Below are 57,297 nucleotides of genomic sequence, written 5' to 3' on the forward strand. Positions count from 1 at the left end.
ACTAACTAATTACTTTTCTTGCCTTTATAATTTTTATTTTATAATAATTGAATATTTGTTTTAAGAACAATCTACTATACTTAAATTTTATAATTTAATAGATTAAAATTACAAAAATTAAAAATATCTATCCATCATAATTCATGGAATACTTTTAATGGTGAGATGAGATGTGTTTAATCCGATATAAAAAAACATTGAATGAGGATCAAAAAATACAAAATATGATTTTCACATCTCTTTTTTCCACTATCAATCCAATAAAATAATACTCCCTATCCTTCTTTAATAATGTTTGGCTTTTTTATTGTATTCTATTTTTTTCTAATAATATTTCAATTTAATTATCCTAACAAGACAGTTTTCTGTATTTTCATGTAAGATAGAGATGAGATGATTTATCAAAATAATTATCAAGATATCAATTAAAAATAAATTATTTTCCCTCGTTTCTAAATAATTTTAAATAATAATTATTGATTTTGAATCATTTAATCGATTGAATCGATATTTGATATCCAATCCAACAATTCATCAAAATAATTATAATAATTTATATTTATTCTATTACAAAATAGATATTTAATAAAAATCGCTACTTTTAATCTTTTTGATATTTTTTCTTTGTATAAAATTATTTATTTTATTAGTTAAAGAGAAAATAACAATACCTTTTATTAATCAGTTTGATTAATAAAAGGTATTGTTATTTTAAATATTTGCACTTTTAAGCTCAATAATTTTATTTTTTATTCTTTAATTCCTCAACATCACGAGCAATCATTAATTCTTCATCTGTTGGTATTAATAGAACTTTTATTTTTGAACCCGCAGTTGAAATAACTCTTTCTTCACCACGTACATTATTTTTCTCTTCATCTAATTCACAGCCGAACCAAGTCATACTGTTGATTATTTTGCTGCGAATATGCATGCCGTTTTCACCGATTCCAGCAGTAAAGACAATAGCATCAACACCGTTCATAACAGTGATATAGCTACCAATATACTTACGCACACGATCAGCAAAAATTTCATAAGCAACTTGTACTTCTTCCTTATCCATATTTGCTTCTAAATCACGCATATCACTAGAAATACCAGTTAATCCCAATAAACCAGATTTTTTATTCAAAATATCTATCATATCTTTAATATCTGTTAGATTAAGTTTTTCCATTAAATAAGGCAATAAAGATGCATCAATATCACCAGAACGAGTTCCCATTGTTACACCTGCTAATGGTGTGAATCCCATAGATGTATCCACTGATTTTCCACCATCAACAGCCGTAATAGAAGCACCATTACCTAAATGACAAGTAATAATTTTTAATTCTTCAATTGGACGATTCAACATTTCTGCAGCACGCTGAGAAACATAGCGATGACTTGTTCCATGAGCACCATACTTACGAGCAGAATACTTTTCATAATATTCTTTTGGAATACTATATAAATAGTTATGTTTTGGCATAGTTGTATGGAAAGAAGTATCGAAAACTGCTACACTGATAATATCTGGTAAAAGTTGTTTAAATGCTTTGATTCCCATAATATTTGCTGGGTTATGCAGAGGAGCTAGTTCAGCTAGTTCTTCGATTTTTTCTAGGACATCGTCATCAATAATAACAGAGTGTTTAAAATACTCTCCACCTGCAACGACACGATGACCAACACCTGTAATTTCATCATAGGAAGCCAAAATGTTTAGTTTAATCAATTTATCTAATAACATTTTAACTGCAATATTGTGATCATTAATATCAACAACTTCTTCATATTTTTCATTATTACCATATTTAATTGTAAAAATTGAATCTTTCAATCCGATTCTTTCAACGATCCCTTTAGCAAGAACTTCCTCACTTGGCATTGAATATAATTGCCATTTTAAACTTGAACTTCCTGCATTAATTGCAATTGTTTTAGACATTTTTTTCTCCTCTTTATCTATAATAATTTTATTTAAAATTTGAAGTTTTCCAGGCTTCAAATTGTTTAAAGAATTCTGTAATATTACTGATTTCTTTTAATGATGATAATCTAACCAATAATATTTCTTCAGCTTGTTGTGCTGAATTTCCATGTTTTTGTAAGAATAGAATACTTTTTTGTGATTGTTTACTATGAAATAATTCTTCAGGTAATTGAATCATTCCTTGTAAGTAAACATTCTCTTGCAACCAATTTTTTAATAAATGACTTTGCTTAGTATCAAAAATATTAGCAGGAACCAAAAATAAGCCATAGCCAGCAGGTTTTACATAGTGCATTGCCTGTTCAATTAATAAATGATGTGCATAACTATGTTCTGTTTTCGACGCAGTTGTAAATTGTTTAGCTTTTTCATCATCAGGATAATATCCTATTGGCAAATCACTCATTGCAATATCAACAGGATCAATTAAAAGCTCTTGTAGTCCATCTTGATGGAAAAGTTGAATAGGTGCAGAAGTTATTCCATTTGTAACAGCTGAAACCTCTAGTAATGTTTCATCATTATCAACACCAAAGCCTTCAACTGTATATCCAACAGACAATAAATTAAGTATAACAGTCAACAATAAATTTCCCATTCCTGAGGTGATATCTAAGATTTTTAGTGGTTTTGTTTTATCAGCTAATTGTTCTAATAGATAAACGAACAAAATACCAATACTATCTGGTGTTAGTTGATGATTTGGCTGTAATGGTTCACTTTTCATTCCTCTTAATAGAATTAGTTGGGATAATTTACGCAGTTCTTCAGCAGTTAATTCTAATGCTTTAAATTGCTGATAAATTTTATTTAACGATTGCCTAGTTTCTTCTGTTAATTCAGCAGTAAGATTTTCTGCTTGGTAATTGTCTAATAAATTTTCGCCATTTTCTATATAAGCATCTAAATAAGAAACATTCAAAGCATTTTTCAATAAGTTAATTGCTTTCTCTGTTAACTGAAAAGCTTCTTCTATTTTATTAGTGGACAAACAAACACCTCTACTTTCTCTTTCAAACTATAACAACCTCAATACCTGTTCTATTTTAACGAAAAAGATTAAAATAATCAATCAATTTTATTAGATTCTCTGAAATTTGGATAACGTTTATCGAATTAATTAAAATTTTTCCTATTCAAAAAATTATAATTAGTCATTTATATGATCATTCCATTCATTATTTATAACAGATACAAAACTTTTTCTTATTATTTCCTCGTATTTTCAATATAAAAAAAGAATATTTATTCTTCTATAATTTGTCTTAAATTATTTGTTATTTTGATTATAATAGATTGTTTTTTTATATAATTTAGGTAAGTGAAAAAGTTTTACTTCTACCTCTAATTGATTATTAGAATAATGATAGAAAAGCACCCCTTCAGAATAATTCATCTCTTCTTTTGCTTTTGGTTTATACTTATATTGTTGCAAATCAATCATTAGAAAATGAATCATTGTATGAGCAAGGTAGTAATCCCTTGAATATTTTGAAAATTGGCTAGATAATTTGGAATTTTCAATTGTTACCATTAATAAAAATGAAAATAATGTAAAAAAAAGTAATACTGTCATTAAAGTACTTCCTCTATGCCATTTTGTCTTTATTTTTCCTCCTCCTTAACAAGAATTCTGCCTTGGTATTTCTTTTTATTAGAAAACTTTCCTTTTATCTCTATCTGTGGTAATTTGCTCGTAAAAGTAGCTGAAGATAATCCTGTAAGTAAGGGTTGGTACCCACCATTATCAATTTTCACTATGTTTTTTGATTTATATTCTATCCAAACAGTATGTTCTGTTGTATTGTTTTTAAATTTAACTTTACTAGGAAATAACTCAATATACGTACAATCTTTTAACTCATTTTCTAACTGAATTAAAAAAACTTGCCATTCTTTTTCTTTTTTGTTTAATAATTGCTGATTGCTTGTTTCTACGTACTTAATTGTCGAGGTAAAAAGCAGACAAAGGATAGATAAAATAAACAATGCAATTAAACATTCAAATAAGGCGAATCCTTTTGTGCTAGGGGGATTTTTTTCAATAATTATATTCCTTTTATTATTATCTATTTGTAGCTTTTTTGTTTTTTTATCTTGTATCTGCCATAGAATATTATATTTTTCTTCTCCTAATTTGAATGTTTTATGTTTTACCTTATTATTTACATAAAATAACTGGCTTTCCTCATATAATAAACGAGCAAGTTCTAACTGCTTTGTTTGTTCTTCTTCTTTTTTTAATAAAAATAAGGTAGATTGAAGAAGTGTACTAATAATTACACACATAACTATAAAGCTTAATAGACTTTCAATAAATATATAGCCACAATTACATTGCTTCTTATTTTTCTTTTCTATTTTTGACAATTCTCCCACTCCCAAGTTAAAATTGGTAACTAATTTCTTGTTTTTTATCTAACCAACGAAAAACATATTTAGATAATCGACCATTGTTTCCCGTTTTACTATTAAATTTGATAATAGCCGGACCACTACCAAACAAAACAGTTGGTAATTTTAAATGGTACGAATGATTATCTACTGGTTTGTTATTAGATTCAAATCTTAGCAGTTGTTTCATATAAGTCGGATAATCATGCAAAATTGCCATTTGTTGCGTAAAAATTAAACGCTTTTCAAATGTATTGAAAAATTGATGGACAGCTAGGTTTTTTTGCCATGCTTTGATCATCAATGTTGGAAAAGCTAATAATGTACTAGTAATAAATAAAACGATCAAAGATTCTAAAAGCGTAAATCCTAAATATTGCATCTTTTTTTGTTTCATTTTTTAGCTGTTTGATATTTTTCATATTGATCTTTAGTAATGTATTTTTCCGTTAATAATTGTTCAGCAGAAGGTTTTACATTTTTGTCTAATTCATATAATTCCATTTGTGCTTCAATAACTTTAACAATTGCTTCATTTCCTTTTTGATCAATTGTTTCTTTTTGTTTTGCTAGATTTGGAACAAATAACAAAATTAAAACAGAAAGAATAAGCAAAACAATGAGCATTTCAATCAATGATAGTAAATATACTTATCATTCTCCCTCCTTTGAGGGAGTTTTATTTTGAAAAAAATAGGGAAAATTAATTGTTTAGTATATATAGAAAGCTTAATACAAAATAATCTATTTGATAAAAAATATTGAAATTTATCAAATAAAGTGACTTGGACACTCATGACTAAAATCACAAGTGCCCCTGTTAATCAATAAAAATAAATCCCACCTCCTGATGAGATGGGATTTTATTGGTTTAATACCTATTAATACTTGTTATTCTCTTAGATCATCAATTTTAGTTAATGAACCTTTTATAAATGAATCTTTTTTTGAAAAGAGCTTTTGATGGATATGGATTTTTAAAAATTTTAAATAAGACAAATGATACTATAATTTTTCATCATTCTTATTAGTACAATAATTCTTTAATTCATCTAGATTATGCAATGCAACTTCATTATATTCTGATTCATGCTCCTCATGACTATATACATATTCAGTTACCACACTATAAGGAAATCCTCCTATTGTACCATTACTTGTAGAAAAAATTTCTATTATCGTATAACAAAGTTGCTCATAAAACTCTTCCAAATTAACTTTGCTTCCTAGGCTTTCAGGAGATTGGAATAGTGTATTAACAATTAGTTCTTTACTTGGCTTAGCTAACATTCCATATACGTTCTTTCGTATTTTTTTTAAAATATTGTTTTATTTCATTATTGGTGTATTCTAATTCTTTAACACCAGCATATATTTTATCTTTATACTCATGCCAAATACTTTGTTCATGCGTAAATTTTACTAAATCAAAGCCTGTATAATCTTTTAAAGCATTGACTACTTCTCCTATTACTTCTCTGTCTTCTTTTATAATCATTTCAGATGTATACTCTTCCTTAAAATAGTAACCTAGGAAATTTGCAACCTCATTTTCTTTTGGATCCCTTACAATAAATCCAATATCTTTTTTATCTATATTTGCTGCACCTTTATCTTTATACTCATGATAAACAGACGGGATGACTGGTCCATATCTCCATTTTTGAATATTTTCATCAAATAAAGGCTTCTCAGTATCAATCAAATACCTAGCTTGTAAATAATACATAATTTTTTGAAGTTTTAAATTGTTTATTTCAATGCCTTTTTGATCACACAAATCTATTATATAATCAGCTACATATATAGCTAAATAAGGTCTTTGATTATAAATACTTGTTTCATAATCAGTACCTCTTGATAACTTTTGAGTACTCATAAAATTTCCTCCTTTTATAGTTATCTCTTAATATATCATATTATCTTTGTCAAGATATTGACAAAGAATATAAATTATGTTACCTAAAATTTGATCTTATCACTTCTAGTTCTATCTTTATTATACTGAGATACCTTTACTAAAAATCCAAATATTATTTAAATTTAACCAAAATCCCACCTCATAAAGAGATGGGTTTTATTTTGTTGATAGCAGCCTTTGCCAGACTATATTAGTTTTTCTATTGCTAGCCAACGATTGTGAGGCACTGGGGTAAACAGCTTATAAAACGATCCTATAGAATAATCTCATATAAATAAAAAGGAGAAAGTAATTAACCTACCTCCTCTTTAATGTGCGCTTATGTCACTATGTTTCTAGGCGTTTTCATCCCGAATAAATTTTTCTATCTATATTTATTGTACAATCTACCTATCCATAAATCAAATGCTCTTTCCCATACATACTTAACCAAATAATCTCACTCAGAGATAAATTCACTCGTATAAATTACCCAGCAATAATTTTCTTTCAATTTTATAAAAACACGCAATTTTTCATACAAAAATGCAATAACCTGCTTTCTATTTATAAAAATGCGTATTTTTACAAATAGAAAACTTATGCTTTACGAGCAAATGTAGCATCTACCCAAACTTTATAACCGGCTACCATAACAGCAATTCCATTACTTGGTACATCATAATCAACAATATTCATTACATCTTGATCAAAGCGAAAGGTTTTCCCCTCAGTGGAACTATTAGGCGTGCCATCTGCCCAACTAATACCTGCCATAGGTACACCATTATTAAGCCATTCAGTGTCTGTTGTATGATTGGAAGGTGTAAGTCCACTTAATTCATTGCTAATCACTTGTAGTATGCCTTGAAAACGAGTATGGTCATCTACCTTAATTATTTTTTGATTCCAACGTACCTGTCCATACTTTCTCATATAATCTACATCATTTGCAGGTGGATTAGGTTTAGGTGATGTTGGTGTACCACCTCCATAGCGGTAAATATTGATTGTTGGTTTTCCATTATATCCCCAAATTGTATCATGATTGTTCACTGTAATTCCGTTATAGCCATAGTTACAATGAATGATGTTATCATTATCAACAAAGATGCCCGTATGACCAGCTGAGCCAGCTGTTGATCCTCTGTCACCCCAGATAAAAATATCCCCCCTATGAGTATCAAAATAGCCGTTGCTTGCTTTTAATTGTTGCCATCCATGTCTTTCAAGATCACCAAACAAACCTTCAGTATTTCCAATAATATTTTGTTCAGGCAAAAATCCACCAGCAATTAAGGAATAATACACTGAGCTAGAACAATCATAGGAATTAGGACCATAACGATTTTCCATACTATAGATGACTTTTAATTATTTTTATAATTGACATGTGACACACCAAGGATGGTTCCTAAAAATGTACCAAATGCCGCAATGATCGTTACTGCTAAACTTGCTTGTGACCAATTAAATGCTTGTCCAACAACACCAACAAAGGTGCCTAGTGCTGGGATCACCACAATAGCGATCCATTTTAAATAATCGAACGTTTTGTTATTCATTCTATTTCCTCCCTAAGTAAGTAGTAGCTAAATAAACAAAAATAGATACACCAATGCCAACAACTGTTCGCCAAGTCCATTTTTGATTTTCTTTCATTTCTTCAATATCTCTAGTATTTTCTTCTGATTTTGCTAATGCTGTCCTAGCATTTTCAGATACTGTATCTAAATTTTTCGTATTTTCTTCAATTCGCGCTAGGCGTTCAAGAATTTCATATTGCCATTTTTCCTCTGCTTCTGGCATTTTTATCACCAACTTCCTAAAATAAAAACCATCTAGCTTAGCTAAATGGTTTACCTGTAATCATTTTGTAGTCGTCTTGTGTAATCGTGCCTAGTTGTACATAGGTCTTAATATCTTCATCGGTATAGCAATTCCAATCGTAATATAATTTGATGTCTGTTGCCGTTGGAAAGTTAGTTTGCATGCTTATCGTCTCCTTTTTTTAGTTGCTCAATCTCTAACATTAATTTGGCTACCATTTTGTTGGATTGGTCTAACTGTTTTTGCATGTTTGTTGATTGTGTTTGTGTGTCGGTTAGTTGTTTCTGCATATTCGTTTGTGTTAAAACTAACTTAGCATTTTGCTGTTTTAATAAATCAACATCGTCAGGTGGTTGTGGTGTTGGCAATGGCGCATTATCAGCATCATGTATAAGATTTATACCATCCCAACGCCAATTGGTAAAATCTGTTGGCTCTTTGTCTACTGTTATTTTTATTAAATCTGGTTGCGCAATCAAAGAATAACCATCAAGGTAGCCTATCTGATTCTCGATCCATACATTCATAAATCTTTTTCCTCCTTTTTTAAATTGCATAAACTCTTGTTGTAACATAATGGCCATACTTTATCATGTTCGTCCGGTGCCCCTTGATAGTTTTATTAGTTACATAGAGACATTTGTTGTATCCCGTGCCATCTAGCACTTCCAAATGATGGACAAGCGTGATACCGTTAAAATCCCTGGCATGTGTTTTTGGGATAATCCCATAGTTAAAATCATACGATTGCGTTTTACCAGCAATACTATCATAGGGCTGATATAACACCAGCCATCCAATCGGGCAATTATCCAGCGTAATACTTGGCGTAATTATCTGTGTGTCAGATAAATACACAGCTCCAGCCCACACTTGATTGCCTCTATTAATGTTGCTAAATTTTGAATCTAATCCATCTAATTTTGTATCCAACCCATCTACAGCATTGACATTCGTTTTTGGGTAAAATGTATTACCGTTCTTGTTTGTTAACAATTTAGTATCCATTATTTATCAGCCTCCTTAACGTACACTGCACTATCAAGTACCCCATCTATCTCAGCCATTTTAGTTTTATAATCTACATTTTTAACAATATCTAAATCAGCAATCTGCGCTTTTAACTCATCTGTTTTTGTGATTAAATCTTTTAATGACTGTTGCTCAGCGGATATCGAGTCTGCGTAATCTTGGTTCACTTTTTTCAGATCATTTAAATATTTATTAAAGCTGTCTGTTAAGTCTTGTTTTGCACGGTCGTGCTCTTGCTGTAATTGTTGTACTAACAATTGATAGTCGGATACATAATCCTTGCTGTTAATGCCAAACTCAACCTTGTTATCCATGACATTAATTGTAAACTCCAGAGTGCTGTCTGTTTGATCGCCTCGCATCAATTTAAAAAAGGCTTGTTGGTAATTGCCTTTTACTGCAAAAACCTCTTCTGGCGGAATATATCTAAACACACCACTTTGAGGGTCTAAAACAAGACTGTTTCCTTTGTCTATAATATGATGACCATCTGCGGTCAGTCCCTCAAAAACTGGTGTCATACCGCTAATATTTTTATCAATCCCATTTTCTGTGACTTTAACTGTTATTGCTCGTAGTCCACCATCGCCAACTCTAGCAGTGATTAGTTGTTGTGAGGGTTGCTCTGTTTGATTTTTATTTAAGTCAAAATATAAATCATAGCCCATATTTTTTCACTTCCTTTGTGTTTATGTGATTAGTAGGTGGCACAATGATATGTTGTATTTGATATTGTATTTTTTCGTTGTACTTATTTATTTCCTCACCTGCATATTGTTTTACAAGCTTTTCCAGTTCTTTTTTGTTTACAAAATCATATTCCTCGTTGATCAAATGGAAATTGTTGTTTAACGTGTTCCTCATTTCTCTAGGACCAAGAGGCAAGTTTTCGTTTAATTTTGTCATTATTTTTCTTCCTCTTTAAGCTGATTTTCTATTTTTTCTAATCTATTTTTTATATCATCTAAATCCAATTTATCTAATTTTGCTTTGTCTTCTTTGCTTAATAATCCTTCTTTATCCTCAGTTGCTACATCATATGTTGGAGCAATTTTTGTAATCGTTTTTTCCGGCCCTTTTACACCCTCTGCAGTAGTAATAACCCAGTAAGGATCTCCTGTTTGCAATGAAAGAGAGGGTACATCTATTGGCGCAGTCAACTGGATTAATTTTTCCTTGACTACTTCTCCTGTTACATTTCCTTTTGCAGCCTTTTGGATATCTTTTTTAGTACTGTCTAATTCTGCATCCATTTGATTTAGATATTTTTTTGTTGAGTCTTTTGCCTTTTGTAACTGAGTCGTTATTTGTGCTAAACTTAACTGCTTATTGCCGAAAGTTAGTTTTTTACCCTGCTGCGGTTGTTGTGGGTAACTTGTTATCCCAATAATTTGTACTTCCATATCCACATCATGACGATCCCTCAAAAAGCCGTAATCCCCTACCTGATATTTTTTTGTTTGCCATGCATTTGCTTGATCAAAAGTACTACTCTCAACTGTATATTGCACCTTGGGATAATCTTGTATTTGGCTTTTTAAATAATTTAACAAACTTTTTTGATCTGTAAATCGATCATCTTGGATAAATTGAGCATCGATGATCCCAAAATCTTTGGCTTGAGGACTAGTATATTCAGCGCTTACTAAAGGCTTCCCTTTATCATCTTGTTTCCCACTGCCTTTAATATGGGTTGTAATCGTCGTATAATCTGTAGACTCAGAAATTTTAGCAATGGTTGCTCCATCAATAAATAAAAAGCGATTTTTTCGGCCAATAGTTTTATAAATATTAATATGATTATTAATAAAACGGAAATCAAAATTGGAATCTTTGGCTAATTGGCTCATTAACAATTCATCTGCATAACCATTTCCAAAGTCCTCCGAAAAAGCATAATGGGTGTATGAATCATACAGAGTATAAGTAAATCCTGTGCCCTTAAGTATGAAATTTAAACAAGATTCTAACGATTGACTACCTTTTAACACCTGATCTATATAATGTGCATGTAAATCACGGTCAATGGATAATGCAGTAATTGTCCGCTGCTTATACTTACCAATACTTGCACCGTTATTTGTACTAATTTTGTAATGATTGTTACTCTCAGGAACTGTTATTTTTGTACCTGGTACTAACAATTGATAAGCCAGTTTATTTTCTTTCCTGTCAAGCATCGTAAAATTTAATTGTCCAAATTCATTTAACGTTTCGACCTCTTCTACATTTTCGACGTAGGCAGGAGCTACAGTTCCTAGGATGTCTTCAAAAACAAGCATATATTTTCACCTCTAATAGTAAAACCTAGTTTCAAAAGAAATTGAAAAGTCTGTTGCTCCACTAATTTCGATTTGATTTTTCCCGATTGAATAATCTAGATAGCTATGATTACATTGCTCAAAAACCATCGTATTATTAACCACAGGCACCATACCATTAATAATCAACTGATCATTTTTTGTTAGTTTACGGTTAAGTGTCCATGTTTGATTTGTTGTATCATTTTTTATAGTCAATTGTTTTGAGACATTACCGATAAATTTAATGATTACTGGATGCTGCTCGCACAATAATGGAATAGCACCCAAATTGATAAAAGTGACTTTATTTTGATTTGTAAATGTGTACTGTGGAGGATCTGCTAAATTTACACCTAAGTCTAGTCCCCATGTATTACGATCAAATGTAAATGGATCTAAAGTAGTTTGTACTGTCTCTGCATAACCTGTAGCACAAACGAGATTTACACTTACATTATTTGCCAACCAATAATTAGCCATTCGTGGATAAGCAAAACTTTCTGCGACTACACGCCATCTTAGATAAGGAGTGCGAGTAGTATAAACATAAAATTCTTCGTGACTCCTAAAAATTTCCAAGACTTTTAATCGTTGCAACTCATAGTCATAGTTGTCTATGGCATATACATCAAATATCAATGGGATAGTGAGCCGTTGCACATGCATATCTGTCCACAGATTTTTGTAAGTTCCCAACGATTGGAAAGTGTGCTGTATATTAGGGCCTGGAGGATTAAAAGAAATAACCCTCATGCCTAATTGCTCAAGTGTATACGTTGTGCCATCCTGCCGCTCAATTACTACTGAATCTGCCATTAAATCCCAGCTCCTTTTGCTTGCTCTAGTATGATTTCGTGCTGTTGCATAGCTCTGTGTAATGGATACTGCGCCTTAAAAATTTCACCATTATCTAAGGCTATTTTAAAATGTATATCTCCATTATTTTGAGTAGACTGACCTACCATTTGAGTAGTCTGAGCGTAATTCGCTTGGTAAGGTACACCAACCGCTTGATATCTTGATTGTTGCGCTTGTGCTGCAAAGTGCATCATCTTACCACTAAAACTTGTTGGTGCTTCTTTCGCACGTGCTTGTATAGCTTCCACGATTAGGTGATCTGCTGTACCACGTTTAGGATTGATGGCCACTTCTGGCTCATTTTTTATCTCACCAAAGATACTTGGCCGATCTGCCCAACCGCCGTTAGCATATCCATGCCCTTGACCCAAAAAGCTTAAATCACTACCATAACGGGCTTTAGCATATTTTAATCCTTCTAATAAGCTATCATAGCCATTAAAAATATTGCCATGCCCAGGGAATTTGTACGCATTAAATGTGTTCCGCTTAGTCTGCATCAGTCCTAAAGCCGGACCACTTCCGTCTCCGTCTGGATCTGTACCAGGTTGCCGAGCATTTTCGTTGCCTCCGGATTCTGTTGCAATTTGTCGTAGTATTTTAGCAACCATTGCCTCACTAGTTGATAGTCCATTGGCTTTAAGTGCTTTTATCACTAAATCTTTCCAGCGTTGTACGCCTGAACCGGATGGAGCATTCATTTTTCCAACACCATCAAAGTCCAATAGTTTGTTACCAAATTTACTAATGACTTTTTTTATCCAATCCATTGTCCCATCTGCCATTGTCCTAACTCCGCCGATTGCAATATCTAAAACTGGATGAGTAGCTGAAAGTTTGACATGTTTAGCAATAGCTTTTTTTACAAATTTAATCGGATGAGCAACAGCAGTTGCAACATCCTCACCTATATCTTTTAGTCCATCCCATATACCGCCGAAAAAGTTACCAATCCCATTAGCATACATAGGTATACCTATCAATTGTGCAAAATTTTTTGTCTGTTGGTGATTAAGCACCTGAGTACCTGGTTCTGCATGCATAATAACATTTTTGCCATTTGGTATTTCCATTTTCCCGCTAGGATGCCTTATAAGCTCAGGACCTTCTCCGTCGTTTACCATCATTAAGCCACCACCATGAGTGCCACCAGTGGCAAACTGTGGCACCTTCCATTTTGGTAAGCGGACAGATTTAGGAGCATGTACTTTATCTAATACCCAATCGATACCACCAATAACGCCATTTACACCATCTCCAATTTTACCAATCATATAATTACCAATAGCCTTAGCTCCATCACCAACCCAATGAGCACCATTCTTTAGCGCATCTCCCATTTTCTTAGGTATACCAGTGACATAGCTTAGCATTTGATCCCATTTTTTTACGGTCCCATCTTTTAAACGATCCCACCATTTTATAACATCATCAAATAAATTTGCAACTACTTTTGTAACTTTATGCCATGTATCAGTTATAGGAGTGATAATCATAGGCCTAATCTTCTGCCAAATTTTACTAGTCTCTTGACACAGAGAATCAAAACGGTTCACTATACTATCCCATATGTTTTTGGCAAGAGAGATAACTTTGTTCTTTGCATCATTTATTGGATTAATAATGTAACGTTTTAAGGTATCAAAAACCTTTTTTGTTGCTTTACTTAATACATTAAAAATGTCGATGGTTCTATTTTTTAACCAATCTATTGCATCGCGAGCTTTATTCGTAGCCGACTTTATTGGATCTACTATATACTTCCCAAAAACATTTAGAGCCTTTTGCGTGATTTTATTTAAATTATTCCACACGCCTTGTATTACTCCGACTAACTTACCAATGATATCTCCAACAGTGTTAACTGCTTTAGATATATAAGGCTGTACCCATTTCCAAAGCTTCCTGATTCCTTTTTCTATTTGCTGCCCAAGCAAACGAATGGGTCCCCATATTAGCCAAAAACCGACCTCTAGTATTAAACCTACATCTTTGCAAATTTTTTGTATTACTTTAATAATTGGCTTCGAAAATTCTTGAATTCCTTTAACAATTGGTGCTAGAAGGCTATTAATATCTTTAGATATAGTTCTTTTGACGTTACCTATCCATTCAGTAATATTAGTCCATCCAGACTTTAAGCCATCTATAATGCTTTTAATAATATCATTAGCCCATTTTCTAAACCCAGAATTATTTTTATAAAGTAGTGCAACTATGCCTGCAATAGGGTTAACAAATAACATTCCAATCTCTTTCCAATTATTTTTTACCCAATCAAGTGCTTTTTTAGCATCCTAGATTATGGTACCACTAAAATTTTTAATACTTTTAACCACTTGGTCAACAGCGTCACGAAATGGTTTAATATGTTTATATGCCTCGTAAAAAGCAACTCCAATACCAATAATAATACCTGCAATTAAAAGTATAGGATTATCGACTAAAACACCTCCTAAGATTTTAAAAGCTGTTAACAACTTACCACTTATAGCTTTTGCTGCAACAATTGCACCATCCTTTAGTTTACCAAAAGCTTTACCAAGCAACCCAAGCTGTCCAGCCTCATTAGGCAATAATCCTAAATTTTTACCAACATCTTTTAAGGCACCAGCAAAATCAGATGCTTTTTTTATTGCAAATAGATCCAGCAAGACTTTAGCTAATGCTTGTATTGCTCCTGCGTGACTAGATATCTCACTCAAAATTTTGTCCACATTTTTTAGCGGATCTTGACTTTTACCTGCATTACCGGATAATTGACCAAAAACTCCAGCGATATCACCAACAATATCTTTAATCGTTGACCAAACGGTACTTGCAAATATACCGATAATCGTTTTAATATTACCTATGATATCTAAAATTGTTTTCTTATGTTTATCCAAATAGTCCATAATTTTAGTTACCCAGTCTAGGATACCAGTAAAAGCAGTAGATAAGGCTGTGGCATAAATTGTTATCTGCTTATCACTTAAGAGATTTTCTAAGGATTTAGACATACGCTTACTAGAGTTAAAGGTTGTAGTCTCAGCTTCGCCCCACAATTGTTGCCAGCGTTTTGAGATATACATACCCATGCCTTGCATAGATATCATGGCTTCTTTAGTACCATCTTTATATTTGTTGCCTAAGTAATCCATAGCCTTACCGAAATCGGCACTTGTTAATTTTCCTTTAGCTGACAACTGATACAATTGCTCCATCGTTTTCCCGGTAACTTTTTGTAAAGCTTCACCAAACATAGGAAATCGATTAATCATCATATAAATATCTTGAGCACCAGCCTTACCACTTGCCATAACTTTAGAAAATGTTTCCCCTGCTTCAGCTACTCGATCATCTGTCATATGTAAAGTAGATCCTAAAGCAACTAAACTCGTTGTCCATCTTTTCGTTTCTTCAGCGTTACCGTGTACATGGTAAAAGGATTGTGCCATCCTATCAACAGAATCTGATGCATAAATACTATGATTGGATACATCATTAATAAAACCGACTAGCTGTTTACCATCTTTAGGCGTTTCTTCCGTCAATGATTTCCAAACTGTTTTCATGGTATCTTGTTCTTTGTTGTATTCCATTCCAGCGGCGTCTGCATTTTTCAATCCACCAACAAGGCTTTGCACTCCCATGGTAATTAGTCCACCAGCAAACGTTCCAGCTATAATGTCTTTTAGATTAGTAAAATGTCCTTTAGTTTCGTTTGCTTCTTTGGATACCCTTTTTGTCGCTTCTTCAACATTCTTGGTATCTGCTTCAAGCTTTATTTTCTTCTCTTTAGGCAAACTTGCTAAAAGTTCCTTGAAGTCAATAAATTCGCCTTTTTCTAATTTGGCTTTCAGTTCTACTTTCTTTTCGTGAGGTAGTTCTTTCAAGATAGTTTCAAATTGATGGACGCCCTGTTTTTCCGCTAAAGCGACTAATTTAGTTTTTTTATCCTTGGAAAACTCAACAAATTTTTCTTGTTCCTTAGTTAATTTTTCGTCAACATTCCTGGTATCTGCTTCAAACTTTGCTTTCGATGGCTTAGCAAATGTATCATCTACTTGTTCTTTCGTTTCATGGGCTTCTTGTTTTAGTCCTTTCGCTTGTTGCTCGAAGGCTTCATCCATTTTATCAGCCGTTTGTAAGCCAAGTTTTTTTAGCAAATCATTAATTAATTGGATATCAGATAAAAAAGCTTCTTTACCATTTAATAATAAGTCAATTTGTATAACACTATCTGCTGCCATCTATTCACCTTCTTTCGCTTTCACGGAAACTAAATCAAACATGTTCCCCATTTGTTGGTTTAGATTGGCTGTAGTAATCTTTTCATCCAGTGCATAATATTGTTGTGCTTGAATTAATTCTGTTAGATCTTCTCCTTCATAATCTGCCGGGTTTGCCTTACGTATCTTTATAATTCGTTTAAAATATGATTCCTCAGACAAACCATCTAATAGTGCTGAAAATTTCAGATAATGTAGTTTTCCTCTTTCTTTGACTAGATCTATCTTATATTCTTTATAAAAGGATGCATAAATAGCTTCTGCATCTTTAGAATAGGAAAAAAAACGTGTTTTATCTACCGGCGTTTGCTTATAAACAGTATTTTCTTCCATTTGCCCGTATGTGGGTTCTAACACATAATCCATTGTCTGTTGCAAAATTTCTGCTTTTTCTTCTAAAGTAAACAACGCCGCTGATTGCACGACGTTGTCAAATCCTTGTTGAATTTTTTCCCCTTCTGTCAGGTCGCTGTCGAGCAAATCAAACCATAATAAAACAACATCAAAAGATAAGTCTAAAGTAAGTCGATGTCCTTTGTAAATTAATTCATCATGCAAAGGCTCAGTTAACGATAACATGATTTATCACCGGCTTTTTTGGTATTTCTTTCGTTTGTTTTCTCTATTTTCTTTCTTAGCTACATCCATTTCTTGTTCGACGAGCTTGCATAACTGCAAGCATAGCTTGTGTGCTTTTATGGTAATAGTTATAGAGCTATCTGCCTGTACCCTCTCCACAAAGGGAGTCGAAAAATTTCCAAGTAACATCACGCAGTGACTCTGTCATTTCTTCAATCACTGCCTTACTTTCTTTATAGATGTCTAGTTCTTTTCCTGTTTTTTCTAGTTCTTCGAGAGCTTCTACTTTTTTATTTAAGTCATACTGGATAGATGCAGCAGCAGCAGTAGATTCAGTCACAAAGCTCACCATATCATCATTTATCATCACATGGCGTTCTTTCCCGCCAATAACAAACACTTTCTCTGTAGTAATACGTTGGTCTAAATTAATAACACTCATCTTTTAATAACTCCTTTATTTAGTTTGTGTCACAGTTACATCAATAACACTGTTATCGCTTAAGGTCATTTTACCGCCAGTTATTTTACCAGCAGTATCTTCTGTTAGCTCTAATGCCTTAACGCTTAATCCATCTACACCCTTTGCTCCTGTTTCACCTGTATCTCCTTTAGGTCCTTGTGGACCAGCTGGGATACTACTAATTTTTTCATCCGTTGCTACAACATCATCAATGATATTATTGACATGTTCTGCTTTGATTTCATCTCCTGCATTTACCTTTACAGCTTTTATGGTAACCCCTCCTAGTTATTTCCATATGTTTCTTGTGTGTTGTATTTTATATCTGGATTGTCATATTGCACGTTGTCTTTATTTTTCAATACTTTCGGTTGTCTATTTACTTCTAGTTGGAATGAAAAAGTAGGTAAAGCATTGGCATTTCCGCCAAATGGTAAAATCGTAGTTAATGTTGCCTTAGCTACAATAGATGTACCTTCCAAGCTGTCCCATTTAATTAGAGTATCTACCGCGTCCCCAATATCCCAAAATTTAGATGCAATATAATCTTGCGCTGGATCACCAATTACACGATTTCCACTGACGGAAAAAGTAACTTTTTTACCAGTAACAAGAGTGGTGGTTAATCCTTGATCAGACCAGTAAGAATTAGATGTTTGTGTATCTCCCGCTGCAGGAGTAATTGAGCTGATCCCTTCCCACAGTTTTGCCCATTGAGCTTTTTCTATATCATCTAAAGTTTTATTTCCCAATACATCAATGCTAATAGTTGTTTCATAGTTCATCGGTTTTTTTAATTGTGTCATTGTCTTTTGCTCCTTTGTAAATAAGTAATTTTTATGTTTAGTAAATAGGTACTATACCCTTGTATATCCTGTTCTGATACAAATGGCGTACCTGTTAGTTCAATTGTCTCCACTTGGAAACTATCATCAGCTGAAATCAACATATGATTATCCTGTATAATATCTATCTGATTAGCAATTTCCCATAGGACTTGATCTGCTAGTTTTTGATCTTTCGTGCAAAAGCCAACTTCAAAAATACCTTCTCGCTCTTTATTTCCTGCCCAGTCTTCATTGATTGTCCGACCACCAGGCAAGGAATAAAGGCATAATATTTCTTTTTTGTTAGAAATCCGATTTTACATTCTAATGGTAATCCATCCGTTGCATTAATTGCTTCCACTAAGCGTTCTGTCAAATCCATTACCAATTCCCACCTTTCAGAAAAGCTTGCTTCCATGCCCTTATGTGATTAGCCTTCGCTTTTAAGTCCCAGCGCTTTCCTGTTCCTGGCGTCGTATAGTTTGTAAAATGGACTTCTTTGCCATTTTTTGTTGTAAATCCACCATAAAACTGAGCTTTTGCGTAAGACAATGGATAGTAAATACTCATATCTTGCGCATAAGAATCATCTCTTAAGTGTCCTTCTTTTTTTGGCACATATAAATTCATGTCTGCGTGCACTTGATTAATCAACGCAAATTCAGAGCGATTCATATTTTTCATCATTGCTATCTGTTGGACTTCTTTTGTATCTACATGGATTTTCACACCCATTTATAGCACCTCCAGTTCATAGGAATACAGCTCATTGGAAAATGGATCACTATTATCAACAATTGTTTTAATCACATATTCACTATCCTCAAAAGTGATTAGAGATCCCATAGAATCCTTTGTAAAAACACAATCAGGTGTAGATATGCCAGCAAAAAAATAAATCACTGCATTTGCAATGATTTGGCGATCGTTATTATTACCAGAATAAATGGTTTGTGGTTGTACAATGACATTTTGTATTGTTATAGACGCTTCAAAGGTTGGCCGGTTCCATTCGTCAGTGTCTGGCTTAATTTTTTTAAGCGTGACTGTCTGATTGCAAAACGCACGTGACACCCTAGGGATCATTTGCTGCCAACTCCTCTATATAGCAAACCTGTACGAGATAGCAAGCGATAAGCTTCTACGCAAACCATTGTACTACCAACCGTACTAGACACAGAGTTCGGCAATTCCAAATGTGTCCCCCCAATACTAATAGATGTAGGTGCTTGTGATATTGCTTCTTGGATAGATACACCAGCCAAATGTAAATAGTCACATTGCACAGCCATTGCTTCTTTAAATTACTTTTTCCGATATAGAAAAGTATCTTCATTTAATTCATGGACTGTGTAAAAATCAGTAGTAATCATATCTAGGTAGCGCTCTGCATAAGCTTCTACTGCGCTAAAACTACTTTCATCCAGCTTTGAAAAGCCTAATTGTTTATATTCTTCATATGTTAGATACATCTTCTCACGACCTAACTATATATATTCTTATTTGTATAAGTCGCGCCCGAGTCATAACGGGCGATCTTAGGGTTTAGGTTTAGGTGCAGGTGTTGTAGCACTATAAATAGCTTTTTTAGCATTCTCAAATACGACAATATCATAGTAAGATAGCCCTTTAATAGTGGTTCGGTAGCCGTTTCTGTCTGTGTCATCTGTGATTACGTCAATTGTGTTGTATTTTGTGATTGGGGCAACAGCAGACAAAGGCAGCAAAAAGAAATTCACTGTGTCTGGAATTGATATTCCTTGAATACGATCTTTCGATACAGTTAAAATAGGGACCCCACCATCTAACTGTGCAACTCGTCGATCAATGCCATTGATTTGCATTTGATTTGTGGTAAATGTTTTGCTGACACCATCCGCATTTTTCAATGCCTTGTAATAGGCAGCAGAAGCAAACATGACAAATCCTCCTGGGACTTCATTATCTAGCATATATTCTTCCGCATCATCATAAGCGGATAAAGCATTCTTAGCATCAATAGTATCTGTTACTTTTTTCCCTGCATTTTCAAATATTTTTTGTGCCATATATTTATCTTTGTGTGGTATAGTAATTAATCTTTGATGTTCTTCGACTAAATTTTGTCCAGTATAAGCGCCATTTTCTGACATATCTAGTTTGTCTAGATCATAGCCAATCCAATCTTCTTGTTTTAATTCATAAGGTGTTTTATCAATACTAATATTTTTGCGCTCGTTGTCTTCATTGCGCTTGTAAGTAACAGCATCTGCAAAGCCACTCATTTTGTTTACACGCACTGTTTTAACGCCATCAAAATCAGCTGCGGATATAGATTTGGCTCCTCCTTGTAATGGTTGCCACAGTTGAGAGTCAGCAGCAAATTCTTCATCAATCGTTTGTAAATCTTTTTGATCTAATACAATCATTGTAATTCCTCCTAATTTCTGCCCGCCATACGTTGGGCAATTCTTTGTGTCATAGTTAATTCATTGCCATCACTTGTTCCACTGGGATTTCCTTCAAATAACACTTGTTTCGTAGGTTCAGGCTTTTCTTCCTGATCAAATAAGTAAGCATCTGTTTCTTTGATTTTTTCCAGCTGATCGTCTAATCCTTCAAGCCCATTTCCCGACAATTGAACTTTTTATAAGTCAACTAATGCCTTAATTGCTTTAGTATTTTTAGCTTTGTTTTCTTTTAAAGCCATTTCAATAGCTGATTCTTTACGATCTTGTTCACGTTGCTGGTTTAATTCTTCTATCTGATTTTTGTAAGAAGAGATTTTGTCTTGAAGTCCTTGACTATCCTTGCTAGATTTCTTAAGATCGTCTACGAGAGTATTAGCAGCAGTTAAATCATTTTGCAACTCTGTTTTTTGTTGTTTTAACTTCTCATAGCGTTCATCTAACTTTTCTTCACTAGCCAGAAAAAACTTATTTTCAGCCATTCCATCAATAACTGCAATTGCTTGTTCATCTGATATTCCTTGTTCTAACAAAAATGCTTTAAAATCCATGGTTGATTCCTCCTCTATACGCTTTTTACGTGGTTGCCTCACATAGACAAACAGTTTTACGCCATGTTCAGGGCAAAATAAAAAGCACTAGTAATTTTGCTAATGCTTTTTCAGCTTGATTGTATTTTTTCTCGATTGTAATCGCGATTCAAGAACTCATGACTACTAATCAATTCACGTAAAGTTTTTTGCTTAGCCAAAATAACAGCTTTACATTTGCTTTGCATAATTTCATCGTCTAACTCTTGAGCTGCTAGCAATCTTTTCTTCCTGTATCGTATATCTCGTTCAAGTTTCCTCTGTTGCTGTTGTATTTCACCATTTTTAATTGCTTCTTTTGGATCAATTTTCGACTCATTATTTGTATTTGCACCAGGTAAAGATGGGTAAAGAATATTCTTGCAATTAATCCCCTGTGTGCCGTCTGGTTCGCCGTATCCGTGATTATAAATGCTGTCATAATGATCATTGGCTCGCTCATCATTCATAGGTACGACATTGACTATTTGCCCTTGAATGTAAGCACAAGCTTTTCTAGCACAAGCATGGCTGCTCATTCTAGCTGTCACACAATCAAAGTCACTCATCCGTTTCAACCTTAAGTCGTTGTAAGTCCTGTGGCTCGTTGTATTAATCACCATGCGGGTGTATGCTTCCATGCTCCACTCGTGCCCTGCACGATCGATAAAAGCGGAATTAATTCCATTATCTACCCATTTATAGACGTTGTCTCTGATTGCTTTTTCATGCGTTTTAAGTCCGCTTAACACTTCTAAAGTGCTCTTTTTAACGATCTCTTGAAAGACTCTTGAAGCACGATTTTCACCATAATTTGTTGTGATGAGTGTTTGATTGACATTATTATTCAAGTCTAAGAACGTTTGATTGACTAAGGAATCCAGCATGTTTTCAATTTCTTTTGTCACAGGTACTTCTTTGTGCATTATTTTTTCTAGTTGTTGGTCGACTTGATTAACAATTGTATAGCCGTGACTCTGGATAAGTTGTTCAATTTCCTTTTGGCTCTTTTTGGTTTAATTTGCCAACAATTCAATGACTTGATTATTCAGCATGCCCATTTTTTTAAGCTGTTCTACCTGCCAAAGCAAGACATTTTCTTGATTAACTTCGGAATATCCAGAATTATTTAGCACTTGAATAATTCGCTTAAAAATAGAATCTTCCAGAGCTGAATAAATATTACTAATCTTATCTGCTTGATTTTGCATATCTTCTGGAGTCAGCATGATCAATCACCACTTGACAGTAGCGCATCTTCTCGTTGGTTTGATGGCGTTTTTTCTTCTTGCTGCTCTTCTTTTAGAGCGGTCAACCATTCTTCCGCTGATTCATCAGACAAACCGAAATTGCGCTTCAGGAATTCTTTTTTAGGCATCATACCCGCTAAGGATACTTTCAAATCTTCATCCAACTGTTTATTCTTATCAACAAAAAGGCCATCGTTAAAATGAACAGATACTTGGTAAGTACCATCAACCAGCTCAAACGATGGCTGTTTATCTGGAAATAGATCTTTATACCCTGCAAGCTCAAATATCGCATGTATTAATTCATCCAATGCTTTTTCGAGCATTGTTAGATAGCTGGAGCGTGTTTGATAAGTCATTGAATTATCCGAAACAACTTCCGTTGCCGTTTTAAGCCCATCATCTGCATAACTCATAGATCCCGTTGACATGCCAATTTGGACTTCAAACTCTTTTATCCAATGATCAATGGCGTCTTTATACTGTACGGTCCGGATAGCTGTCGTAACATCCTTTATCCCGATTGTCTGGGAGGAATCGCCATACATACCCATCAATACATTTTGGGCAGTGTCAAACAACATTGGACGTGCAGGATCATTTTCATTCACTCGGAGCCATTCAGCCGGGACTATCACTCTACGTTGTCCCATTTGTATTTCCCATGAAAATTGATCATGTGTCAGATTAATCTGATCAAGGATTTCTCGTGAATTATCAACAATTCCCATGCCTAATGGGCTTTCTAGTGATTTGTTGTTTGCCCCTGGCGTCCGAAAGTAAGTAAATAGTGGTCGCTGTAATCCAGTTAACTTGACAGTATCAGCTAAATCATCATAGATTTCAGCCAATGGAACTCTTTTCCCGACTGTTTCAGGGCTTTCTGACTTGTACAGCTCATTTTCTATAATATACGCATTATTTTCCCATTCATGAAATTCGAGTAGTGTATAATAATATTGCTTATTTCCTATAGTTATTGTTTTTTTCGTTGCAATGGCGCACTCAGAAATTTCATTTGTATTAGATTGTAGCGGATAAAACTGATCAGCTCTTATCCAAGATATTTTTATTTTGCCTTTTGCATCTATATAAGGTCGCATTGCAAAGCCACCAAGAGCAATTCCTTTTTCTAGGTTCAGTTCAAGTAAATTGAAAAAGTTGTTGTCTATCAACACAGATTGCAAAAACTCATTAGCTTTTGCCAATGTCTCTTTGTCTATCGATTGCTCTTCGGCAACATCTAAAACCACTTCACATTTTTCGTTAAAGATAATACTTGCTAAGCGTCGAGCAGCTGTTTTGGTTAAGTTTAAGGGGTTAAACGATCGCCTTTTATCCTGCCCATAGCTATTTTTATATTGGACATCTGGGTAAATATTTGCATAGTACTTCATGTTTTCGTTGATTCTTATATATTCTTGTGTATCGATCCCAATTTTAGGATGATCGGTTATTTTTGCTAGTTCTAGAGTTTCTTGCATATTTATATCGCCTGCCTTCGAAAGCCATTGCTTAATTGTTTGCCAAAGAGGCATATTTTTCACCTACCATCTACCATTTAAGCCCTAAGTCTCTCAAATTATCCATCACAAAATATTGAAATTGGTCGCATGTATGATCGTCTACTTTGATTACTTTCGGGTCATCTGATTGTATAGTTTTTTCGTCCCATTGATACGTTTTGTGTTCCTCAACAAATATTTTATTTGAGTCCAAATCTAAATAAAAAAAACGTCCTTGGCCGAGGAGACTTTGCATGTGATCAATCATCGTTGATTTTTTACTTTTATTTACCGGGTGCCACCATAGTGCGTAATCATTATAATATTGATTCCTCAGAGCTCCCTCTGCACTATCCATTGTAAAGCGATAACCGTATCTATCGTACTGTCCTTGTAGGCGTTCCACAAAATCATGTATATCTTTCGACAGTTCACTAGGTGGTTTTTTGTTTGTTTTACCATCCGGACTATAATAATACGTATCTAACAAGATCACATTTTTTTCCGAGTAATAGCATAACAACTACAGGTTGTCGCCGATACCTGGTGCCCGGTATCCATTGCAAAATAAATATTCACAATATAATCATCGTTTTGGATTGATGATATCGGATGGAAATGAGCCAGGTTATAAACATTTGTTCCTAATCCTATTACTTCACCCATATAAAGCCATTTATAATAATCTTCATCATTTGCTCTATAGTTTTCTATCAATTTTAATTGTTGTTCATCATTGATCCCTAATTCATCATCTAAATAGGTAGAATGATCAATAAAAAAACTACTATCTTCTTTTTTATTTTCTACCCATTCATTTACCCAATCATAAGGATTTCTTGGCGGATTGTAAGAATGAAATATTTTTACCTCATCATATTTTCCTTTACGTTTCTTCACCTTTTTAGGTTTTTGCCGGATAAATGTAGGATAAATTTGGTCTAAGTCCTAAGCACTCTTAAATTCTGCTACTTCTTCAAACCAAATAGCAATTACATTTCCCACAATGTTGGATTTTAATTTAAGCGGATCATCTGCTCCATAAAAGTAAAAGGTTGTACCAGTGATTTTATGCACAATTTTCATTGGATTTACTCTAAATTCAAATTCTTCTGCTACATCTAATACGTTAAGCGCCCAACTAATTTGCTGATAACAAGAATCCCTTAAATAAGCAGCATTTTTTCTCAAACAAATGATGCTTACCCGTTCTCTGTCTTGTATATAAGGTTTTAACATTGCTACAAGTTTTAAACTAATGGTCGATGATTTAAATGAGCCGCTACCACCTTTACAAATGATGTAAGGCTTGTCCGTTAGTCACATTTTATAAAAATGGGGATTAATCAATCCAGTCATTTTCATTTTCATTGGTCTCCCCCTATATCATCATCAAATGCTGAATTTATCTTATCCTCACCAACAGATAATTTTTGGGCCTCATTTTTAGCAATAGATGCTTCTGCAACTGTTTTATCAATTTGAGCACGTAAAAGAGGACTCGTATATTTAAAATATAAGTCTAATGCTTTAATTCTACTTTCCAAATCTGGAGTATAACTATAGGTCATATCTTTCACTAATTTATTATTTTTTAAATGATCTATTTGTTTACTACGTGCTTCCATAGTCTTACCTTGCAATATATCGATTAAAGCATTCAACGCGTCTTCGACACCAAATTGTCGCTTTTTCTCAATTGGTTTCATCTTACTATTTATATATTTAATAATCTTAGGTTTTTTAAGGTTTTCAAACCCTATAACTGCAGCTGTTTTTTTGCTATATCCTGCTTTGATGGCAGCTTGTGTAACATTACCACCATTCATAATATATTCATCTGCAAATGCTTGTTGTTTTGGTGTTAAGTCTTCCACAAACTGACCACCGCCTTTCTTTTAGAAATAAAAAAGCCTAGCATTTGCTAAGGCTTATATTGTTATACACAAAATAAAAATCACCCAATAAATAATATATTTGAATTTCTTTATTTGCATGCTATAATAAATAAAAAGGACGTGCTGGAAACACGCCCTTGTAGAACCGTTAAAAAGACGGTGGCTCGTTAAATGTTTAAAAATAACTATCTAACTCGCTAAAGTTATAAGATGGTTATTTTTTTGGTCTTTTTTCGTCAATAATCAGCAACACTAATGTTGCAAAAGCAATCATTAGTGATAATGCTTCATATACTGACAACTGTTAATCCTTTCTAGGGGTAACTTCTATAACCATAGGCATCACCCCTTTATTCAAGAGACTAGCCACCATCTTTTCACTTTTCTACATAAATATTATACAATAAGATTTGTAATCATACTACCTCAATTTTTGCTTAAAGTTTTTATCGTAATACATTTTCAAATCATCAACATTCTTTTTCCAGGCTAATTGTTTTTCTTCTCTTACCTTTAAGCCTAATTCATATAAATTTTGAAAGTCTATCAAAACATTATCACTATTAAAAATTATAGTATCGTCTTTTTCTTTAAACCCACTTGAAATGTATTTTTCATATTCTTTATGATCTGCTGAAAAAAGTCACGTGCATCCATTTTAAATAGTTCGATTACTTTAGCTTTGCTTTTTAGCAAAAGATAAGAAATTTCTTCATCCTCTTCATTCAAGACTTTCTTTAATTCAATTGCTTCGTTCACAAAATTAGCTGCATCTCTCCACGGAATATTTAATAGCCACCCATTTGTTTGAAGATCGACTAAATTGAATGCCAAGAACGCTTTAATAGTCTTAGAAAAAGTGGTTGCATTTACTTCAACCTCATCCGCAGTTTTTTTAGTTTCTTCATACATCCTATTCATTTCTATTTTCTTTTTATTCCAATCAAAAGAAAGATTTGTAATAGTCGACATGTTAATAGTCCAAATTAAGAATATGACTGTTGCTATCCCTGCTAATAATGGGATATTATAATCTTTTTGCCAAATCATAATTGCTATTAAACAAATCCATATAAGACTTAAACTAATTTTTTTAAATATTAATTTCAAAATCATCACCCCAAATACATACTATCATTTTCTATAAGGAAGTGATAGGAATAATCGTAGAGCTAATTTTAAGCAAATTTTCTGTTTATTAGTTAACTCTTCTTGCAATTTTTTCATATCAAGTCGCCTTTCTTTCTACTTTTGTACACTATCATAATAACTTATTCGGCGAATTTAACAGATATATTTTATATATAAAAAGACCGCCGAAGCGATCTAGATTAATAATTGCATAGTATTTCCTGTTTATATACTATCTGATATTACTAATTTACCATATTGACAAGGTGATTTGGCGACAATACTATGCCATCTATATTTCAAGCCCTAGTTCACTTGCTATTTCTTTGAAAAAGTTGGTTCTCAATCTTTGAGCAGTACGCTTGCTACAAAAAATTAATTGATTTTGCACTAACCCTTCTAAAGTATATTGCTGTCTCTTCTTCATATATAATTCTTTTATGATTATTTGAGTGTCTTTACAAGAATTATCTAATGTATCATCTATAACTTTTTTATTTCGTTCCAATTGTGCTAAGCGTTTGTCTTGTTCAATGGTAATCATCAATCTTTCAGTAGGCGCTGATACAGTGCCTTTACCTTGTATATCTCTATTAAGGTCACTTTCTTTATATGGATATCTTAATTCTTCTTCCCGTTTTTTTATATACTCATCTGTTTTGTAGTAATCTGCTAGAATATCTTTGATGTAATTAAATGTTGACGTTCTCAATTACGCACCCTCCTCATTCTACTCTCTCGTAAGTCGCCTCGAATATATCTGGTTTGCATGGATAAAACTCATCTTGCACCCCTTTTATGATATAGTCACCAACGCTAGCTGTCATGGTGCCTTCTAATGTTTTAATTTCAAGATATATAGTCTTTCCCACAAATTGAGAAACTAATTTAATTTCTTCAGGATATTTTCTCACCCAACTTTGGCTATCTTTTAAAGCCTGTCTTGTAAATTCCCATGCTTCTATTACTACTGGTTTCTTTCTATATTTCATTTTCTTCCTCTTCCTCTTCCTTTCTTTCATTCAAGCAGTCAACATAGTCTTTTGCTAAAGCTCTAGCAATAGCCTCTAAGCAAAATGTATCGAAATCCTTATCGGATAGCGTTCTCCTTATTGCTTTTGATAATTCTTCAGTAACTTCTTTAGCTATTTCTGTCCGACTTGCTACAATATCTAGGTTGTTTACCGTTTGTTTTACTAACTCATCTACATTAACCTTTATACTCTTCTCTTTCGGTTCAGCTACCCTAATCGTATGAACGCCACCATAACTACGATATCCAGTAATAATCACATCTTCTCCGCTTACCTCATAAGAATCAAATTCCCCCCACAGCTTGTTTTGCATAATTAATCTGCCTTTACTCATCTATTCATTCTCCTCGGTAAAGTTAATAAGCAAAATATTGTTTACTGGAATCATTGTTCCCCTTGGAAATTCACCAACTGTTATCCAATATTTTTCTTTCTTTACATAATTTTCTATCCACAAATTTGCTTCTTTGGTATCACATATAATACCAGTAACATATCCACCATTTTTTAAAGTAACAGTTATTTTCACTCCCATTTTTATATGTCCTTCTCTTTAAATTTTATAGGTATACCAATTTATTAAAATTGATAAAATCCTTGTGGAGAGAATTCGTTTTCTCCCCACAAGTTCATAACTAGGCTAAGATAGTGATTCTTCTCGATTCGATTTCTTTTGCTAGTTCTTCTTTGAGGTATTCTCGGATATTGACAATCGCTTCATTTCTCCAAGCACCTCCATCAGCTTCGAAAATTGCTCCTCTAGGTCCATTGGTCATTCTAAAAATAAATTGGCTTTCTGGTTGTTCTACTTCTAAAAATGTGCGGTAAGGTGCTAATGTAACAGGATTAGGAACTTTCACATCTGCTTTTGTGGCAACACCTTGGTTAATTGTTACTGCTTGGATAACTCCGTCATATCCTGTATTTTTAACGTCTTTTTCTGAGACATTTCCGACTACTTGTAACAAAATATGACGATCATTATTTGGCACAAATTTAGATTGCAATGCTATGTTAAATGTCTCCATGCCCATAAAGCTATTAAACTCAAAGCCAGGTATAATTGCTTGTGCTATAGCTAATATCTCGCGGCTACCGTCAGTGTTTATTAATCCTTTTAAAAATACTTGTGCTTCATTTTTTACATGTACAATTAATTTTTGATCATTGCGATCAAGGTTTGATCTAACATACTTGACAAAACCAGACAAAGTATTGATTTCCAATGGATCTTTGGCATTAAATATGTTTGGCAAGATTTCTATTGCTTTGCCATTACTGTCAAATGCGAGCAAACGTCCATCACCAACTTTTACTAGTCTTTCTTCTGGTTTAATTCCTTGTTCTGCTAAATATTGGATTGCTTCTTTTGTCATTGTCATTTTTTGTTATCCTCTCTTTTGTAAGTCTATAATTTGTTTTGATTGTTCAAATTCGTCTATGGGAGTTCCCGTATCTGTCTTGAGTTTTCCATCTTCTATGTCTATATAAGTTTGGCCAGGTGCTTCAGATTTTAATTCGCGCGCCTCAACTTTACCTGTGTTTAAGTCTCTACCAGTTAAAACAGTTGTTACTACGCCTTCCACTGGAACTAGTTTAAGGGTAATGTCGCTTTTAAGTGATACAACTTGTCTGTTTTCATCTGGCTTAAATTCTAGTTTGATTGTTAACCCTCTTTTAGCTTCTGCGTCTGTATTAGGATCATGGATATTATTAAATATTTTGCTTAGCTTCCCATCTAATTTTTCCTTGATAGCTCCTTCGGCTAATTTTGATAAATCTAGTTCAATCGCTTTTTCCTTGCTCATGATATTCCTCCTAATTGATTATTTTTTTATTTAAAATTGCTTGATAGATATTTCCGCTCTTGGACTAACTGAGTAAAACTTGTCGCATACTAGCCTAACTACTTGCCCATCATCGACCCAGATCACTCCTTTAAAGGCATCTAGTATTCCTTTTGCATAATTATCAATGTCTGGTTTGGTTATCGGTCTCAGCTCTTTGCGCTCAAATAAGTCTCTTTTTAGCTTTGAGAAGCTTTTAAGCGATTGTTTATATATTTGTATCTCGACGGATAAAGCACCCTCTAGCAAGCTCTCAGGCTTGTTTAATTCAGCCACCTCTTTGACAAGCTTTTTATAATCGACACTTTGCTGTGGGTCATAGGTTTGTACAAAGTTGCCACGTCGTGCAAATCTTGGCCTCCCTTGCGGCACTGGTTGACCAGGCACTATAAATTTGATTTCTGCTTGCATGTTATTCCTTCGCTAGTTTAAAAAGACAAATCGTCACTATCTAGGTTTATTGTTGATCCATTGCTAAAATTATTATGTTTAAATGATTGCTGTTGATTTTGGCTATTATTTTGTATTTTAAAGGGCTTATTCTCTGCTTGGGTATTATTACTCTCGTTGCTATTTAAAACGTCTCCAGCTAGGTTATTTATATCTTCTCGCATATTCCTACTTTCGAGTAGTTGGAAATTCTCACAAATAACTTCAGTTACATAAACGCGCTGTCCTTGTTGATTTTCATAGGAACGTGATTGAATTCTGCCTACAACACCCAACAAAGTCCCCTTACGAGCATAATTTGCTAATGTTTAGCTGGCTTATGCCAAATAACACAATTAACAAAATCAGCCTCTCGATCGCCGTTTTGATTTTTGAAATTCCGATTGACTGCTAAAGTAAACGTTGCTACTGCCGAATCACCAGATGTATAGCGTAAATCAGGATCCTTTGTTAATCTTCCAACTAGTACAACATTGTTTATCATTTGACCATCTCCATTTCTTCTTTAAAAGGCAATTGCTTCGCTGATTCGTTTATAGACATTGCTTCTAACATGCTCTTGGTAATAAATATCCGAGAGAGCTTATTTTCTTTAATCCATAAATCAAACGTGCTCCTGGATACGTCACAAGCTGCTCTTATCTCTTTAACTGTGTAGCCTAAGCGTTTTAAATATAAAAAATTGTCGCTTGTAAACTTTTCAAAATCTAATACTTCAAGTGGTGGAAGCTTTTGTTCTTGTCTAGTTTGATCTTCTGCTTGTCCAATCAGCTTTTATACTTTAGCTACCGTTTCAGAATTCTCTATCCAATCTCTATCTATTGTCAATCGGCAGACTTCTTTAATGCCTTTTAGTTGTATTGGTTTGTAATTTTCGCTCACTTGTTCAACCTGTAATGGTTCTGGATATACATATCCCCTTACCGTTTCTTTCTCTTTTTTTATCCAACCATACTCGTTATTTAATGCTCGCATGAGTTCTATTTTTGTCTCCTTACAGCCATAAACAATACCTGTGTCAAAGCCTTTCGCTATATACATTGTTATCCTCCTTGTCTTTATTTTCTAGCTAAAAAATCAGCAATTTGCTTATCTAATTCTGCTTTCTTATCTTCGGATAATTTCTTTTCTTCTGGCGGATTGTTTACCCAATCAGGCAATATTTCTTGCCGAATTGATTGCTGCCTATAGCCACTTTGCTGTGGTTTTTTATCTCGTTTCGCCCAATTTCGAATGGTAGCTAGGTAATTTTTATACGACCTACCTTGAGAGGCACAGTATTCTGATACACGCTCTATTCGATTTTCCCAGTCTGTTGGAAATTCTGTTTTTAGTTTTTTAAGCTCTTCGTCTGATAAAAGGACATTTTCGTATTCTCCATATTGGTGACGTGTGTATTTAGTTTGTTTTTTAGTTTTTGGTTGATCTTCAAGAGATTTATTCTCTATATCTATATCTTTATCTATATCTTTATCTTTATCTATATCTTCTTCTGTTGCGTGACTGTCCCGTGACTGTCCCGTGACTGTCCCGTGACTGTCCCGTGACGTCACTTAATTTCTTTTGTTTTTTGCGTTGTCTCTGTTTTCTTAGCTTGTTTTGGATTCTGACTTTATCCAATCCCTCAATGTTTTGATGTTTTTCCCAATTGCTGATAGCAATCAGTCCATCATTGTTTAAATCAATCATGTTAAATTCTGACAAAGTTTTTAAAGCGAGTCTTACAGTGTTTACCTGTTTATCAAATAAAGTAGCTAGCATCTCTTCTGTATAAGGCATATTTCGCTGTATATAAATCAATCCATCATCATTTGTTTTGCCAGCTAGCACTAACAATCTAATCCAAATAATTAATATTGCATCTGATTCTGGGATTGATTGGATAATCCTTATTTTTTCGTCGTCAAACATTGTTGTTTTAAGCTTTATCCAACTTATTTCTGACAAGCTTTACCCTCCTATTCTTAGTCGTTTTATAGTTTCTTCATTTAGCGTAATTCCTTGTACATGATATTTAGCTTTAAATTCAGGTAGACCAATTTGATGTTTCTCTGTGTGATGCTCTCTACATAGTGCTAAAAAGTCATATTCTGTGTGATCGATTTTTTGTCTACTGCGTCTACCGAGTGCCTTGCTAAAATGGTCAATATCTGCATTAGGTTTACCGCATAGGCAACAAGTCCTGGTGACAATACATTTGTAAAAGTAATACTCTTGGTTTGCTGGTAATATTTCATAGCCACTCTTAAACGGGATATGATTTTCAAATATAAAATCTAATACAATATCTATTAATAATGTGACATCCGATATTGTACTTGCTGAGCCATCTGCTAGACTGATCACCGAGCCTGTGAGAGCCTCATATTTTAGATAAAAGTAATCTTTAAGGCTCTCAATCGGCTCGCCTGTGTAAGCGTAAATATCGCCTATTAGTGCAAATAAAAACTTGCGTTGCTCAGCAGTAAACCTGCGTGGATCGATAAACTTGATCTCGATTTCTCGGTCGCCTTCGTAGCCAAAATATATTGTTTTTAGTCGATCTAGATTTATTTGTTCGTTGATTTCGGCTATAATTTCTTGTCCTTTTAGTGATTTGACTACTGCTGAGTAGGTATTAACTAGTTTGTTTAACATTGTTATTCCTCTGTTTGGCTAAAATCTCTCACTTGCATGTATTCTCTACAATAAGTGCAACTGGCTTGTTTACACATTTTTGGTTTTTCTATTCCTAATTTAACTTTTTATACTCTATCGATATTATTTTTTAAATCTAATAGTTCAGATTCCATCAAATAGGGATCTAATTCATAAAACTTAACCATCGGTGGCTCTTGTTTTGATACAGCTGTGATATATGGGATAAATTCTTTCTTGAATTCCTTTTCCAATAACTGTTTATAAACAGCCAATTGTAAATAATAGCCATAATCAACAATCCAGCTAACTCGTTGGTTATATCGATTATTCCAAACTTTCTTACTCATGTCTGCGGTTGTCTTGATATCTATAAAATAGCCACCTTTGCTATTTAAACAATCAATTCGGGCTTTCCACTCGACACCATAAAGTGTGTCTGTGGTGATGTGTTCTTTTTCGCCTGTATAAAGCATGGTAAACGCTTCTTGTCTCTCTAGTGATTGAATCATATTCTCCGCAACTTGAAAGGATTTTAATAACCCATAAGGCTTTTTCTGACTGTACATAGATTGTTTGTTCTCTTCTTTGAATTCTTGATGTGCTGCTGGACTCTCAAAAAAAGAGTGCACATAATTACCGACTAGTAAAGCTGTTTGATCTTTTGGGTCTTGCCAATCTCCATTGAGTTCCGCTAGTGTAGCCGCTTCACACTTTCTAAACGCCTTGTATTGACTCACTGACATATATCGCTGGTTCATTTCTCTACTATAATAATTGCTCCTGTTTAGCTGTTGGTTCAGGTTCTGTTGATTCATTCGTTTGTTCATCCCCTACTTCAGTTTGTCCGTTCTCGCTAAGTTCTTTAAACTTATTTTCAAGTATCTGTGTTGTTTCCGCCTTCTCTTTGATAGGTTCAGCCGTTTTTACTTCCTCAAGTCTTGCATCATCTTCTGTATACATGGCGCCTAATGCTTCGGGAAAAGCTTCTCTCAACGCATTAACAATCGCTGTCTTTCTAATCATGTTTTTAGGCATTTGGTTCCATGTTGCTTGTCCTTTGGAAAATTCTTTAAAATCTAACTGTACATAAAACGGATTCTTGCGGTCTTTCCTGTAGACTCTTGCCCAACCACCGAGTAAGTTATCTGTTGGTAAACAAACAGCTCCAGGCAACTCTTTTATTTCTTCACCACGTTGCACAATGATTCCTGCTTCTAAGCCGTCGTATTCCGAGTGTTTTTCTGCTCGTTTCATAAAAGCTTCTTTAGCTACAATATTTTGCGCAGGTTTTCCTTTAAATTTGATCAGATACACTTCATTTAAAAATGGATTTAATTGTTGTTGTTCGGCTAATTTCATAAACATTATGGCTTCTTGATCGGTTACATCTGCATTTCCTTTAGTAATAAATTGTTTAATCATGTTAGGCGTTAGTTTGACTGAGTTCCCATTCACTTCATATTCAACTGATTTTTCCATAACTTCATTATTCATAACAGTCATTCCCTTTCTGCATTGCTAACCACTCTTTACCGCTGATGACCTCTAGTTTGTCTGTGATTAGGTTAGTTGGTCCATACTCATCTAATACTGTCATAAAGCCATCTTGGCTTGTGACAAACTTTTTCAAAGTCTTTTTATGTTTAAAATAGGCAATAAATATCCAATCATTCTCAAAAACAATATTCCCAAAATCGTCACAACTCCATTCAGGTGACTCACTTTCAGCGGGATATGTTGATTCAGGTGGTGTAGTTAAATATCTATCTAAATCTTCAATCTCTTTCTCATTCATTTTCACATCTCCTACTTTTGTGATATACTCATGTAAATATATTTTGCTATGCGACTAAACTTTGGCGAGGCTAGTCGCTTTTTTGTATTTTGCTATGTGTTGCATTGATTTTCTAACTGGTAATGGTCGATCATTAGCTTTATGCCATTCTTTTGCCATTTGGTTAGCTAGTTTTAAGTGTTGTTCTAATGTCATTTATTTAAACTCTCTTTCATTAGCTTGCTTTTTCGTTTTTCATGTTTATCGTTTTCTATATCTAATTGTAAATATATCCACCCAGTATAAATAATTACTCCTACTAAAGCATAGTTACTATCTATCAAACCTAATGTGTAAATCAGTAAAGGCGCGATAAATACAATTGTGATATTAAATTTTTTCATTTGCTTGCTCCAATCGTTTTTCTCTTTGATCATCAATTATTAAGTTGTAGACAGCCAAACTTAAATCTGGTGGCAATATTACTTTAGATATATCTGGTATAATATCGCTATTAGCATCGTAGTTTATTACTTTAAATTTTTGTATTGCTTTTGTTTGTCGTGGCATTTTATCATCTCCCTACGCTATTTCTCGGCAAAATTTGTTAACAAAATAAACTTGTCCTTTGCCTGTAACTTTTGGTGTTTTAGATATGCTAGTAGTCCCATTGCTACGGTTAATCGACGTTTCTTTGATCTCAAACAATTCCATTTCCATTGATCGTTGCGTCGGCATGTTGTAATCTGTGCCTTTACGTCTGATCAAATAGCCATTATCTCTTAGCCAAGCAAATAGCTTGTTTTGCCCCATATCTACACCATTTTGCTTGAGTAGTTTGGCTAACTCTCCGACTAATATTGATGTGTGGCTAGCTGAGACGGAATCAGCAAATAGTGCTTTTGGTTTTAGCTCCTGTATAGTTAAATCCTTTTGTTTCAGCTGATCACTTGCTTGTTGTAGTAAATCAGCCAACGAGTTTGGGTTAGTTACTACGTCATATGCCTTTTGATCTGTCATGTACATTCCGTTTTTTCGAATTGATGGTAATACTTCCGATGTTACCCAACGCTTGAATTTTTTAGCATTTGGCATTTTGCTTGATAGGATCAGACTATATAAACCTGACTCATTAATAAAAATCATATTTCTATTTTGACCTGATGCACTGATTTGATGCATCAGCCTATCTTCATCTTCTACATGTTTTCTAACAGCGTTATCTGTTCTTTCGTAGCCTAAAATTTTAGCTACATCTTTACCGATAAAATAAGGCTCATCATTCACTAAAATTGTTCTTACTTCATTTTGTTCAAAGTTGAATATCTGTAGTTCATTCATTTTCTCCCTCCTATTAAACCGTTATTTTTATTACCGAATTGGTGCCGTCTAGGCAAAAAAATAACTTCAATTTTTTTGTTAAACAATTCAGAAAGTGCAAACATTTCATCTTGCGTAAATTCTGATTTTCCATTTTCTTTCAAGCGATACGTTTGTACAGCAATCCCTAAATAATCAGCGATTTCTTGTTGAGTCATTTTTCGCTCATTTTTTCGGATATTCCATAAATTAATTTGCAAATCATCTACTCCCTTCCGCACCTTTTTGGTTACAAATATATATTAGCACCGAATTGGTTACAAAGCAAGATAAAACATCTAAAAAAATAAAAAATTTTTAAAAGTATTATTTTTATGAAAAATAGAAGAAAATAGTTCCATCTTGGTGCCAAGCATGGTATACTTTACTCAAAGAGGTGACATGATGGATTTATCTAAATTTATAGGAAATAAAATAAAAGAATACAGGGAACGGAGAAATCTCACACAAGAAGATCTTGCAGATATGTTAAATACTACTAGACAATCTATAAGTAGATATGAAACTGGAGAGCGGAAAGCTAATCAAGACATGCTTTTTAAATTATCAGAAATATACGAAATTAGCATCAACGACTTTTTCCCAAGTAACTCTAAAAAATCGATTACTACTATATATAACGAGTTAGAACAACTAAGGCAAAAAAAAGTTTACAACTATGCCGAGGAACAATTAGAGAGTCAGAAACAGGCAAAACAATCTAACGTTATCCCACTTAATAGTAATAACGATCCACTCACCTCTTTCGACTGGTATGGCCATGCTTCTGCTGTAACTGGCGAATTTTTAGATGGGAATGAAAATAAAACAACAATTCAATTACCTAAAAAAGATATTCCTCAAAATGCTGATTTTGCATTAACAGTAAATGGGGACTCAATGAAGCCTGTCTTCAAAAACCATGAAATGATATTTGTTGAGCGAACAACTGATTTACCTAGTGGATCGATCGGAATTGTCGTTGTAGATGGTGAAGCATTTATTAAAAAGATTTATATCAATGATGATTGCATGACATTAGTATCATTAAATCCCAAGTATGAAGATAAAGTTATCAAGGATGCACAATTTATCAAAGTCATTGGACACGTAATTATATAAAAAATCACTATCTGTGGTTTGCAGCACAGATAGTGATCCTCCTCTTAATTTATAGAATATATCAATAGCAAAAATATTTTATCATATATTAGGAGGAATTAAAAGTGAAAAAAGTAATTTACGGTATTTTTGGTGGACTGGCTTTTTGCTTGCTATTAACTGATTGTGGAGGTGAAAAAAAAGCAGATGCATCTAACAATGTTAATAATGCAAATAATGTAAAAAAAGTAGAGAATACAAAAAAACAATTAGAAACAAAAAAGAAAAAAATTTATTATCAGAAGACAAAGATTTCGGAAAACTAACTAGTAACACACAAAACGGAGGAAAAGTAACTATTGAAAATAGAAAGGACTATAACACTTCTTTCTCTGATAACAATTGGGCAGGTGTCGAAGTAAAGGTTGACAAAATTTCAGTAATCAAAACAAGTCCCATGACTTCTTATTCTGATGATAACTATAGTGGTTTTGTGGCTATACATTATATTATTAATAACTCTCAACGTGATATTTCTATTTATCCTCAACAAGCTAAAATTTCAACAAATTATGGTGAACAGATTGATGATGATTCTTTTAGTACTGATAGTTGGGACGGTGATCTTATGAAGGGAACTAATAGAGATGGCTGGGGAATCTCTCCATTATCAAAATTAGAGAACGCTAACCAACTTAAAAATCTTAGAATAAGTTTTAATGCAAATTATGATACTGACAATGTAGATGACGATAATACACATCATGATTATGATATATCATTACAATTACAATAATATAAATAAAAAATAATTGGAGAGAGTGAAAATGAAAAAAGAAAATTAAAAATTAATACATGGGCAGGGATATTTGATATCATAAACGCAATACTAGTGGCTGTTTCATGGTTTGTTGTTATAGATTCAGCATTCAATGAATCTTTCAAGGGAAAAGGTGGAGCAACTCAAAGTACTGCAACATTTTTTTATGTCATGGTTGGTATTGGCCTTATTTTACATCTTATTGCTATTTCTAAATCAAAAAAAGCAGGTATTTCTATCATTGGTCATATATTAGGTATAATTGGCTGTGCATTGTTTGTTTATACAATGCTACTTGCATTACCATCATTCATTTTATTGATATTAGCAGCTGTCTATACTCTAATGCAAAAAAATAGTGATAATTTTTCTGTCAAAGTTGAAGAAACAACAAATATTGAAGAAGAAAGCAAATGATAATATAGAAATTGCTGAATTGAAAAACTAAAAATAAAAGATTAGCCTTCAGGCTTTTCTTTTTGAAACAAAAAACAAACATATATTCCAAAATAGAATATTATCTAGAGGAGAAAATAATGCGAACTGCAATTTATGTAAGAGTATCAACCAATGAACAGATAGAGGAAGGATACTCAATAGACGAACAAATAGACAAATTAAAAAAATTTTGTGAAATTAAAGAATGGGATGTAGCTAATGTTTATAAAGACCCAGGATTTACCGGCTCTAACATGGAGAGACCAGGATTACAAAAGTTAATACGAGATGTCAAACTCAATCGTATAGACACAGTACTCGTTTATAAATTGGATAGGCTCTCTCGCTCACAAAAAGATACACTATACTTGATAGAAGATATATTTGAATCAAAGCAAACCGCTTTTGTGTCGCTGAATGAAAATTTTGATACATCCACTCCATTTGGTAAAGCCATGATCGGAATATTAGCAGTCTTTGCCCAATTAGAACGAGAACAAATTAAAGAACGAATGACAATGGGGAAGCTTGGAAGAGCAAAGTCAGGGAAAGCAATGAGCTGGCATTGAGCACCTTTTGGCTATAGATATATTGATAATAACTATGTAATAAATAAACTTGAAGCTCAAATAGTTAAACAAATATTTTATGACTATCTTGCTGGAATGTCTATAACAAAATTAAGATATAAACTTAACGAGGAAGGCCATATTGCTAAAGATGTGCCTTGGTCTTATAGGACTATCAGACAAATATTAGATAATCCCACATATGCTGGTTACACAAAATATAGAGACCAAGTGTTTGCTGGTAATCACTCTGCTATTGTGTCTAAAGATATTTTTGATCAAACACAAGAACAATTAAAAATTAGACAGCAAGATGCATATGCAAAAAATAATAATCCTAGACCTTTTCAGGCTAAATACTTTTAATTTCTGGGTTAGTGAAATGCGGAATATGTGGAGCTACACTAGGCCTAATGCAATACAATTTAAAAAAGGACGGTACGAGGACAAAAATTTATCGCTGTTATTCTAAATCAAAGACAAAATATATGACGCAAAAAAGAGCAGAATCGTGCTCATCGCCAGACTATAAAAAAGAAACTTTAGAATATTATGTATTAATGGAACTAGAAAAATTAAGAATAAATACTAACAGTATTTTAGATAAAAATCCCGATTCGCAAGATTTTGATATAACACCTTTGGAAAATGAACTAACCGAATTAGATAATCAAATGGAGAAATTAATTAATCTATATATTGATGACAGCATACCTAAAGATACCTTGGAAAAAAGGGAAATAAAAATTTTAGATGAACAAAAAGCAATCGAGGAAAAAATTGGTAACTCAGAAACAAACAAACCCGAATTGGAGGTTAAGCAAGCAATAGACATTTTAAATGACCTTAAAACAAGCGTGTTAAAATTAAGTTATGATAAACAAAAGATTTTAGTAAGACAATTAATAAGGAAAATAACAGTCACTGAGGAATCCATAGGTATTGAGTGGCGTTTTGTACAATAAGCATATTTACTATACTACATCTCCAATAAGGTAAATCCTTTGTGCCAAGATCGCTTTTTCATAAAAATTCCTCCATATTTCCATATATTGGTAAAAGCATTGCAGTATAAATACTAATAATTAAGATAGCAATAAGTAAAAAAATCATTGGTTGAACCCATTGAATGGAACGTTCAATACGGTTGAAAAATCGTTTCCATATTAACCCACTGTAAATAATTAGTTCTTTTCCCAAATGGCCTTTAATTTCACCTTGCTGAATAATGATTGAAAATTCTGTAGTAAAAAATGAATAATTCTGTAATTGTTGATGAAAAAGAATCCCTTTTTCTAAATCTTTTTCCATTTCTCTAGCTAACTCTGTTACTAGTGAATATTGATCCATCTGTTTCATCATTTGAATAACCGATCGAATTTCTAGTCCCTGTGTGAATAATTTTCCCCATTCAAATGCAAAAAGTGCGGATAAATAATCTTTATAAAAAATGCCTAAAATAGGCATTCTTCCTAAAAAATTTGCTTGTTGTATTAAATCTTTCCTTTTTAAATAGGTTCTAAAACCTAAATATAAACTAAATATAACTAGTAAAAAACCGAGTAATAAATAAGGACTATTGTAAATAAATTGAATTGTTAATGAAGATTGATTTTCTATTAGCAATTGAGGAAATATGAATTGACGAATACCTATTAAAATCATTATTAGAAAAAGAAAAAGTATTAAAGGATAACTTAGTATTTTATAAAAATGATTTCGATATTTTTGTACATGCTGCATATGCAAATCAATTTGCTTTAAAGTATTGGCTAAATTTCCATGCATTTGAGCAAAATTTATTTGTATAATGGTAATTTTCTCAAAATTTAATTCTAAAAATATATCTGCTAATGATTTCCCTAAAACAATTTGATTGGATAGATTGTTTGTTAATTTCTTGTTAAATATTGAGACTTTTTCCATAAAATAAAAACTTTCTTTTAAACTAAATCCATTGGTTAATAATCCTTCTAATAGGTGAACAAATTGCTGTTGTTGTTTTTTATTCAGTTTTTGCTTTTTGGTACGTTTGTTTTGAAATAAATCCATAGGCCCAAACCTTTCTTAGATATCTTATCCATTGATTTTGCATATATCCATTGATTTGAAATGTATAGTCAAATAAAATTGCTTCATCTATTGTTCCCTTTGTTCCTTTTTCACCGAGATTACAAGGTAATAATTGTTGATAAATAATTCCTTTTAGGCATTCTCTTAATAATTCTTTTTGGATGCCAAGTTCTAATAATCGATTGTAAACTCCAGAGATATTTCTAGCATGCAAGGTAGCAAAAACCGTATGTCCCGTTAAAGCAGCCCGAATAGCAGCCTGTGCTGTTCGCTGATCTCTTATTTCACCAATTATCAATAGGTCTGGACGATGCCTTAAGCATAATTTAATTAACGCATCATAAGTTAAATCAATCTTTTCATTTGTTTGTAATTGTAAAAAACTTGGTTCTTCAATTTCAACTGGATCTTCTATGCAAATTAACTGGGGAAAATTTTGTTTTTGCTTGGCTAGATGATACATAATTGTCGTCTTTCCTGAACCAACTGGTCCGCTAAATAAATATAATCCACGATTTAGGCTATTATTTTTAATTATTTCTATTTGTTTTGGCAATAAAAAATGTTGTTTTTGTTTGTCAGTGGCATACAAAAAACGCAAAACTAAACTTTCTCTGCCATAATAATCACCAACAGAAGATAGGCGTAAACGCTGTGTTTCTCCATTCACAGTATAGCTAACTGAGCCTAACTGAGGTTTTCTTTTTTCACCAATATCCATACCACCAACAAACTTGAAATGAACAATTAATTTATTTCCTTCTTCAATGGATACTTTTTTTATTAATTTTCTACTATGGTTTTTACGTGAAAATAATTCAAAATTATCCTGTTTAGGAAGTATATAAATATCTTGTATCTGCTTAAAAGTTCCCCATTGAATAATTTCATGAGCAATTTGTCTTATATCCATACTTATTCCTCCTCTTAAATAAAATACGCAAAAAAAGTTATACATACGAAAAATTTGCAGGAGGTAGCTGATATTATTGATTATTTCAATAAAAAAAGACCTAAAAGCAATCTTACTATTGCTTTTAGGTCTTTTTAATTAATAAAGTTCGATGCACTATCTTCCCCAAAATAGTATACCTACTTGACAGTTTTATTATACTAAATTTTTTTTAAAAAGTCTTTATTAATTTATTAATTTATTAAAAAATTCTAAAAATATATTGTTATTTCTACAAGATAACTCAGAATTCATTCATTAATTTAGCTAAAATTTAAATTTATCCAGAAACCATAAATGATAACTAGCTAGAGAAGTTTCTAATTTAATCGATTATTATTTATTTTTTTATTGTCCATTTTACTTGTTATATTATCATTTTCAATTAAAAATAAACGACATTTTATCATGAAAAATTTTTATTACAAACGAATTACATAATCTGTAATATAGATAAATATATACAAATTTTTCATATATATTTTTAATATATTTGCTAACTATTTAGAAAGACCAGTTGCAATTTGATCTAGATTCCATTTCATCATAGAATAATAACTATCTCTATCATTTCCTTTTTTAGCAATAGAATCAGTAAAAATTTTGTTCTTATTTATTGAGATGCCTGTATCTTTTGAAACAGTCTTCATTGGTCTATCATCCACACTGCTTTCTACAAAAAGTGTAGGTACTTCACTTTTTCTTAATTTCTCCACTAACAATCTAATTTGGTCAGGCGTTCCTTCTTCTTCTGTATTAATCTCCCAAATATAAGAGGAAGGTATATGATAGGCTTTAGAAAAATACTTAAAACAGCCTTCACTTGTAACAATTAATTTCTTTTTCTTAGGAATTGCATCAAATTTTGTTTTTGCTTCTTTATCTAAACTGGCTAATTTTTCTACATATTTATCTAAATTTTCTTTATAAAAAGCTTCATTTTTAGGATCTTTTTTAGCTAGTTGTTTTTCAATATTCTTAGCATAAATAATACCATTTTCCAAGTTTAACCAAGCATGTGGGTCTTGTTTTCCACCTTCATCGTCTTGTTTTTCTAGATAGATGATGTCTACTCCCTTACTAACAACAAAATAATCTTTATTTTCTTTTTTTTGTGCATTTTTAACTAATTTAGTAAACCAAGCATTGCCCCCTGTTTCAAGGTTAATCCCATTGTAAAAGATTAGATCGGCTTTTGAAGTTTTCTTAACATCTTCTGGCAATGGTTCATATTCATGTGGATCTTTTCCAACCGGCACAATACTATGCAATTCAACTTTATCTTTAGCAATATTTTTTGTGATATCCGCCAAAATAGAATTTGTCGTCACTATTTTTAGTTTTTCATTCTTTGTATTGTTGTCAGCACTCTTGCTCGTTGAACAAGCACCCATAGCGAACAAGCTAATCAAAATTCCAAAAGCTGTCAATAAATTTTTTATTTTTCTGTTCATTTATATTCCTCCTTTTTTCTGATAAAATGTTGTTTTGGTGAAACAAAGAAACTAATTACAAAAAATACAGCTGAAGTTAAAACAATGCTCGAACCAGCAGCGATATTAAAACTATATCCAATAAATAATCCAATAATGGAAGCTAATGCTCCTAAGGTAGCGGATAGAAAAATCATTACTTTTAAGCTATTTGTATATAGATAGGCTGTTGAGGCGGGTGTAATAAGCATAGCGACAATTAAAATAGTTCCGACACTTTGCATCGCCGTGACAGCCACCAATGTAAGTAAAATCATCAATAGATAATGATAAAAATTCACCTTCATTCCCATCGCCTTTGCCATTAAGGGATCAAATGATGTGATAAGCAATTCCTTGAAAAATAAAAATATCAACAATAAAACAACAATAGAAACACCAATCGTAATCCATTTATCTGTATCTTGAACGGCTAAAATATTCCCAAAAAGAATATGAAAAAGATCAGTAGAACTATTGGCAACACCAATCAAAATAACTCCTAGTGCCAAAAAAGAACTAAATGTAATCCCAATAGCTGTATCTCCCTTGATGACACTATTTCCCCTAATATATGTAATAATTATTGAAGCTAGAAGTCCAAAAAGAATAGCACCAATAAAAAAATTAATACCTAAAATAAATGAAATTGCAACACCCGGCAATACGGCATGTGAGATAGCATCTCCCATTAAAGACATACCTCGTAAGATAATAAAACAACCAACAGCACCTGATACGATTCCGATAACTATGGCAGTTATTAGCGCATTCTGTAAAAAGTGATAATTATAAAGACCATCCACAAAATTTTGAATCATGCTTCCATTCCTCCAATAAAGACAGTTTCACCATAAGCTTTTTTTAAATTTGCTTGAGTGAAAATAGTCTCTGTTTTACCAAATGCTATTAGGTATTGATTTAAAATAACCAACTGATCAAAATAGTTTTTTACTTTATTCAAATCATGATGAACAATCAAAATTGTTTTACCTTTTTTTTCAAATTAGTAAGCGTCTCCATGATTATTTTTTCACTCACTGAATCAATTCCGACAAAAGGTTCATCTAAAAAAATATATTCTGCATCTTTCACTAAACAACGTGCAAGCAGAACACGCTGAAATTGTCCACCAGACAATGCACTGATTTGCCTATTTTCAAATTCTTTAACACCTAGGATGTCCAATGCTTCAGAAACTTTTTGCCATTGTTCTTTACCTACTCTTTGAAAAATAGTTAAATTTGCATACGTTCCAAGTGAAACACATTCTTTTACCTTAATGGGAAAAGTGTAATCAATATTACTTTTTTGTTCAACATAAGCTATTTTTTTTAATTTATTTTTAGCTGGTTGACCATCAATCACTACTTTGCCTTGATGATTAACAATATTTAGCATCGCTTTTATAAAAGTTGATTTGCCAGCACCATTTGGACCAATGATACCAGAGTAATTTTTAATGAAATTTCGTCTAAAGCAACCCGATTATGATCATAAGTCACCTGTAGATTTTCTATTGTAATCATTCTCTATCCACCTAACTATAATTGATAATCATTCTTATTTGTAATTTTAGGATAACCTAAATATTTAGCAAAGTCAATTGTTTAAAGAGCATAATTATTTCATAAATAGTTTAAATAATGTAAATTTTATTTAAAAATTAAAAATAAGAACCATTTATTGAATAGAAAAAAAGCAGTAATTTTAAAAATTACTGCTTAGATTAATGATTAAAATTTAACAAATTACTTCATTTAGCTGTCTGACGATGAAATTTACCATAATTAACAGTAAAAGAATGGAATAAGTTTAGATTAATTCTCTTTCTTTTGTTGTGATAAAATTCTTATTTGTATTTCAGCTATTTGATGAAACCATTCTTTGTATGGACAGAAGGTAAAGGTCCGGTTTCTGTATTGCCGGGATTTCCAACATACGTTTTGCCATTGATGGCTGTATCTGCTTGATTTTCAGATGCTTCATCTTGAACCGAATAATCACTTTGATATAGATAATTACCATTTGTATGGAATTTATAATTAGGCTTATCTCGTTCGTCAGCTTTCTCTAAATTTAAAGTAGTTCTTAATCTATGGCTAACATATTTAACACTATCTGAATATAACTCAACCATACTACGTCCATCGTTACTAAAAGTACGCCAATCAAATGTCAATTGCTGCCTTTGATAGCCCATCCAGCCAAAGCCATTTTCTAGCAAACTAACCAATTCATTAGAAGAAATATCTGTTTGGATATTGTTGTCCATAGAATCAATAATTTTTAGTAACTTAGTAATCGACTGACCAGATTTTAATTTCTTTGCAACTGCTTGAATGATTTCTTGTTGCCTAAATCCACGCATAATATCATTATCGCTATGTCGTTCTCTAGCATAGGAAAGAGCTTTTGTTCCATCGATGTGTTGTTTTCCTTCATCAAAATGAATGGAGCCAGGACCATCTTTTGTTGCACCATCAAATGAATGTTTCACATTTACATCAATGCCACCAATCGCATCAATAAACTTTATAAAAGACAAGAAATTAAAAACACAATAATGATCAATAGGAATATTTAATAATTTTTCAACAGTGTTAACAGAAGCTGTTGGTCCATCATAAGTATAAGCAGCCTCAATTCGTTGCATTCCTTGATAATTTTTCGCATCAATTTGCACAAAGCTATCCCTTGGTAAACTACAGAAAGTGACCTTTTTAGTTTTATTATTAACAGTAACAACCATCATTGCATCTGTGCGTGTCGTTCCCAATTTTCTTTCAATTGTATTATCAAGTCCCATAATCAAAAAAGATTGACTGTCTTTATTCTTTACTGTTGTATGATGTTTTTTTATCGGCACATAGCTATTATCAACTGTCTTTCTCAAATCATTACTCGCCAAGGCAAAGTAGGTAGAACCAACAACTATAAATAGTAAAATAATTGAGAAAAACAAAAGAAAAATTTTTTGTCGCTTCTTCATTAAGAATAATTCCCTTCTTTTAAACACATTCCAATATAGGATTAATAATCAACTAATTTTATAATCAATAATTATAAAATTATGTATAACTTATTGATTTTTATTTTTCTGATTTTTTAGATTCTTTATTAATAAATGATACTATAATATTTTCCTGAATAAAGAATCTGATATAATTATTAGTGACAATTTAATAATAATTAACAACAATACAGATAACATAATACCAGTATAAGTGCCATAAAAACAAGAGAAATTGATAAAATTATTGCTTTATTTATAAAAAATTAGATTTTGTATTTAAAAAAATTTTATTATAAAGAGAATGAAAATATTTGTTAATTCTTCTCCATTTATTAATGGTGAATTTTATTAAAAATATACAAAGTAAACTGGTAAATGATTCACCTAAATCATTCAAAATTAGGTAACCAATAGATGACATATGAATGAAAATTTCATAACTAATTTGATTATCTTTAAATATTTTAATTTTTTAAACAAAATATGTTATAAGAATACCTCTCTTAACGAGTATTCTTATAACATAGTTAAAATCTTATTTCTTAGGTTCATCTTCATCCATCTTAAGTACCGCCATAAAGGCTTCTTGTGGTACCTCTACACTACCAATTTGTTTCATGCGCTTCTTTCCTTCTTTTTGTTTCTCTAATAATTTTCGTTTACGTGATACATCTCCACCATAACACTTGGCTAAAACATTTTTTCGCAAAGCTTTTATGTCAGAACGTGCTACAATTTTTTGTCCAATGGCAGCCTGAATAGGTACTTCAAACTGCTGTCTAGGAATTAATTTCTTTAATTTTCCAACTATGGTCTTTCCTCGTTCATAGGCAAAATCACGATGAACAATAAAGCTTAAGGCGTCCACCTTTTCTGTATTCAATAAAATATCCATTTTCACTAATTTACTTATCTTATAACCATTCAATTCATAATCAAGTGAGGCATATCCCTTAGTACTTGATTTTAATTTATCAAAGAAGTCAAAAACAATTTCTGATAGAGGCAGTTCATAAACAACATTCACTCGATAATCATCTAAATAATCCATGGTGATGAACTCACCACGTTTTCGTTGTGAAAGTTCCATTACAGCACCTACATATTCATTGGGTACCATAATTTGTGCTTTTACGTAAGGTTCTTCTACAGATTCAATCATCACAGGATCAGGAAATTCTGTTGGATTATCAATACTATCTGTCGTTCCATCTGTTTTATTTATATGATAAATAACCGATGGTGCAGTCGTAATAAGTTCAAGGTTAAATTCTCTTCCTAACCGTTCCTGGATAACATCCATATGCAGTAGACCTAAAAAGCCACATCGAAATCCAAATCCTAAAGCTTGTGATGTTTCCTGTTCAAACTGTAATGCTGCATCGTTTAACTGTAATTTTTCTAGGGCTTCACGTAAATCGTTATAACGTGAAGTATCAATTGGGTATAGACCACAATAGACCATGGGATTTAATTTCCGATAGCCCGGTAATGCTTCCTGGGCAGGATTTTCAGCCAATGTGACTGTATCACCAACACGGGTATCTTGCACAGTCTTAATTGCTGCAGTAATATAGCCCACATCCCCTACCATCAAATAATCTCGTGAAATAGCTTTTGGAGAAAAGACACCCACTTCTGTTACATCAAACGTTTTTCCATTACTCATTAGCTGGATTTTATCTCCTGGTTTAACTACACCCTCTACAATACGAACATTTAGTACAACTCCTCGATAGCTATCATAAACAGAATCAAAAATTAATGCTTTTAAAGGAGCTTCCAAATTTCCTTGTGGTGCAGGAATATATTCAACGATTTGGCTTAGAAGTTCGTCAATTCCTTTTCCTGTTTTGGCACTTGCCAATACTGCTTCACTGGCATCAATACCAATAACTTCTTCTATTTCTTTTCTAACACGCTCAGGATCAGCTGCTGGCAAATCTATCTTATTAATGACAGGTAAAATCTCCAAGTCATTATCTAATGCCAGATAAACATTTGCAAGTGTCTGCGCTTCAATTCCTTGCGCTGCATCAACTACTAAAACAGCACCTTCACAAGCAGCTAAACTCCTTGATACTTCATAAGTAAAATCGACATGTCCTGGAGTGTCAATTAAATGAAAGATATATGTTTCATTGTCATCAGCTGTATAGTGAAGTTCAACTGCATTTAATTTAATAGTAATGCCACGTTCTCTTTCAAGTTCCATAGAATCCAGTAGCTGATCTTGCATTTCACGATTAGTAACAGTATTTGTTTGTTCTAAAATTCGATCAGCTAATGTTGACTTTCCATGATCAATATGTGCAATGATTGAAAAATTCCGAATTTTTTCTTGTCGTTGTTTCATTTCATCAATGTTCATTAGTTTCCTCATTTCTTTTCTAGGCATTTTCATTATAGCAAGGAATTTTAAAGTTTTAAAGCCTTTTTACTTTGGGAATAAAATTAAAAAATTCTATTAAAATTGCAAAAGAATAACAGAATAACAACCCTTTTGGTATACTAAAAGAGTAAAATTAAAAATTGGAGATGAAAGAATGGCAAAAGATATACGTGAGAGCTTAGAATTGAAACCGGTCGCTGAAGACGAGGTGGATCAATTCAATGAACTATTAAGCTATGTATTTCAATTTACTGAAGCAGATTTAGAAGAGAGTGGTTTTGAGAACAAGCGTGAACTAATTAAATCAAAACAACCGATTTTAAATCAATCAAAAGTATTTGGTTGGTTTCATGATGGCCAATTGATTTCTCAAATTGCTATTTATCCCTGTGAAGTAAACATCCATGGAACGCTGTATCAGATGGGCGGTATTACTGGAGTGGGTACTTACCCAGAATATGCCAATCATGGTTTAATGAAAGACCTAATTCATCTTGCCTTAGAAACTATGCGTAAAAATAAACAATGGATTTCTTATCTTTATCCTTATAGCATTCCTTACTATAGGCGTAAAGGTTGGGAAATTATGTCAGATAAATTGACTTTTAAAATTAGGGATACACAACTTACCAAAACAGCAGATGTTCCTGGCTCTGTTGAACGTGTTCCTGTTGATCATGACGATGTTTTAACCGTTTATGCTAAGTTTGCTAGAGAAAATCATGGCGCTTTGATCCGTAGTGCATTTAATTGGGAAGAATATTGGCGTTTTGAAAATGAAGAAGAACGAGTTGCAGCTGTTTACTATAATGCAGACGGTGAGCCACTGGGTGTTCTTTTTTACTGGGTTGCAGAAGAGATTTTTCATGTAAAAGAAATGTTTTATTTAAATCAAGAAGCTAGAAATGGTTTATGGAACTTTATTGTTGCCCATTTTTCAATGATTTATTGGGTAATTGGGGATACCTATAAAAATGAGCCATTAGCTTTTCTTTTGGAAGATAGCCAAATCAAAGAAACGATTGAACCTTATTTTATGGCACGTATTGTTGATGTAGAAAAATTTTTAATTTCCTATCCCTTTCTTCGTTCAACTGAATCCTTTCATTTTATCATTGAAGATCCTATTGCCGAATGGAACAATGGCACTTTCAGTTTAACTTGGGATGAAAACGAGCAGTTGACAATTTCGAAAGAGCCGATTGGAAAACCAATTTATTTAGACATTCAAACACTCACCTGTTTATTAATGAATTATCGAAGACCTTCTTACCTATCTAGAATTGAACGTTTGAAAACTGATAAGGATACCCTATACAAATTAGAAGGAATTATTCCCGATCAAGAAGCCTATTTTAGTGATTATTTTTAATTTTTTTAAATAGACTTGAAATTGGAATGTATGTTCGTATAATAGAATTATTCCAAATAAAAGGTTAAATGATATGGATGATTATCAAATAATTCCAAATTTATTGAAAAATACTAACAAAGTGACATTATCGTTTACTTCGATTGAAAAAACAATGCAACGTGGCCACACTTTACCAGAATTGGCTAAAACCTATACGGCTTGGTGGACAAAACAAAATCATTCTTTTTCACTTGCTTGGCAGGCCTTTGGCTATTCTGTTAAGCAAGTTTATTTAGTCAATCAGAAAGTTATTTTTATAAAAAATAAAGAGTGATTTATTCCTAATCAATTAGTATTAATCGCTTATTCTTTCCACCTGTATTTGTCAATTGCTAGTTCCTTTTAAATTTTTTAAAAATTACTTTCTCGTAATTATTCATTAATTGTTAGCTTGTCTATTTTCGTTGATTAATAAAAAATGAACCTATTTAATACATATTAAATAGGTTCGTTTTGTTAATATAAGTATTGTTATTAAAGCGCCTTATTATCAAAGATTCAATTTAGGGATGTTCTGGCCAAGCATCCTGATAAGAATGACCAGTTAATTCTTCAACTACCTTTTTCGCTTCTGGTGTAACATCAGATTTTAAGCCACCTGTCTCTAAACGATTAATCTCTTCTTTTAAAATCTCATGTGTTTGACGATTTAACTTAAATGTTAAAGATAAGATGAAAGCTAAACAAATTAATAAAACTGGACCTGTAAAGAAAATTAAAGCAATCTTTGCTTGAATAACATGAGGCGTATTTAGAAAATTTGTCATTGTCTTTGAATCAAATCCAATTTCTGCCAATAAAATACCAGCAATCCATGAGGCTAAAGCACCTGTTGATTTTCTAAAGAAAGTCATTACCGCTGCATAAATTCCAGCTCGATCGCCACGTGTCATTACGTGATCAACATCTGGAATAAATGGGAAAATATTCCATGGAATAAATTCCAAAATTGCTCGCGCGCATTGGTAGAAAATAGAAAGAATGATTAGCAACCAAAAAACATTTTTAATTGGTAATGCCCAAGTCAAAAGATAACCAATCATTGTCAAAATGATAGTAATGTAACTGATAGAAAATAGGAAACGTGGTCCATGAGTAATCATTAATTTAGCAGCTATGATAGTGGCAAAAATTCCAAATATCGATAGTGCTTGAAGCGTCCAAGGAACATCATCTTTTATTCCCTGCATACAACAAACAATAAATGTTGGCAATAGGGTTGAATAAAAGTCTTTTCCTGTAAATGATAATAGGTAGATAGCTAGATGTTGACGAAACACTTTATTTTTAAATGTTGAAAAATAATCTTTTGTTGTCTGTTTTAAAAATTGAGAAAAAGACAGTCTTGGATGATCTTCCAATTCTGTAATAAAAGCAGGCGTTAATGGACGTTCCCATGTTGTTCTATAAGAAACAAAAATAGCGACAACAAAGATAATAGTCCAAATAATACCGGTAATTAAATAAGCATTTGGATTTTGCATATGTTTCAATGAAGCTAAAACTAGAAAAACGATAGCTGTTCCAGTAGCTGAAATAAACATTCTAGAACCTGATAGTACAGTTCTTAGATTATAATCATCTGTCATTTCAGTTGGTAGCATTTCCCAAGGAATCAAAATCATAGCAATGACTACTTCAATTGCTACGTAAATAAGCAAATAATAATGCCAATCATCTGATTTTAACCAAAATAATGGAAATAAAATTGCAAATAAAATACCACCTAATAAAATAAAGAAATGACGACGACCAAAGCGTCGTCCCAGTTTTGTACGATAAAAACCATCTGTAATCTCACCAAAAAATAAAGAAAATACAGCATCAACAATTCGTCCAATCCCAGTAATTGCTCCAGCAAAGGCTGGACTAATTCCCTGGCTCATGACAAAGGCAAAGATGACACCGGAAACAATATTGTTCCAACCTCCGCCCATTAAGTCTGTCAATCCATAACAAATACCTCGACTTACAGTTACCTTTTTAGGAAGATATACCCAATTTCCCTTTTTATTCATCTCTTTTCTCCCATCTTAATCATTTTTATTATTAAATAAATGAGCAATAAATTAGATTAAAAAATTAATTTTTTCTATAACATAAAATAGAAAGCGGTATCTTTTTATCGATTACATCTATCAATACAGGCATTTATAATAATTCTCAATTAATTTTTTAATTACTTACTATAGTTGAAAATTAAAATAATAAACTCTATTATTTAAAAAATTTAGTTTTACTATATTGTTTTAAATGAAATTTACTTTTTATTTGTTGATTATTGATTATTTTTTGATTTAACTATTGATTTTTGATTCTATTTTAATTGTTCAACCTTTATATATTTATCATAAAAATATTATGTAAATAATATAAATTACTAAAAAATATAAGAAATATTTCTATTCATCATATTCTCATTAAATAACAAAAATAATTATTGAACTTTATAAGATATTGCTCTTTTATTTTTGTGTTAGGCTAATACATTGCTCATTTTATTTTATAAACTCTTTGTTTTTAAATGAATCTATGTTAAAACATTAATTGTTGTACTTCTTTAATTAAAAATTATAGATAAATAGGTCTTTTTTCCTTTTGCTATTTAAATAAAACGATTTCATTTCTTTATAAATGAACCAAAACAGGCGTAAATTAATAAATATAAATTGATCAAAATGAAGGCAGCTATTTTGATCAATTTCCTATATTAGCTCAACTAGTATCTGTATTCATTGATAAAGAATGAACAATTAAAACAAAGAGGAAGTTTATTTTGATTTCTCAACCACTTTTTTATTTAATTAAAAAATATTCACTTTAGTTACTTTATTTTCAGTTTGTATTTTCTTTTTCAATTGCTTCCCAAAGTCCATTTAAATAGGCTGCTCCCATTGCACTATCGTATAAGCCATAACCTGGACGCCCAGTTTCTCCCCAAATCATACGACCATGATCTGGACGAATAAAGCCATCAAAATGATTATCATACATCGTTTTAAGAATTTTATACATATCTAAAGAACCATATTCAGATTTATGGGGTGCTTCATAAAAGTCTTTGCCTTGAATAAATTTAATATTACGTACATGAGCAAAAGGGATACAATCACGACGACAAAATTCTGCTAGAATTTCATAAACATTATTTGCTGGATCTTCTGAAATACTACCTGTGCACAAAGTAATCCCATTAGATGGGCTATCAATAATATTACATAACCAATCCAAATCCTCTCTATTTTTAATAATTCTTGGCAATCCAAAAATTGAGTAAGGGGGATCATCTGGATGAATAGCCATCTTTATTCCAACTTTTTCACAAGTCGGAATAATCGCTTTTAAGAAGTAGGCAAGATTCTCTCGTAGTTTTGTCTCATCCACATTTTTATAGGCTTCAAACAATTCTTTGACATGTGTTAGCCGCTCAGGTTCCCAACCAGGTAAAGAAAAATCACTACTAGATTGTTCTACCTTTTTAATAATATCATTTGGATTGTTCGGAATATCTTTATTAATAAATGCTAATGTAGAAGAGCCATCTGGTAATTTATAATCTAAATCTGACTTTACCCAATCAAAAATAGGCATAAAATTATAACAAATAACTTCAATACCAAATTCAGCTAAATTCTGAATGGTTTGCTTATAATTTTCAATATATTGATCACGGGAGGGTAAACCAATCTTGATATCATCATGAATATTTACACTCTCAATCACCTTTAATGTCATGCCGGCAGTTTCTATTTCCTCTTTTAATGCTTGAATACGCTCTTTCGGCCAGACTTCACCTACCGGAATATCCATCAATGTACCAACAATACCCTTCACTGCTGGTATTTGATGAATATATTCTAATTTTATTTTTTCTTCATTTGAGCCATACCATCTAAACGTCATTTCCATTGTTATTTCCCCCAATTTTTAGTTCATGGATTGTCTGCCGAACCGCTCCAGGACCAGCCAGCATTTTAATAAAAAATGCTTCAACCTTTTCACCTAATCCTACTTGATAAAGATCAGAACCAAAAATTGCTGAATTAGCTAAGATAGGCATCAGTAATTTATGAATTTGCTCTTTATTTTGTTTTCCTAATTGAATCATGGCTAATTTTTCCTGTAATTCATTCAATAGAGGATCATTACTTGGTGTAAAAGCATTTCCTTTATCATCGATTGCTAAAAGATAACGCAACCATGCAGCAATAGTTACCGGAATGTATGATAATGAATGTGTCGTTTTATCTTCAGATAAAGCATATTTTTTAATTGTTTCACCAAAACGAATGGCCATTTTTTGTGACGTATCGGTCGCAATTCGTTGAGGAGTATCTGGAATATTTGGATTAGGCAGACGTTTTTTAACAACTTCATCAATAAATTTTTTAGGATCGATAATTCCCGGATCTTCAACAACCGGTAGTCCTTCTTGATAACCAATTCCATGGATTAAGTTGACTAAGTCTTTATCTTTCATTTCATCTGCAATCGAGGTATATCCTAATAAACAGCCAGTGATTGCCAATGCAGTATGCAAGGGATTTAAACATGTCGTTACCTTCATTGCATCTGTTTTATCCACCGTATCACGATCTGTTAAAATCACACCTGCTTTTTCTAAATCAGGTCGTCCATTTAGAAAATTATCTTCAATTACCAGATAATGACTAGCTTCCGTATTTGTAAATGAAGCCATGTTTGTTTGCTGTTTTGTTTGAATCATTTCTATATCGGTAAATGTTGTATCCTTCAATTCTGTATAGATCTTTTTAGATGGATTTGGTGTAATTCGGTCAATCATACTCCATGGGAAGGTAACTTTATTTGTATCCTGTAAATAAGCAACAAAAGTCTTCGGTACAAAATCTTTCTTCACCCATTCACCAGCTAAAGATAAAATGCTTTCTTTAAAACAGCGACCATTCTGTGAAAAATTATCTGTTGAAACAATAGCAATAGGCAACTCACCTACCATAAAACGTTTATATAATAGAGCAGTAATAATACTCATCGTATGTTGTGCCTTTTCAGGTCCATTTTTAATGTCTTCTTCAATAACAGGTAAATATTTTCCGCTTAGATCTCTTAAGCGATAGCCCTTTTCTGTAATTGTAAAAGTTAAAAATTGAAGTTCTGGATTTTCAAAATAGTGAATTACCTGTTCATAATGGTTTTGATTGGTGGGATGGCAATACAAACTATCTGCAGTAGAGGCAAGCAAGCGTGTATGTAATTGCCCATTCTCATGCATGATAATTTCTAAAAAATTATTATCAAAGGGTTGATAGACCTCTTCAATGATCTCTTGATCGAATGTTTCACAAACGACAATTCCTGCTTCTAATTCTCCCTGATTCGCTAATTTCTGAGCCACTTCAGCATGAAAACCTCGATAAAGATTACCCCCACCAAAGTGAAGCCATACAGGCGACTGTTTCCCATTTAATTTAAATTGTGGAACATTAAATTGTGGAAGTTCTATCTTTGTTTGTTTCAATTCGGCAATATTTGTTTGCCAATTTTTTAAATACATAATTAATCTCCTTAAACTGATATATCATAGTTATTCCTTATTTATTATATTTATTTTTCATATATTTGTCAATAGGTTATTAAAGCGTTTACCTAGATGAAAAATTGTTATTATTTTTAATTATTAATATACAAGTTATTGTAAGTATTGATTATAATCCCATTCAGTTATGATAATTTTTCATAAAAAAACAAATATTTTAGTTAAATTTTCCTATTTTTAATTAATCTTTTATAACTATAACTATGATTTTAACTGATAAATAGAATAAATTTAATTTAGTGGAGCATATGCTTTAAAAGCTAGAAATTATAAATGTTAATCTTGTTATGTCAAACTAAATAACATGTTTTTAACAAAAAATATTAGAGAAGAAACAATTACAAAAGTTGTTTTCTTATCTTAATCGTTTAAAAATTAATAAAAGAATATAATAGCTACCAGAATACATCATACCTGCAATATAAAGAAGTCATTAAAATAAAGCCCAAATAAAGTAATTATAATTTTACTTTTATTTGGGCTTTATTTTTAATGATTCATATATTCATATAAGCAATAGATAGTAATTACTATCTATTGTTAAGCCAAAAAATAAACGATATAAATAAAAAATAGGAATGAGTTAGCTACCTTCCTATTTACATTTAAAATTTGCTTATCTTAAACTATGTATCGATTGGTTTATCAAATCGCACAGGATCTTTTATACTTTTATTGTTTACTAATTAAATTATTGATCCATGCCTAATATACGTTGAATGCTAAATCCTCTACCTTTTACTTCATTTGCAGTCATGGAGACAATAAATGCTTGATCATCAATCTCTAAAATTTTCTCTTGAATGGCTGAATAATCCTTTTCCTTAATTACGGTCATTAGCATTACTTTGCCTTCTTGTTGATAGCCACCTTCTATCGGAATAATTGTTACACCCTTATCTAATTCCCTAATAAGTGTTGCTCTAATTTCCAAGGATTTTGAGCTGACAACCAATAAATTTTTATATCTTCCAAGACCAGCTTGAACGAAGTCGATAACTCTGCCAATAATAAATAGACAGATTAATGAAAATAAAACAATATTTACATTAAAAGCAAATAAAGCACCTAAAATAACCATACCATCAACAATAGAAACACAAATGCCCATTGGTAATTTTGTATAT

73 protein-coding genes and 4 pseudogenes (2 of these 77 only partly in view) are annotated in these 57,297 nt (G+C 32.4%); 8 read left to right on the forward strand and 69 right to left on the reverse strand.

Annotation, left to right across the window (positions count from 1 at the left end):
* A protein-coding gene (locus MPTP_RS06270) for a universal stress protein (protein ID WP_013774251.1) crosses the window boundary here: on the forward strand, positions 1-5 show its end. 496 nt of this gene lie to the left of the window's left edge; the window shows 5 of its 501 coding nt (coding positions 497-501); the start codon falls outside the window, past its left edge; its stop codon occupies positions 3-5.
* 737 nt (positions 6-742) lie between these two features.
* Here MPTP_RS06270 and MPTP_RS06275 read toward each other — a convergent pair.
* The 58 genes and pseudogenes from MPTP_RS06275 to MPTP_RS06540 form a co-directional block, all read right to left on the reverse strand.
* Positions 743-1,936: an acetate kinase gene (locus MPTP_RS06275; protein ID WP_013774252.1), complete on the reverse strand. Its 1,194-nt coding sequence runs from the start codon at positions 1,934-1,936 to the stop codon at positions 743-745.
* Positions 1,937-1,964: 28 nt separating this feature from the next.
* Entirely contained in the window at positions 1,965-2,972 is a 1,008-nt protein-coding gene (locus MPTP_RS06280) for a class I SAM-dependent methyltransferase (RefSeq protein ID WP_013774253.1), read from the reverse strand.
* 279 nt (positions 2,973-3,251) lie between these two features.
* Positions 3,252-3,590 (reverse strand): competence type IV pilus minor pilin ComGG, encoded by a 339-nt coding sequence (gene comGG, locus MPTP_RS06285; RefSeq protein ID WP_268765908.1) that lies wholly within the window; start codon positions 3,588-3,590, stop codon positions 3,252-3,254.
* Complete coding sequence (gene comGF / locus MPTP_RS09440) at positions 3,587-4,351, reverse strand: competence type IV pilus minor pilin ComGF (RefSeq protein WP_050978177.1); 765 nt, start codon at positions 4,349-4,351, stop codon at positions 3,587-3,589. The genes comGG and comGF overlap by 4 nt, the downstream gene beginning before the upstream one ends.
* Before the next feature lie 16 nt (positions 4,352-4,367).
* Complete coding sequence (gene comGD / locus MPTP_RS06295; RefSeq protein ID WP_013774256.1) at positions 4,368-4,772, reverse strand: competence type IV pilus minor pilin ComGD; 405 nt, start codon at positions 4,770-4,772, stop codon at positions 4,368-4,370.
* Positions 4,769-5,002, reverse strand: coding sequence for a competence type IV pilus major pilin ComGC (gene comGC, locus MPTP_RS06300; protein WP_013774257.1), 234 nt, complete (start codon positions 5,000-5,002; stop codon positions 4,769-4,771). The genes comGD and comGC overlap by 4 nt, the downstream gene beginning before the upstream one ends.
* A gap of 378 nt (positions 5,003-5,380) precedes the next feature.
* Entirely contained in the window at positions 5,381-5,665 is a 285-nt protein-coding gene (locus MPTP_RS06305) for a hypothetical protein (protein WP_041363488.1), read from the reverse strand.
* A complete protein-coding gene (locus MPTP_RS06310; RefSeq protein ID WP_013774259.1) occupies positions 5,655-6,254 on the reverse strand; it encodes a Panacea domain-containing protein in 600 nt (199 codons plus the stop codon). Before MPTP_RS06310 ends, MPTP_RS06305 begins: the two co-directional genes overlap by 11 nt.
* 621 nt (positions 6,255-6,875) lie before the next feature.
* Positions 6,876-7,640 carry a peptidoglycan amidohydrolase family protein gene (locus tag MPTP_RS09995; protein WP_268765909.1) on the reverse strand — a complete coding sequence of 255 codons (765 nt, stop codon included), beginning with the start codon at positions 7,638-7,640 and terminating at the stop codon, positions 6,876-6,878.
* A 5-nt stretch (positions 7,641-7,645) separates the two neighbouring features.
* The gene (locus MPTP_RS06320; protein WP_013774261.1) at positions 7,646-7,840 is read right to left on the reverse strand and encodes a phage holin; all 195 of its coding nucleotides are present in this window, start codon (positions 7,838-7,840) and stop codon (positions 7,646-7,648) included.
* A 1-nt stretch (position 7,841) separates the two neighbouring features.
* Positions 7,842-8,084 (reverse strand): hemolysin XhlA family protein, encoded by a 243-nt coding sequence (locus tag MPTP_RS06325; RefSeq protein ID WP_013774262.1) that lies wholly within the window; start codon positions 8,082-8,084, stop codon positions 7,842-7,844.
* A gap of 37 nt (positions 8,085-8,121) precedes the next feature.
* Positions 8,122-8,268, reverse strand: a complete 147-nt coding sequence (locus tag MPTP_RS06330) for an XkdX family protein (RefSeq protein ID WP_013774263.1) — start codon at positions 8,266-8,268, stop codon at positions 8,122-8,124.
* Positions 8,258-8,632, reverse strand: coding sequence for a hypothetical protein (locus MPTP_RS06335; protein WP_013774264.1), 375 nt, complete (start codon positions 8,630-8,632; stop codon positions 8,258-8,260). Before MPTP_RS06335 ends, MPTP_RS06330 begins: the two co-directional genes overlap by 11 nt.
* 19 nt (positions 8,633-8,651) lie before the next feature.
* Positions 8,652-9,113: a hypothetical protein gene (locus MPTP_RS06340; RefSeq protein ID WP_048590192.1), complete on the reverse strand. Its 462-nt coding sequence runs from the start codon at positions 9,111-9,113 to the stop codon at positions 8,652-8,654.
* The gene (locus MPTP_RS09135; RefSeq protein ID WP_013774265.1) at positions 9,113-9,805 is read right to left on the reverse strand and encodes a phage baseplate upper protein; all 693 of its coding nucleotides are present in this window, start codon (positions 9,803-9,805) and stop codon (positions 9,113-9,115) included. Before MPTP_RS09135 ends, MPTP_RS06340 begins: the two co-directional genes overlap by 1 nt.
* The gene (locus MPTP_RS06350) at positions 9,795-10,043 is read right to left on the reverse strand and encodes a hypothetical protein (protein ID WP_013774266.1); all 249 of its coding nucleotides are present in this window, start codon (positions 10,041-10,043) and stop codon (positions 9,795-9,797) included. The genes MPTP_RS09135 and MPTP_RS06350 overlap by 11 nt, the downstream gene beginning before the upstream one ends.
* Positions 10,043-11,419, reverse strand: coding sequence for a phage tail protein (locus MPTP_RS06355; RefSeq protein WP_013774267.1), 1,377 nt, complete (start codon positions 11,417-11,419; stop codon positions 10,043-10,045). Before MPTP_RS06355 ends, MPTP_RS06350 begins: the two co-directional genes overlap by 1 nt.
* A gap of 12 nt (positions 11,420-11,431) precedes the next feature.
* On the reverse strand, positions 11,432-12,256 hold the full coding sequence (locus MPTP_RS06360; RefSeq protein WP_013774268.1) for a phage tail family protein: 825 nt from the start codon (positions 12,254-12,256) through the stop codon (positions 11,432-11,434).
* A complete protein-coding gene (locus tag MPTP_RS09140; protein WP_158309120.1) occupies positions 12,256-14,112 on the reverse strand; it encodes a transglycosylase SLT domain-containing protein in 1,857 nt (618 codons plus the stop codon). The genes MPTP_RS06360 and MPTP_RS09140 overlap by 1 nt, the downstream gene beginning before the upstream one ends.
* Positions 14,113-14,595: 483 nt before the next feature.
* On the reverse strand, positions 14,596-16,533 hold the full coding sequence (locus tag MPTP_RS06370; RefSeq protein ID WP_013774270.1) for a tape measure protein: 1,938 nt from the start codon (positions 16,531-16,533) through the stop codon (positions 14,596-14,598).
* Positions 16,534-17,151 carry a Gp15 family bacteriophage protein gene (locus MPTP_RS06375; protein WP_013774271.1) on the reverse strand — a complete coding sequence of 206 codons (618 nt, stop codon included), beginning with the start codon at positions 17,149-17,151 and terminating at the stop codon, positions 16,534-16,536.
* 136 nt (positions 17,152-17,287) lie between these two features.
* Entirely contained in the window at positions 17,288-17,593 is a 306-nt protein-coding gene (locus tag MPTP_RS06380) for a hypothetical protein (protein WP_013774272.1), read from the reverse strand.
* Positions 17,594-17,898: 305 nt separating this feature from the next.
* Positions 17,899-18,420 (reverse strand): phage tail tube protein, encoded by a 522-nt coding sequence (locus MPTP_RS06390; protein WP_013774273.1) that lies wholly within the window; start codon positions 18,418-18,420, stop codon positions 17,899-17,901.
* Entirely contained in the window at positions 18,417-18,716 is a 300-nt protein-coding gene (locus tag MPTP_RS06395) for a minor capsid protein (protein ID WP_231849633.1), read from the reverse strand. Before MPTP_RS06395 ends, MPTP_RS06390 begins: the two co-directional genes overlap by 4 nt.
* Positions 18,717-18,822: 106 nt before the next feature.
* Positions 18,823-19,176, reverse strand: coding sequence for a minor capsid protein (locus tag MPTP_RS06400; protein ID WP_013774275.1), 354 nt, complete (start codon positions 19,174-19,176; stop codon positions 18,823-18,825).
* Positions 19,177-19,527 (reverse strand): putative minor capsid protein, encoded by a 351-nt coding sequence (locus MPTP_RS06405; protein ID WP_013774276.1) that lies wholly within the window; start codon positions 19,525-19,527, stop codon positions 19,177-19,179.
* Positions 19,524-19,733 carry a hypothetical protein gene (locus MPTP_RS10000; protein WP_013774277.1) on the reverse strand — a complete coding sequence of 70 codons (210 nt, stop codon included), beginning with the start codon at positions 19,731-19,733 and terminating at the stop codon, positions 19,524-19,526. The genes MPTP_RS06405 and MPTP_RS10000 overlap by 4 nt, the downstream gene beginning before the upstream one ends.
* A 12-nt stretch (positions 19,734-19,745) precedes the next feature.
* Positions 19,746-19,913 (reverse strand): hypothetical protein, encoded by a 168-nt coding sequence (locus tag MPTP_RS10005; RefSeq protein ID WP_013774278.1) that lies wholly within the window; start codon positions 19,911-19,913, stop codon positions 19,746-19,748.
* Positions 19,914-19,979: 66 nt separating this feature from the next.
* A complete protein-coding gene (locus MPTP_RS06415; RefSeq protein ID WP_013774279.1) occupies positions 19,980-20,849 on the reverse strand; it encodes a hypothetical protein in 870 nt (289 codons plus the stop codon).
* Between the two features lie 11 nt (positions 20,850-20,860).
* On the reverse strand, positions 20,861-21,058 hold the full coding sequence (locus MPTP_RS10435) for a hypothetical protein (RefSeq protein WP_013774280.1): 198 nt from the start codon (positions 21,056-21,058) through the stop codon (positions 20,861-20,863).
* A 9-nt stretch (positions 21,059-21,067) separates the two neighbouring features.
* Entirely contained in the window at positions 21,068-21,439 is a 372-nt protein-coding gene (locus MPTP_RS10440) for a phage scaffolding protein (protein ID WP_013774281.1), read from the reverse strand.
* Between the two features lie 110 nt (positions 21,440-21,549).
* A pseudogene (locus MPTP_RS06425) lies at positions 21,550-22,686 on the reverse strand (phage minor capsid protein).
* Between the two features lie 2 nt (positions 22,687-22,688).
* A complete protein-coding gene (locus MPTP_RS06430; RefSeq protein WP_013774284.1) occupies positions 22,689-24,245 on the reverse strand; it encodes a phage portal protein in 1,557 nt (518 codons plus the stop codon).
* A 16-nt stretch (positions 24,246-24,261) separates the two neighbouring features.
* Positions 24,262-25,514, reverse strand: a pseudogene (locus tag MPTP_RS09150) (PBSX family phage terminase large subunit).
* A 65-nt stretch (positions 25,515-25,579) separates the two neighbouring features.
* Complete coding sequence (locus MPTP_RS06445) at positions 25,580-26,089, reverse strand: terminase small subunit (RefSeq protein WP_013774288.1); 510 nt, start codon at positions 26,087-26,089, stop codon at positions 25,580-25,582.
* Positions 26,090-26,324: 235 nt separating this feature from the next.
* Positions 26,325-26,411 carry a putative holin-like toxin gene (locus MPTP_RS10380; RefSeq protein WP_221293899.1) on the reverse strand — a complete coding sequence of 29 codons (87 nt, stop codon included), beginning with the start codon at positions 26,409-26,411 and terminating at the stop codon, positions 26,325-26,327.
* A 269-nt stretch (positions 26,412-26,680) separates the two neighbouring features.
* Positions 26,681-27,160, reverse strand: a complete 480-nt coding sequence (locus MPTP_RS06450; RefSeq protein ID WP_145986062.1) for a hypothetical protein — start codon at positions 27,158-27,160, stop codon at positions 26,681-26,683.
* Positions 27,161-27,533: 373 nt separating this feature from the next.
* The gene (locus MPTP_RS06455) at positions 27,534-27,953 is read right to left on the reverse strand and encodes a transcriptional regulator (RefSeq protein WP_013774291.1); all 420 of its coding nucleotides are present in this window, start codon (positions 27,951-27,953) and stop codon (positions 27,534-27,536) included.
* A gap of 13 nt (positions 27,954-27,966) precedes the next feature.
* Positions 27,967-28,233, reverse strand: coding sequence for a hypothetical protein (locus tag MPTP_RS06460; protein ID WP_013774292.1), 267 nt, complete (start codon positions 28,231-28,233; stop codon positions 27,967-27,969).
* Positions 28,223-28,609 carry a hypothetical protein gene (locus MPTP_RS06465; protein ID WP_013774293.1) on the reverse strand — a complete coding sequence of 129 codons (387 nt, stop codon included), beginning with the start codon at positions 28,607-28,609 and terminating at the stop codon, positions 28,223-28,225. Before MPTP_RS06465 ends, MPTP_RS06460 begins: the two co-directional genes overlap by 11 nt.
* On the reverse strand, positions 28,610-28,810 hold the full coding sequence (locus tag MPTP_RS06470; RefSeq protein WP_013774294.1) for a hypothetical protein: 201 nt from the start codon (positions 28,808-28,810) through the stop codon (positions 28,610-28,612).
* Positions 28,811-28,910: 100 nt separating this feature from the next.
* Positions 28,911-29,657: a hypothetical protein gene (locus MPTP_RS06475; protein WP_013774295.1), complete on the reverse strand. Its 747-nt coding sequence runs from the start codon at positions 29,655-29,657 to the stop codon at positions 28,911-28,913.
* 6 nt (positions 29,658-29,663) lie between these two features.
* Positions 29,664-30,083 carry a hypothetical protein gene (locus MPTP_RS06480; protein ID WP_013774296.1) on the reverse strand — a complete coding sequence of 140 codons (420 nt, stop codon included), beginning with the start codon at positions 30,081-30,083 and terminating at the stop codon, positions 29,664-29,666.
* A 30-nt stretch (positions 30,084-30,113) separates the two neighbouring features.
* A complete protein-coding gene (locus MPTP_RS06485) occupies positions 30,114-30,533 on the reverse strand; it encodes a RusA family crossover junction endodeoxyribonuclease (protein WP_013774297.1) in 420 nt (139 codons plus the stop codon).
* A gap of 17 nt (positions 30,534-30,550) precedes the next feature.
* Positions 30,551-30,847: a single-stranded DNA-binding protein gene (locus MPTP_RS10385; RefSeq protein ID WP_013774298.1), complete on the reverse strand. Its 297-nt coding sequence runs from the start codon at positions 30,845-30,847 to the stop codon at positions 30,551-30,553.
* 26 nt (positions 30,848-30,873) lie between these two features.
* Entirely contained in the window at positions 30,874-31,056 is a 183-nt protein-coding gene (gene ssb, locus MPTP_RS10390; protein ID WP_013774299.1) for a single-stranded DNA-binding protein, read from the reverse strand.
* Positions 31,057-31,346: 290 nt separating this feature from the next.
* Positions 31,347-31,613, reverse strand: a complete 267-nt coding sequence (locus tag MPTP_RS06495) for a hypothetical protein (protein ID WP_013774300.1) — start codon at positions 31,611-31,613, stop codon at positions 31,347-31,349.
* A gap of 17 nt (positions 31,614-31,630) precedes the next feature.
* Positions 31,631-32,125 (reverse strand): hypothetical protein, encoded by a 495-nt coding sequence (locus MPTP_RS10395; protein WP_050978178.1) that lies wholly within the window; start codon positions 32,123-32,125, stop codon positions 31,631-31,633.
* Complete coding sequence (locus tag MPTP_RS10400; protein ID WP_375782329.1) at positions 32,049-32,483, reverse strand: phage replisome organizer N-terminal domain-containing protein; 435 nt, start codon at positions 32,481-32,483, stop codon at positions 32,049-32,051. The genes MPTP_RS10395 and MPTP_RS10400 overlap by 77 nt, the downstream gene beginning before the upstream one ends.
* 39 nt (positions 32,484-32,522) lie before the next feature.
* Positions 32,523-33,209 carry a putative HNHc nuclease gene (locus tag MPTP_RS06505; protein ID WP_013774302.1) on the reverse strand — a complete coding sequence of 229 codons (687 nt, stop codon included), beginning with the start codon at positions 33,207-33,209 and terminating at the stop codon, positions 32,523-32,525.
* 107 nt (positions 33,210-33,316) lie between these two features.
* Positions 33,317-34,027 carry a PD-(D/E)XK nuclease-like domain-containing protein gene (locus MPTP_RS06510; protein ID WP_231849634.1) on the reverse strand — a complete coding sequence of 237 codons (711 nt, stop codon included), beginning with the start codon at positions 34,025-34,027 and terminating at the stop codon, positions 33,317-33,319.
* On the reverse strand, positions 33,978-34,706 hold the full coding sequence (gene bet / locus MPTP_RS06515; protein WP_013774304.1) for a phage recombination protein Bet: 729 nt from the start codon (positions 34,704-34,706) through the stop codon (positions 33,978-33,980). The genes MPTP_RS06510 and bet overlap by 50 nt, the downstream gene beginning before the upstream one ends.
* Complete coding sequence (locus tag MPTP_RS06520; RefSeq protein ID WP_013774305.1) at positions 34,699-35,007, reverse strand: hypothetical protein; 309 nt, start codon at positions 35,005-35,007, stop codon at positions 34,699-34,701. The genes bet and MPTP_RS06520 overlap by 8 nt, the downstream gene beginning before the upstream one ends.
* A 54-nt stretch (positions 35,008-35,061) precedes the next feature.
* The gene (locus MPTP_RS09660; protein WP_013774306.1) at positions 35,062-35,202 is read right to left on the reverse strand and encodes a hypothetical protein; all 141 of its coding nucleotides are present in this window, start codon (positions 35,200-35,202) and stop codon (positions 35,062-35,064) included.
* Positions 35,199-35,390, reverse strand: coding sequence for a hypothetical protein (locus tag MPTP_RS06525; protein WP_013774307.1), 192 nt, complete (start codon positions 35,388-35,390; stop codon positions 35,199-35,201). Before MPTP_RS06525 ends, MPTP_RS09660 begins: the two co-directional genes overlap by 4 nt.
* Positions 35,377-35,556, reverse strand: coding sequence for a hypothetical protein (locus MPTP_RS06530; RefSeq protein WP_013774308.1), 180 nt, complete (start codon positions 35,554-35,556; stop codon positions 35,377-35,379). The genes MPTP_RS06525 and MPTP_RS06530 overlap by 14 nt, the downstream gene beginning before the upstream one ends.
* A 12-nt stretch (positions 35,557-35,568) precedes the next feature.
* The gene (locus MPTP_RS06535) at positions 35,569-36,327 is read right to left on the reverse strand and encodes a phage repressor protein/antirepressor Ant (protein WP_013774309.1); all 759 of its coding nucleotides are present in this window, start codon (positions 36,325-36,327) and stop codon (positions 35,569-35,571) included.
* Positions 36,324-36,566, reverse strand: coding sequence for a helix-turn-helix transcriptional regulator (locus MPTP_RS06540; protein WP_013774310.1), 243 nt, complete (start codon positions 36,564-36,566; stop codon positions 36,324-36,326). The genes MPTP_RS06535 and MPTP_RS06540 overlap by 4 nt, the downstream gene beginning before the upstream one ends.
* Positions 36,567-36,750: 184 nt before the next feature.
* Between MPTP_RS06540 and MPTP_RS06545 the strand changes: the two genes are divergently transcribed.
* The 5 genes and pseudogenes from MPTP_RS06545 (at position 36,751) to MPTP_RS10405 (ending at position 40,238) form a co-directional block, all read left to right on the forward strand.
* Positions 36,751-37,467 (forward strand): XRE family transcriptional regulator, encoded by a 717-nt coding sequence (locus MPTP_RS06545; RefSeq protein WP_041363490.1) that lies wholly within the window; start codon positions 36,751-36,753, stop codon positions 37,465-37,467.
* 104 nt (positions 37,468-37,571) lie between these two features.
* Complete coding sequence (locus MPTP_RS09155) at positions 37,572-37,772, forward strand: hypothetical protein (RefSeq protein WP_013774312.1); 201 nt, start codon at positions 37,572-37,574, stop codon at positions 37,770-37,772.
* 131 nt (positions 37,773-37,903) lie between these two features.
* Positions 37,904-38,242, forward strand: a complete 339-nt coding sequence (locus MPTP_RS09160; RefSeq protein WP_013774313.1) for a hypothetical protein — start codon at positions 37,904-37,906, stop codon at positions 38,240-38,242.
* A gap of 96 nt (positions 38,243-38,338) precedes the next feature.
* Positions 38,339-38,683, forward strand: coding sequence for a hypothetical protein (locus tag MPTP_RS09755; protein WP_013774314.1), 345 nt, complete (start codon positions 38,339-38,341; stop codon positions 38,681-38,683).
* A gap of 119 nt (positions 38,684-38,802) precedes the next feature.
* Positions 38,803-40,238, forward strand: a pseudogene (locus MPTP_RS10405) (recombinase family protein).
* 58 nt (positions 40,239-40,296) lie between these two features.
* Here the strand turns inward: MPTP_RS10405 and comGB are convergent.
* From comGB to lepA, 7 genes and pseudogenes are all read right to left on the reverse strand, one after another.
* Positions 40,297-41,325 carry a competence type IV pilus assembly protein ComGB gene (gene comGB / locus MPTP_RS06565; RefSeq protein WP_013774318.1) on the reverse strand — a complete coding sequence of 343 codons (1,029 nt, stop codon included), beginning with the start codon at positions 41,323-41,325 and terminating at the stop codon, positions 40,297-40,299.
* A complete protein-coding gene (gene comGA, locus MPTP_RS06570; protein WP_013774319.1) occupies positions 41,279-42,259 on the reverse strand; it encodes a competence type IV pilus ATPase ComGA in 981 nt (326 codons plus the stop codon). The genes comGB and comGA overlap by 47 nt, the downstream gene beginning before the upstream one ends.
* A gap of 539 nt (positions 42,260-42,798) precedes the next feature.
* Positions 42,799-43,752, reverse strand: coding sequence for a metal ABC transporter substrate-binding protein (locus tag MPTP_RS06575; RefSeq protein ID WP_013774320.1), 954 nt, complete (start codon positions 43,750-43,752; stop codon positions 42,799-42,801).
* Positions 43,749-44,591 carry a metal ABC transporter permease gene (locus MPTP_RS06580; protein WP_013774321.1) on the reverse strand — a complete coding sequence of 281 codons (843 nt, stop codon included), beginning with the start codon at positions 44,589-44,591 and terminating at the stop codon, positions 43,749-43,751. Before MPTP_RS06580 ends, MPTP_RS06575 begins: the two co-directional genes overlap by 4 nt.
* Positions 44,588-45,299, reverse strand: a pseudogene (locus tag MPTP_RS06585) (metal ABC transporter ATP-binding protein). The gene MPTP_RS06580 and the pseudogene MPTP_RS06585 overlap by 4 nt, the downstream one beginning before the upstream one ends.
* A gap of 338 nt (positions 45,300-45,637) precedes the next feature.
* Positions 45,638-46,762: an LCP family protein gene (locus MPTP_RS06590; RefSeq protein ID WP_013774325.1), complete on the reverse strand. Its 1,125-nt coding sequence runs from the start codon at positions 46,760-46,762 to the stop codon at positions 45,638-45,640.
* 559 nt (positions 46,763-47,321) lie between these two features.
* Positions 47,322-49,157, reverse strand: a complete 1,836-nt coding sequence (lepA, locus tag MPTP_RS06595) for a translation elongation factor 4 (protein WP_013774326.1) — start codon at positions 49,155-49,157, stop codon at positions 47,322-47,324.
* A gap of 175 nt (positions 49,158-49,332) precedes the next feature.
* Here lepA and MPTP_RS06600 point away from each other — a divergent pair, with 175 nt between their 5' ends.
* Both MPTP_RS06600 and MPTP_RS06605 read left to right on the forward strand, forming a co-directional pair.
* Positions 49,333-50,550 (forward strand): GNAT family N-acetyltransferase, encoded by a 1,218-nt coding sequence (locus MPTP_RS06600; protein WP_013774327.1) that lies wholly within the window; start codon positions 49,333-49,335, stop codon positions 50,548-50,550.
* 73 nt (positions 50,551-50,623) lie between these two features.
* Positions 50,624-50,866 (forward strand): DUF7662 domain-containing protein, encoded by a 243-nt coding sequence (locus tag MPTP_RS06605; RefSeq protein ID WP_013774328.1) that lies wholly within the window; start codon positions 50,624-50,626, stop codon positions 50,864-50,866.
* A 229-nt stretch (positions 50,867-51,095) separates the two neighbouring features.
* Here MPTP_RS06605 and MPTP_RS06610 read toward each other — a convergent pair whose 3' ends face one another.
* The 4 genes from MPTP_RS06610 to MPTP_RS06625 all read right to left on the reverse strand — a co-directional run.
* A complete protein-coding gene (locus tag MPTP_RS06610) occupies positions 51,096-52,610 on the reverse strand; it encodes an MFS transporter (RefSeq protein ID WP_013774329.1) in 1,515 nt (504 codons plus the stop codon).
* 817 nt (positions 52,611-53,427) lie between these two features.
* A complete protein-coding gene (gene uxuA, locus MPTP_RS06615; RefSeq protein WP_013774330.1) occupies positions 53,428-54,501 on the reverse strand; it encodes a mannonate dehydratase in 1,074 nt (357 codons plus the stop codon).
* Positions 54,485-56,128, reverse strand: coding sequence for a mannitol dehydrogenase family protein (locus tag MPTP_RS06620; RefSeq protein ID WP_013774331.1), 1,644 nt, complete (start codon positions 56,126-56,128; stop codon positions 54,485-54,487). The genes uxuA and MPTP_RS06620 overlap by 17 nt, the downstream gene beginning before the upstream one ends.
* 733 nt (positions 56,129-56,861) lie before the next feature.
* Positions 56,862-57,297, reverse strand: the 3' portion of a protein-coding gene (locus MPTP_RS06625) for a YitT family protein (RefSeq protein ID WP_013774332.1). It continues 431 nt past the right edge of the window; only the last 436 of its 867 coding nucleotides appear in the window; its start codon lies beyond the right edge, outside the window; its stop codon occupies positions 56,862-56,864.

It is taken from the genome of Melissococcus plutonius ATCC 35311 (genome assembly GCF_000270185.1).
GTDB lineage: Bacteria > Bacillota > Bacilli > Lactobacillales > Enterococcaceae > Melissococcus > Melissococcus plutonius.

Coding starts and splice junctions, on each gene's coding strand:
- MPTP_RS06480 (WP_013774296.1), bottom strand. CDS start 30,083: ATGAGCAAGGAAAAAGCGATTGAACTAGATTTATCAAAATTAGCCGAA.
- ssb (WP_013774299.1), bottom strand. CDS start 31,056: ATGATAAACAATGTTGTACTAGTTGGAAGATTAACAAAGGATCCTGAT.
- MPTP_RS06310 (WP_013774259.1), bottom strand. CDS start 6,254: ATGAGTACTCAAAAGTTATCAAGAGGTACTGATTATGAAACAAGTATT.
- MPTP_RS06350 (WP_013774266.1), bottom strand. CDS start 10,043: ATGACAAAATTAAACGAAAACTTGCCTCTTGGTCCTAGAGAAATGAGG.
- MPTP_RS06375 (WP_013774271.1), bottom strand. CDS start 17,151: ATGTTATCGTTAACTGAGCCTTTGCATGATGAATTAATTTACAAAGGA.
- MPTP_RS06545 (WP_041363490.1), top strand. CDS start 36,751: ATGGATTTATCTAAATTTATAGGAAATAAAATAAAAGAATACAGGGAA.
- MPTP_RS06340 (WP_048590192.1), bottom strand. CDS start 9,113: ATGGATACTAAATTGTTAACAAACAAGAACGGTAATACATTTTACCCA.
- MPTP_RS06355 (WP_013774267.1), bottom strand. CDS start 11,419: ATGCTTGTTTTTGAAGACATCCTAGGAACTGTAGCTCCTGCCTACGTC.
- MPTP_RS06465 (WP_013774293.1), bottom strand. CDS start 28,609: ATGAGTAAAGGCAGATTAATTATGCAAAACAAGCTGTGGGGGGAATTT.
- MPTP_RS06320 (WP_013774261.1), bottom strand. CDS start 7,840: ATGAATAACAAAACGTTCGATTATTTAAAATGGATCGCTATTGTGGTG.
- MPTP_RS10440 (WP_013774281.1), bottom strand. CDS start 21,439: ATGGATTTTAAAGCATTTTTGTTAGAACAAGGAATATCAGATGAACAA.
- MPTP_RS06405 (WP_013774276.1), bottom strand. CDS start 19,527: ATGATCCCTAGGGTGTCACGTGCGTTTTGCAATCAGACAGTCACGCTT.
- comGC (WP_013774257.1), bottom strand. CDS start 5,002: ATGCTCATTGTTTTGCTTATTCTTTCTGTTTTAATTTTGTTATTTGTT.
- bet (WP_013774304.1), bottom strand. CDS start 34,706: ATGAATAATGAAGTTATGGAAAAATCAGTTGAATATGAAGTGAATGGG.
- MPTP_RS06475 (WP_013774295.1), bottom strand. CDS start 29,657: ATGACAATGACAAAAGAAGCAATCCAATATTTAGCAGAACAAGGAATT.
- MPTP_RS06330 (WP_013774263.1), bottom strand. CDS start 8,268: ATGCAAACTAACTTTCCAACGGCAACAGACATCAAATTATATTACGAT.
- MPTP_RS06325 (WP_013774262.1), bottom strand. CDS start 8,084: ATGCCAGAAGCAGAGGAAAAATGGCAATATGAAATTCTTGAACGCCTA.
- MPTP_RS06370 (WP_013774270.1), bottom strand. CDS start 16,533: ATGGCAGCAGATAGTGTTATACAAATTGACTTATTATTAAATGGTAAA.
- uxuA (WP_013774330.1), bottom strand. CDS start 54,501: ATGGAAATGACGTTTAGATGGTATGGCTCAAATGAAGAAAAAATAAAA.
- MPTP_RS06535 (WP_013774309.1), bottom strand. CDS start 36,327: ATGAATGAACTACAGATATTCAACTTTGAACAAAATGAAGTAAGAACA.
- MPTP_RS10000 (WP_013774277.1), bottom strand. CDS start 19,733: ATGGCTGTGCAATGTGACTATTTACATTTGGCTGGTGTATCTATCCAA.
- comGD (WP_013774256.1), bottom strand. CDS start 4,772: ATGAAACAAAAAAAGATGCAATATTTAGGATTTACGCTTTTAGAATCT.
- MPTP_RS06400 (WP_013774275.1), bottom strand. CDS start 19,176: ATGGGTGTGAAAATCCATGTAGATACAAAAGAAGTCCAACAGATAGCA.
- MPTP_RS09135 (WP_013774265.1), bottom strand. CDS start 9,805: ATGGGCTATGATTTATATTTTGACTTAAATAAAAATCAAACAGAGCAA.
- MPTP_RS06390 (WP_013774273.1), bottom strand. CDS start 18,420: ATGACACAATTAAAAAAACCGATGAACTATGAAACAACTATTAGCATT.
- MPTP_RS06510 (WP_231849634.1), bottom strand. CDS start 34,027: ATGAATCAACAGAACCTGAACCAACAGCTAAACAGGAGCAATTATTAT.
- lepA (WP_013774326.1), bottom strand. CDS start 49,157: ATGAACATTGATGAAATGAAACAACGACAAGAAAAAATTCGGAATTTT.
- MPTP_RS10005 (WP_013774278.1), bottom strand. CDS start 19,913: ATGTATCTAACATATGAAGAATATAAACAATTAGGCTTTTCAAAGCTG.
- MPTP_RS06590 (WP_013774325.1), bottom strand. CDS start 46,762: ATGAAGAAGCGACAAAAAATTTTTCTTTTGTTTTTCTCAATTATTTTA.
- MPTP_RS06505 (WP_013774302.1), bottom strand. CDS start 33,209: ATGTTAAACAAACTAGTTAATACCTACTCAGCAGTAGTCAAATCACTA.
- MPTP_RS06530 (WP_013774308.1), bottom strand. CDS start 35,556: ATGCCACGACAAACAAAAGCAATACAAAAATTTAAAGTAATAAACTAC.
- MPTP_RS09660 (WP_013774306.1), bottom strand. CDS start 35,202: ATGACATTAGAACAACACTTAAAACTAGCTAACCAAATGGCAAAAGAA.
- MPTP_RS06305 (WP_041363488.1), bottom strand. CDS start 5,665: ATGTTAGCTAAGCCAAGTAAAGAACTAATTGTTAATACACTATTCCAA.
- MPTP_RS06485 (WP_013774297.1), bottom strand. CDS start 30,533: ATGCAAGCAGAAATCAAATTTATAGTGCCTGGTCAACCAGTGCCGCAA.
- MPTP_RS06525 (WP_013774307.1), bottom strand. CDS start 35,390: ATGAAAAAATTTAATATCACAATTGTATTTATCGCGCCTTTACTGATT.
- comGB (WP_013774318.1), bottom strand. CDS start 41,325: ATGGATTTATTTCAAAACAAACGTACCAAAAAGCAAAAACTGAATAAA.
- MPTP_RS06600 (WP_013774327.1), top strand. CDS start 49,333: ATGGCAAAAGATATACGTGAGAGCTTAGAATTGAAACCGGTCGCTGAA.
- MPTP_RS06275 (WP_013774252.1), bottom strand. CDS start 1,936: ATGTCTAAAACAATTGCAATTAATGCAGGAAGTTCAAGTTTAAAATGG.
- MPTP_RS06380 (WP_013774272.1), bottom strand. CDS start 17,593: ATGAGTGTTATTAATTTAGACCAACGTATTACTACAGAGAAAGTGTTT.
- comGA (WP_013774319.1), bottom strand. CDS start 42,259: ATGGATATAAGACAAATTGCTCATGAAATTATTCAATGGGGAACTTTT.
- MPTP_RS06460 (WP_013774292.1), bottom strand. CDS start 28,233: ATGAAATATAGAAAGAAACCAGTAGTAATAGAAGCATGGGAATTTACA.
- MPTP_RS06575 (WP_013774320.1), bottom strand. CDS start 43,752: ATGAACAGAAAAATAAAAAATTTATTGACAGCTTTTGGAATTTTGATT.
- MPTP_RS06335 (WP_013774264.1), bottom strand. CDS start 8,632: ATGAATGTATGGATCGAGAATCAGATAGGCTACCTTGATGGTTATTCT.
- MPTP_RS06580 (WP_013774321.1), bottom strand. CDS start 44,591: ATGATTCAAAATTTTGTGGATGGTCTTTATAATTATCACTTTTTACAG.
- MPTP_RS10400 (WP_375782329.1), bottom strand. CDS start 32,483: ATGTTTGACGACGAAAAAATAAGGATTATCCAATCAATCCCAGAATCA.
- MPTP_RS06495 (WP_013774300.1), bottom strand. CDS start 31,613: ATGTATATAGCGAAAGGCTTTGACACAGGTATTGTTTATGGCTGTAAG.
- MPTP_RS06415 (WP_013774279.1), bottom strand. CDS start 20,849: ATGATTGTATTAGATCAAAAAGATTTACAAACGATTGATGAAGAATTT.
- MPTP_RS06520 (WP_013774305.1), bottom strand. CDS start 35,007: ATGAATGAGAAAGAGATTGAAGATTTAGATAGATATTTAACTACACCA.
- MPTP_RS06430 (WP_013774284.1), bottom strand. CDS start 24,245: ATGCCTCTTTGGCAAACAATTAAGCAATGGCTTTCGAAGGCAGGCGAT.
- MPTP_RS06620 (WP_013774331.1), bottom strand. CDS start 56,128: ATGTATTTAAAAAATTGGCAAACAAATATTGCCGAATTGAAACAAACA.
- MPTP_RS06470 (WP_013774294.1), bottom strand. CDS start 28,810: ATGGGAGTGAAAATAACTGTTACTTTAAAAAATGGTGGATATGTTACT.
- MPTP_RS06610 (WP_013774329.1), bottom strand. CDS start 52,610: ATGAATAAAAAGGGAAATTGGGTATATCTTCCTAAAAAGGTAACTGTA.
- MPTP_RS06360 (WP_013774268.1), bottom strand. CDS start 12,256: ATGGCAGATTCAGTAGTAATTGAGCGGCAGGATGGCACAACGTATACA.
- MPTP_RS06450 (WP_145986062.1), bottom strand. CDS start 27,160: ATGATTTGGCAAAAAGATTATAATATCCCATTATTAGCAGGGATAGCA.
- MPTP_RS09160 (WP_013774313.1), top strand. CDS start 37,904: ATGACTTCTTATTCTGATGATAACTATAGTGGTTTTGTGGCTATACAT.
- MPTP_RS06605 (WP_013774328.1), top strand. CDS start 50,624: ATGGATGATTATCAAATAATTCCAAATTTATTGAAAAATACTAACAAA.